At 67.1% G+C, this 57,671-nt stretch carries 48 protein-coding genes (1 of these 48 only partly in view); 18 read left to right on the top strand and 30 right to left on the bottom strand.

The features are described 5' to 3' along the window. Together PXJ20_RS10310 and PXJ20_RS10315 are read right to left on the bottom strand one after the other, a co-directional pair. Positions 1–996, bottom strand: partial view of an MCP four helix bundle domain-containing protein gene (locus PXJ20_RS10310; RefSeq protein WP_421029519.1) — the 5' end (the start) only. Its footprint begins 1,380 nt before the window's first position; the window shows 996 of its 2,376 coding nt (coding positions 1–996); it begins with the start codon at positions 994–996; the stop codon falls past the left edge of the window. Positions 997–1,281: 285 nt separating this feature from the next. Beyond that, positions 1,282–2,724: a PLP-dependent aminotransferase family protein gene (locus PXJ20_RS10315; protein WP_421029520.1), complete on the bottom strand. Its 1,443-nt coding sequence runs from the start codon at positions 2,722–2,724 to the stop codon at positions 1,282–1,284. A 293-nt stretch (positions 2,725–3,017) separates the two neighbouring features. Here PXJ20_RS10315 and PXJ20_RS10320 point away from each other — a divergent pair, with 293 nt between their 5' ends. Both PXJ20_RS10320 and PXJ20_RS10325 read left to right on the top strand, forming a co-directional pair. Continuing rightward, positions 3,018–5,336, top strand: a complete 2,319-nt coding sequence (locus tag PXJ20_RS10320) for an FdhF/YdeP family oxidoreductase (RefSeq protein WP_421029521.1) — start codon at positions 3,018–3,020, stop codon at positions 5,334–5,336. A gap of 56 nt (positions 5,337–5,392) precedes the next feature. Further along, the gene (locus PXJ20_RS10325; RefSeq protein ID WP_421029522.1) at positions 5,393–6,325 is read left to right on the top strand and encodes a bestrophin family protein; all 933 of its coding nucleotides are present in this window, start codon (positions 5,393–5,395) and stop codon (positions 6,323–6,325) included. 302 nt (positions 6,326–6,627) lie between these two features. On the opposite strand, the gene PXJ20_RS10330 is transcribed toward PXJ20_RS10325, so the two are convergent. Then, entirely contained in the window at positions 6,628–7,818 is a 1,191-nt protein-coding gene (locus tag PXJ20_RS10330) for a porin (protein WP_017776397.1), read from the bottom strand. Positions 7,819–7,853: 35 nt separating this feature from the next. Between PXJ20_RS10330 and PXJ20_RS10335 the strand changes: the two genes are divergently transcribed. Next, the gene (locus PXJ20_RS10335) at positions 7,854–8,009 is read left to right on the top strand and encodes a hypothetical protein (protein WP_160167493.1); all 156 of its coding nucleotides are present in this window, start codon (positions 7,854–7,856) and stop codon (positions 8,007–8,009) included. A 434-nt stretch (positions 8,010–8,443) separates the two neighbouring features. Here PXJ20_RS10335 and PXJ20_RS10340 read toward each other — a convergent pair whose 3' ends face one another. The 9 genes from PXJ20_RS10340 to PXJ20_RS10380 form a co-directional block, all read right to left on the bottom strand. Continuing rightward, positions 8,444–9,787, bottom strand: coding sequence for an MSMEG_0569 family flavin-dependent oxidoreductase (locus PXJ20_RS10340; RefSeq protein ID WP_421029523.1), 1,344 nt, complete (start codon positions 9,785–9,787; stop codon positions 8,444–8,446). Positions 9,788–9,847: 60 nt separating this feature from the next. After that, positions 9,848–10,132 carry an MSMEG_0570 family nitrogen starvation response protein gene (locus PXJ20_RS10345; RefSeq protein WP_017776395.1) on the bottom strand — a complete coding sequence of 95 codons (285 nt, stop codon included), beginning with the start codon at positions 10,130–10,132 and terminating at the stop codon, positions 9,848–9,850. A 70-nt stretch (positions 10,133–10,202) separates the two neighbouring features. Then, positions 10,203–11,447: an MSMEG_0565 family glycosyltransferase gene (locus PXJ20_RS10350; protein WP_421029524.1), complete on the bottom strand. Its 1,245-nt coding sequence runs from the start codon at positions 11,445–11,447 to the stop codon at positions 10,203–10,205. After that, the gene (locus PXJ20_RS10355) at positions 11,444–12,448 is read right to left on the bottom strand and encodes a sll0787 family AIR synthase-like protein (protein WP_421030927.1); all 1,005 of its coding nucleotides are present in this window, start codon (positions 12,446–12,448) and stop codon (positions 11,444–11,446) included. The genes PXJ20_RS10350 and PXJ20_RS10355 overlap by 4 nt, the downstream gene beginning before the upstream one ends. Before the next feature lie 65 nt (positions 12,449–12,513). After that, entirely contained in the window at positions 12,514–13,071 is a 558-nt protein-coding gene (locus tag PXJ20_RS10360; protein WP_126876157.1) for an MSMEG_0567/Sll0786 family nitrogen starvation N-acetyltransferase, read from the bottom strand. Between the two features lie 2 nt (positions 13,072–13,073). After that, the gene (locus PXJ20_RS10365) at positions 13,074–14,144 is read right to left on the bottom strand and encodes an MSMEG_0568 family radical SAM protein (protein WP_421030928.1); all 1,071 of its coding nucleotides are present in this window, start codon (positions 14,142–14,144) and stop codon (positions 13,074–13,076) included. Beyond that, positions 14,137–15,213, bottom strand: a complete 1,077-nt coding sequence (locus tag PXJ20_RS10370) for a Nit6803 family nitrilase (protein WP_421029525.1) — start codon at positions 15,211–15,213, stop codon at positions 14,137–14,139. Before PXJ20_RS10370 ends, PXJ20_RS10365 begins: the two co-directional genes overlap by 8 nt. 17 nt (positions 15,214–15,230) lie before the next feature. Further along, entirely contained in the window at positions 15,231–15,713 is a 483-nt protein-coding gene (locus PXJ20_RS10375; protein ID WP_042303115.1) for an MSMEG_0572/Sll0783 family nitrogen starvation response protein, read from the bottom strand. A 220-nt stretch (positions 15,714–15,933) separates the two neighbouring features. Continuing rightward, the gene (locus tag PXJ20_RS10380) at positions 15,934–16,161 is read right to left on the bottom strand and encodes a hypothetical protein (RefSeq protein WP_152495101.1); all 228 of its coding nucleotides are present in this window, start codon (positions 16,159–16,161) and stop codon (positions 15,934–15,936) included. Between PXJ20_RS10380 and PXJ20_RS10385 the strand changes: the two genes are divergently transcribed. Continuing rightward, positions 16,148–17,563, top strand: a complete 1,416-nt coding sequence (locus PXJ20_RS10385) for a PLP-dependent aminotransferase family protein (RefSeq protein ID WP_277596415.1) — start codon at positions 16,148–16,150, stop codon at positions 17,561–17,563. The genes PXJ20_RS10380 and PXJ20_RS10385 overlap by 14 nt on opposite strands. Positions 17,564–17,852: 289 nt before the next feature. Continuing rightward, positions 17,853–18,272, top strand: a complete 420-nt coding sequence (locus PXJ20_RS10390) for a secondary thiamine-phosphate synthase enzyme YjbQ (protein ID WP_421029526.1) — start codon at positions 17,853–17,855, stop codon at positions 18,270–18,272. A 63-nt stretch (positions 18,273–18,335) separates the two neighbouring features. Here PXJ20_RS10390 and PXJ20_RS10395 read toward each other — a convergent pair whose 3' ends face one another. The 5 genes from PXJ20_RS10395 to PXJ20_RS10415 all read right to left on the bottom strand — a co-directional run bounded on the left by PXJ20_RS10395 (position 18,336) and on the right by PXJ20_RS10415 (position 23,991). After that, a complete protein-coding gene (locus tag PXJ20_RS10395) occupies positions 18,336–18,968 on the bottom strand; it encodes a response regulator (protein WP_017776386.1) in 633 nt (210 codons plus the stop codon). Continuing rightward, on the bottom strand, positions 18,965–20,989 hold the full coding sequence (locus PXJ20_RS10400; protein WP_421029527.1) for a response regulator: 2,025 nt from the start codon (positions 20,987–20,989) through the stop codon (positions 18,965–18,967). The genes PXJ20_RS10395 and PXJ20_RS10400 overlap by 4 nt, the downstream gene beginning before the upstream one ends. Positions 20,990–21,256: 267 nt before the next feature. Continuing rightward, complete coding sequence (locus PXJ20_RS10405) at positions 21,257–21,562, bottom strand: hypothetical protein (RefSeq protein ID WP_199539782.1); 306 nt, start codon at positions 21,560–21,562, stop codon at positions 21,257–21,259. Between the two features lie 389 nt (positions 21,563–21,951). Continuing rightward, positions 21,952–23,052 (bottom strand): extracellular solute-binding protein, encoded by a 1,101-nt coding sequence (locus PXJ20_RS10410; protein WP_413212110.1) that lies wholly within the window; start codon positions 23,050–23,052, stop codon positions 21,952–21,954. Positions 23,053–23,238: 186 nt separating this feature from the next. Beyond that, positions 23,239–23,991, bottom strand: a complete 753-nt coding sequence (locus PXJ20_RS10415) for a helix-turn-helix domain-containing protein (protein WP_421029528.1) — start codon at positions 23,989–23,991, stop codon at positions 23,239–23,241. Positions 23,992–24,119: 128 nt separating this feature from the next. Between PXJ20_RS10415 and PXJ20_RS10420 the strand changes: the two genes are divergently transcribed. The 10 genes from PXJ20_RS10420 (at position 24,120) to PXJ20_RS10465 (ending at position 36,155) form a co-directional block, all read left to right on the top strand. After that, a complete protein-coding gene (locus PXJ20_RS10420; protein WP_421029529.1) occupies positions 24,120–25,481 on the top strand; it encodes an MFS transporter in 1,362 nt (453 codons plus the stop codon). Between the two features lie 114 nt (positions 25,482–25,595). Then, on the top strand, positions 25,596–27,146 hold the full coding sequence (locus tag PXJ20_RS10425; protein ID WP_421029530.1) for an amidase: 1,551 nt from the start codon (positions 25,596–25,598) through the stop codon (positions 27,144–27,146). A gap of 54 nt (positions 27,147–27,200) precedes the next feature. Next, positions 27,201–28,433, top strand: coding sequence for an NAD(P)/FAD-dependent oxidoreductase (locus PXJ20_RS10430; RefSeq protein WP_421029531.1), 1,233 nt, complete (start codon positions 27,201–27,203; stop codon positions 28,431–28,433). Positions 28,434–28,821: 388 nt separating this feature from the next. Then, the gene (locus PXJ20_RS10435; RefSeq protein WP_421029532.1) at positions 28,822–29,541 is read left to right on the top strand and encodes a DUF4396 domain-containing protein; all 720 of its coding nucleotides are present in this window, start codon (positions 28,822–28,824) and stop codon (positions 29,539–29,541) included. Positions 29,542–29,851: 310 nt separating this feature from the next. Then, the gene (locus PXJ20_RS10440; RefSeq protein ID WP_421029533.1) at positions 29,852–31,069 is read left to right on the top strand and encodes an enolase C-terminal domain-like protein; all 1,218 of its coding nucleotides are present in this window, start codon (positions 29,852–29,854) and stop codon (positions 31,067–31,069) included. Between the two features lie 273 nt (positions 31,070–31,342). Continuing rightward, positions 31,343–32,200, top strand: a complete 858-nt coding sequence (locus tag PXJ20_RS10445) for a hypothetical protein (RefSeq protein WP_421029534.1) — start codon at positions 31,343–31,345, stop codon at positions 32,198–32,200. A gap of 68 nt (positions 32,201–32,268) precedes the next feature. Further along, positions 32,269–32,940, top strand: a complete 672-nt coding sequence (locus PXJ20_RS10450; RefSeq protein ID WP_421030929.1) for a gluconate 2-dehydrogenase subunit 3 family protein — start codon at positions 32,269–32,271, stop codon at positions 32,938–32,940. Continuing rightward, positions 32,930–34,597: a GMC family oxidoreductase gene (locus PXJ20_RS10455; protein WP_421029536.1), complete on the top strand. Its 1,668-nt coding sequence runs from the start codon at positions 32,930–32,932 to the stop codon at positions 34,595–34,597. The genes PXJ20_RS10450 and PXJ20_RS10455 overlap by 11 nt, the downstream gene beginning before the upstream one ends. Positions 34,598–34,631: 34 nt before the next feature. Then, positions 34,632–35,642, top strand: a complete 1,011-nt coding sequence (locus PXJ20_RS10460) for an SDR family oxidoreductase (protein WP_421029537.1) — start codon at positions 34,632–34,634, stop codon at positions 35,640–35,642. A 114-nt stretch (positions 35,643–35,756) separates the two neighbouring features. Beyond that, on the top strand, positions 35,757–36,155 hold the full coding sequence (locus PXJ20_RS10465) for a hypothetical protein (protein WP_421029538.1): 399 nt from the start codon (positions 35,757–35,759) through the stop codon (positions 36,153–36,155). 30 nt (positions 36,156–36,185) lie between these two features. Here the strand turns inward: PXJ20_RS10465 and PXJ20_RS10470 are convergent, their stop codons facing one another. From PXJ20_RS10470 to PXJ20_RS10505, 8 genes are all read right to left on the bottom strand, one after another. Further along, positions 36,186–36,452 carry a hypothetical protein gene (locus PXJ20_RS10470; protein ID WP_126876144.1) on the bottom strand — a complete coding sequence of 89 codons (267 nt, stop codon included), beginning with the start codon at positions 36,450–36,452 and terminating at the stop codon, positions 36,186–36,188. Positions 36,453–36,611: 159 nt separating this feature from the next. Continuing rightward, on the bottom strand, positions 36,612–37,043 hold the full coding sequence (locus tag PXJ20_RS10475; RefSeq protein ID WP_421029539.1) for a (2Fe-2S)-binding protein: 432 nt from the start codon (positions 37,041–37,043) through the stop codon (positions 36,612–36,614). Continuing rightward, entirely contained in the window at positions 37,018–38,109 is a 1,092-nt protein-coding gene (locus PXJ20_RS10480; protein ID WP_421029540.1) for a DnaJ C-terminal domain-containing protein, read from the bottom strand. The genes PXJ20_RS10475 and PXJ20_RS10480 overlap by 26 nt, the downstream gene beginning before the upstream one ends. Before the next feature lie 80 nt (positions 38,110–38,189). Beyond that, the gene (locus PXJ20_RS10485) at positions 38,190–39,371 is read right to left on the bottom strand and encodes an FUSC family protein (RefSeq protein WP_421029541.1); all 1,182 of its coding nucleotides are present in this window, start codon (positions 39,369–39,371) and stop codon (positions 38,190–38,192) included. A gap of 342 nt (positions 39,372–39,713) precedes the next feature. Then, complete coding sequence (locus PXJ20_RS10490; protein ID WP_277596429.1) at positions 39,714–40,031, bottom strand: YnfA family protein; 318 nt, start codon at positions 40,029–40,031, stop codon at positions 39,714–39,716. Positions 40,032–40,190: 159 nt separating this feature from the next. After that, positions 40,191–41,123, bottom strand: coding sequence for a UTP--glucose-1-phosphate uridylyltransferase GalU (gene galU, locus PXJ20_RS10495; RefSeq protein ID WP_199539770.1), 933 nt, complete (start codon positions 41,121–41,123; stop codon positions 40,191–40,193). 97 nt (positions 41,124–41,220) lie between these two features. Next, complete coding sequence (locus PXJ20_RS10500) at positions 41,221–44,100, bottom strand: valine--tRNA ligase (RefSeq protein WP_421030653.1); 2,880 nt, start codon at positions 44,098–44,100, stop codon at positions 41,221–41,223. A gap of 345 nt (positions 44,101–44,445) precedes the next feature. Next, positions 44,446–45,357, bottom strand: a complete 912-nt coding sequence (locus tag PXJ20_RS10505) for a CHAP domain-containing protein (RefSeq protein ID WP_421030654.1) — start codon at positions 45,355–45,357, stop codon at positions 44,446–44,448. A 445-nt stretch (positions 45,358–45,802) separates the two neighbouring features. Between PXJ20_RS10505 and PXJ20_RS10510 the strand changes: the two genes are divergently transcribed. Together PXJ20_RS10510 and PXJ20_RS10515 are read left to right on the top strand one after the other, a co-directional pair. After that, positions 45,803–48,166 (top strand): UvrD-helicase domain-containing protein, encoded by a 2,364-nt coding sequence (locus tag PXJ20_RS10510; protein WP_421030655.1) that lies wholly within the window; start codon positions 45,803–45,805, stop codon positions 48,164–48,166. Positions 48,167–48,214: 48 nt separating this feature from the next. After that, positions 48,215–49,006, top strand: coding sequence for a 5'-methylthioadenosine/adenosylhomocysteine nucleosidase (locus tag PXJ20_RS10515; protein WP_199544115.1), 792 nt, complete (start codon positions 48,215–48,217; stop codon positions 49,004–49,006). A gap of 238 nt (positions 49,007–49,244) precedes the next feature. Here the strand turns inward: PXJ20_RS10515 and PXJ20_RS10520 are convergent, their stop codons facing one another. From PXJ20_RS10520 to PXJ20_RS10540, 5 genes are all read right to left on the bottom strand, one after another. Continuing rightward, positions 49,245–51,149 (bottom strand): propionate--CoA ligase, encoded by a 1,905-nt coding sequence (locus PXJ20_RS10520; RefSeq protein WP_421030656.1) that lies wholly within the window; start codon positions 51,147–51,149, stop codon positions 49,245–49,247. Positions 51,150–51,505: 356 nt separating this feature from the next. Then, positions 51,506–52,384 carry an efflux RND transporter periplasmic adaptor subunit gene (locus tag PXJ20_RS10525; RefSeq protein ID WP_421030657.1) on the bottom strand — a complete coding sequence of 293 codons (879 nt, stop codon included), beginning with the start codon at positions 52,382–52,384 and terminating at the stop codon, positions 51,506–51,508. 62 nt (positions 52,385–52,446) lie between these two features. Then, a complete protein-coding gene (locus PXJ20_RS10530; protein WP_017777750.1) occupies positions 52,447–52,647 on the bottom strand; it encodes a DUF1656 domain-containing protein in 201 nt (66 codons plus the stop codon). Further along, complete coding sequence (locus PXJ20_RS10535; protein WP_421030658.1) at positions 52,637–54,832, bottom strand: FUSC family protein; 2,196 nt, start codon at positions 54,830–54,832, stop codon at positions 52,637–52,639. The genes PXJ20_RS10530 and PXJ20_RS10535 overlap by 11 nt, the downstream gene beginning before the upstream one ends. 9 nt (positions 54,833–54,841) lie before the next feature. Beyond that, positions 54,842–56,503 carry an efflux transporter outer membrane subunit gene (locus PXJ20_RS10540; RefSeq protein ID WP_421030659.1) on the bottom strand — a complete coding sequence of 554 codons (1,662 nt, stop codon included), beginning with the start codon at positions 56,501–56,503 and terminating at the stop codon, positions 54,842–54,844. Positions 56,504–56,670: 167 nt separating this feature from the next. On the opposite strand from PXJ20_RS10540, the gene PXJ20_RS10545 reads away from it, so the two are divergent. Then, positions 56,671–57,609 (top strand): LysR family transcriptional regulator, encoded by a 939-nt coding sequence (locus tag PXJ20_RS10545; RefSeq protein ID WP_017777753.1) that lies wholly within the window; start codon positions 56,671–56,673, stop codon positions 57,607–57,609. The last annotated feature ends 62 nt before the right edge of the window (positions 57,610–57,671 follow it).

Consider the following 57,671-nt stretch of genomic DNA (forward strand, 5'->3'; position numbering starts at 1 on the left):
CGCGGCATCGACCTGCGAAAGCGCGTCGGAGCCGATGTCCGTGTCGTCGAACACGAGCTTCATGAGCGGCTGGCCCGCAATCTCGGGCGTCTCGAAGATGGTTTCGAGGTACGCCGAGTATTCGGCGTGCACCACGGCGCCGTCCACCACCGTGAGAATGCCTTGCTGCATGTTCTGGAGCATGGCCTGGATGTCGGCGGTCTTCTGCTTCAACTGCGCGGAGCTTTGCTGGATCTTCTCGATCATGCCGTTGAAGGCCACGATGGAGTGCCCGATCTCGTCCATACGGCCCACCGGCACGCGCCGCGTGAAGTCCTGGCTCGACGCGATCTCGCTCATCATCGACTGCATGCGCGACAGTGGCCGCGTGATCTGGCGATAGAGCAAGAGACCAATCACCGTGAGCAGCAGCACCGCGCCGCCCGTCACGCCCGAAATCGCCGTGACGGTGGTGGCGAGCATGCCGTTCAGGCCCGCGATGGCGTCGTCTTTCTGGCGGTTCTTCTCCACGCGCATCGTTTCGACGATGCCTTCCAGTTCGTCGCGATACTGAGCGACGTTCGCAAAGAGATAGGCCTGGGCCAGTTCGTTCTTGCCCGCGGCTTTCATCTTCGCGGTTTCGTCGATGGCCTGGAAATAGTTGGCAAGGCTTTCACGCGCCTGCGTCACCAGCCCGCGCTGCGCGTGGCTCGCGGCGGATTTCTCCTGGATGTCGAGCGCCGTGTGTAGCGCCGTTTCTTTCGCCTTCAACTCGGCTTGCGCCTGCGTCACCATGTTGGCGTCGGGCGCATAGACGAGCGTCATGGTGGCGATCTGCACGTCTTTCACTTCGGAAACCAGATCCGCGGAAGCGAGTGCGCTCGGCACCACGCCCTGCGTGACCTGCTTTACATCGACCGCGCTGCGGCGCGTCTGATACACGGCGTAGCCGCCGATCGCCGACAAGGCGACGAACATCAGAACGACCAGCAACGTAATGCGGTGGCGTATGGTCATGGCACAACTCCCCGTAGCAAGCCTGCTGCTGTCTTGTAGTGGCTCGCGCTTTCTCTTCGCGGAATCGTCGAGCCCCCGGATTATCGGCGAGCGCATGTGACTCGAATGTGACGGTCACGGAGCCGGCAAGCGCCACGCCGCGCAACGGTTTATTGCTTTTCTCAGGCGTAAAGTTTTGGCCGGGACGGCCGTTAACCAAGGCGGTTCTCGGCGTCGATCTGCGTGCCGATTTTGTGCTGCGCGATCGCGCAAACGTTTGCGCAGCACCAACAACGCATAGGTCGCTTATCGCGCCGCTGCCGCCACCAGCCGCCCCACCGCGATCACGGCCTGCTCGATTTCCGGCGACCACGCGTAGCTGTAGTTGAGGCGAATGAAGTGCCCATACCCGCCCTTCGCCGAAAACATGCAGCCCGGCCCCACGGTGATGCCGGCTTCGAGCGCGTCGCGGTACAGCTGCATCGAGTCCACTTTGCGCGGCAACTCGACCCACAGCACGTAGCCGCCCTGCGGCTCTGACGTGCGCGTGCCCTCGGGAAAGAAACGCGCGACCGTTGCTCGCATCAGCTTCGCCTGGTGTGCATAGGCCTGGCGCAAGCGCCGCAGGTGATGGTCGTAGCCGTCGTTCTTCAGATACTCGGCGATGGCGAGTTGGGCAATGGAAGGCGTGGTGAGCGTGTTGAGGAACTTCAGCTTCTCGACCTGATCGCGATAGCGCCCCGGCATGGCCCAGCCGACGCGGTAAGCCGCGGTCAGGCTCTTCGCGAACGATGCGCAGTGCAGCACGATGCCCGCCGTGTCGTACGACTTCAGCGCCGTGGGGTGCACGTCGCCGTAGTGCAGTTCCTGGTACACGTCGTTTTCGATCACGGGCACGTCGTGGCGCGTGAGCAGTTCGACGAGCGCGCGTTTCTTCTCGTCGGGCATCTGGAAGCCGAGCGGATTCTGGAAGTTCGGCATCACCATGCAGGCCGCGATACGGCGCTTCGCGAGCAGGTCGGCGAGTGCGTCGATGTCGATGCCCTCGCGCGGATGCGTAGCCACTTCGATGGCGCGCATGCCCATGCGTTCGATGGCGTGCAGCATCGCGTAGAACGTCGGCGACTCCACGGCGATGGTGTCGCCCGGTTTGGCCACCGCTTGCAGGCAGAGGTTGATGGCCTCCGTGGCGCCTACGGTCACGACGATTTCGCGCGCGTCCACGGGCACGCCGTTCTCCGCGTAGCGCCGTGCGATCTGGCGGATCAGTTCCGGGTGGCCCGGCGGCAGTTCATCGGTCACGCCCCATTGCACCTTGCGGCGCGCGATGTTGTAGGCGTACCGGCTGATCTTCGCCGACGGAAAGCGCGACGGGTCCGGGTAAGGCGAGCCGAGCGGCACGGCCTTGTCCACGCCGATGGAACGCAGCGTGGCGAGCACGAGCCGGCTCACGTCCACCTGGGCCGACACGGCGGCGGGACGTGAGGCGCTCAGGCCCTCCCCGCCCTCGTTTTTCCGTGAAGCCTGCCGCTTGCCGCCCGCCGCGGCCCGCACGAAATAGCCGGACTGCGGACGGCTCTCGATCAGCCCGCGGCTTTCCAGCTGCAGATACGCGCGAATCACCGTCTTGATGCTCACGCGGTACTGCTGGCTGGTCTGCCGCACGGACGGAATGCGTTCGCCCGTACGGAACACGCCGCCGCGAATCTGGGCCTCGACGTCGGCCGTCAACTTTTCGTAGAGCTTCAACGCTTGCCTCGTTTCGTTGGACTTGCCTGCGCCATGAGGGGAAAGCGCCAGGGAGTACAGTGCGCGCCCGCAACGTGCGCGCCTGCCGAACTGTACTCCTTGAACCGCCTGCGATGTGTGCGCCTTGCACCGGCCCCGCCGCCATTAACCTTCGCTCACTGACAAAGCGCCCGCGACATTTCGGCACGCGGCTACAAGCCGCCATCGGGCGCGGCTGGTCGCGGCTAGTCGCGACCGGTGGCCATCAATAAGGCCGCACCCACCCGCGCGGCACCAGGCAACGGAGCACACACATGGCAGAGTCGAAACCCCGCGCACGCATTGCGCCCTACCATCAGCCCGCCGCAGGCTGGGGCGCGCTCAAGCACGTCGCCATCAGCCTCGTGAAAGAAAAGGTGGCGGGCGGCAAGTACCGCACGCTCTTCCGGCAGAACCAGCCCGACGGCTTCGACTGCCCCGGCTGCGCCTGGCCCGACCGCCAGCACACGTCCACCTTCGAGTTCTGCGAAAACGGCGTGAAGGCCGTGGCCGCGGAAGCCACCTCGAAGCGCGTCACACCCGCGTTGTTCGCCGCGCACACCGTCGAAGCGCTGATGCAAGAGAGCGACTACGAACTCGAACAGCACGGCCGCCTCACCGACCCGATGGTCTACGACGCACTCGCCGACCGCTACGTGCCCATCTCGTGGGACGGCGCGTTCGCGCTGATCGCGCGGCACCTGAACGCGCTGGATACCCCGCACGAAGCCGCGTTCTACACCTCGGGCCGCGCGAGCAACGAGGCCGCGTTCCTCTATCAGTTGTTCGTGCGCCTGTACGGCACCAACAATTTCCCCGACTGCTCGAACATGTGCCACGAGGCCACGAGCCGCGGGTTGCCCGGCACCGTAGGCATCGGCAAAGGCACGGTCACGCTCGACGACTTCGAGCACGCGGACACGCTCTTGATCTTCGGCCAGAACCCCGCCACCAACCATCCGCGCATGTTGGGCGAGTTGCGCGAATGCGCGCGCCGCGGCGCCACCATCGTCTCGATCAATCCGCTGCGCGAGCGCGGCCTGGAACGCTTCGCGAGCCCGCAGCATCCTGTCGAGATGCTCACGCTCGGCAGCACGCCTATCGCCTCCACGTTCATCCAGCCGAAGGTGGGCGGCGACTTCGCGCTCATCAAAGGCGTCGCCAAACGCGTGCTCGAACTGGACGACGCAGCGCGCGACGCGGGCACGCCGCGCGTGCTCGACCTCGACTTCATCGCCACGCACACCTCGAGCTTCGACGCCTTCGCCCGCGATCTACGCGCCGAAAGCTGGCCGCTGATCGAGGAAGAATCGGGCGTGCCGCGCGAGCAGATCGAAGGGCTTGCGCGTATTTACGCGAACGGCAAGCGCGTGATCGCGACCTGGGGCATGGGGCTCACGCAGCACAAGCGCTCGGTTCAGACCATCCAGATGCTCTCGAACCTCATGATGATGCGCGGCAATATCGGCCGCGAAGGCGCGGGCCTGTGCCCCGTACGCGGTCATTCGAACGTGCAGGGCAACCGCACGGTGGGCATCGAAGAAAAGCCCACGCAGGCGTTTCTCGATCGCTTAGGCCGCGTGTTCGGCTTCGAGCCGCCGCGCGAGCACGGCTACGACGTCGTGGAAACCATCGAGGCGATGCTTGCGGGCCGCATCAAGGTGTTCGTGAGCCTGGGCGGCAATTTCTCGATCGCGACGCCCGACACGCCGCGCACCTGGGACGCGCTGCGCGCCTGCGACCTCACGGTGCACATCGCGACCAAGCTCAACCGCAGCCATCTCGTGCACGGCAAGGCGGCGCTGATCCTGCCCACGCTCGGCCGCACCGAAGTGGATCTGCAAGGCGGCGTTGCACAGGGCGTCACGGTGGAAGACTCCATGAGCATGGTCCACATCTCGTACGGCATGAACACGCCCGCGTCGCCGAATCTGATGTCGGAAACGGCGATCGTCGCGCACATGGCGCACGCCACGCTCGGCAGCGCGAAGGTGGACTGGCTGGCCTACGCCGCCGACTACGCGCGCATTCGCGACGCCATCGAGCAGTCGATTGCGGGCTTCGAGCGCTACAACGAACGCGTGGCGCAGCCGGGCGGCTTCCATCTGCGCGTGGCCTCGCGCGAGCGCGACTGGCAGACCGCCACGGGCAAGGCCAATTTCGTGGCGCACCCGCTCGACACGGACACGCCCGTGCATCGCGCGAAACGTCTCTACGGCGAACGCGTGATGACGCTCATGACCACGCGCTCGCATGACCAGTACAACACCACCATCTACGCGCTGGACGACCGCTATCGCGGCGTGTTCGGCCAGCGCCGCGTGGTGTTCATCCACGCGGCGGACCTCGCGATGCTCGGCTTCAAGGCGGGCGACTGGGTCGACCTGACCACCGTCTGGGACGACGGCATCGAGCGGCGCGCGGACGGCTTCCTGCTCGTGGAGTACGACATTCCGCGCGGCTGCATCGGCGCCTATTACCCGGAAACGGATCCGCTCGTGCCGCTTTCGAGTGTGGCCGACGTGTGCAACACGCCTACGTCGAAGTCGGTGCCGGTGCTGCTGCATCGGTCGGCTGTGCAGGCTGCTGCCTGAATGCACGAGTCCATGAGTCCGCAGGAACATGACGCGGTGACACGAGAGGTACAGCCATGATCGTTCGTCCGCAGCAACACTGGCTGCGCATGCTGTTCGTCTGGAACGGCTCGGTGCTTCAGGCCATCATGCCGCAGCTTGCGATCATGCTGGCCGTGAGCGTGCTCGCCGTTGCCACGGGCGGCCGCATACTCGGCGAAAAGATTCTGCTGAGCACGGCGCCATTCACACTGTGCGGCGTCGCGCTCACGATCTTTCTCGCGTTTCGCAACAACCGCAGCTACGACCGCTACTGGGAAGCACGCACGTTGTGGGGCAACCTGCTGATCGCGGCGCGCACACTGACGTCGCAGACGCTCGCCTATGTGCCAACGGGTTCGCACGAAGGCTCGCAGCAGTTCGACCGCGACGCGTTCGTGCGCTCGCTCATTGCGTTCGCCTATGCGCTCAAGCATCAACTGCGCAACACCGACCCGTACGACGACCTCGAACCCCTTGTGGGCGCCACGCGCGCCATTGCGCTGAAGGGGCGGCAGTATCGGCCGGTCGCGATCCTCAATGATCTGCGCACGACGCTCGGCGGTCTGCACCAGCGGGGCACGCTGGGCGCCGCGCCGCTCTGGATGCTCGACGCGCAGTTGAACGAACTCGAAAAGATCGTGGGCGGCTGCGAGCGGATTGCCTCCACACCCATTCCGTTCGCCTATGGCGTGCTGCTGCATCGCACGGTCTACGCGTATTGCTTTCTGCTGCCGTTCGGCCTTGTGGCGTCGCTGGGTGCGTTCACGCCACTCATCGCGGTGTTCGTCTCGTACACGCTGATTGCGCTCGAAGCCATTGCAGGCGACATCGCCGAGCCCTTCGGCACGGCACCGAACAATCTCGCGCTCGATGCGCTGACGCGCAACATCGAACGCTCGCTGCTGGAGTTGTGCGATGAGCCGGTGCCGGCCGAGGTAGTACCGGGGCCGAAGTATCGGATTACTTGAGCGGTTGTGGAAGCGCACGTAGAGAGCCGCAATGAAGCAGACGTCAACCGCACCGCTTTCCTGCGCCCTGCAATGAATAAACAATGAACAAAAAAACCCCAACGCCGCAGCGTTGGGGTGACAGAGGTATGAAACACGTTCAACCACGGGTATGAGTGAACGCGATTCAACGTTAGATCATTGCGCGTCCTGCACATAGGCCGTAATCTGAAAATCAGTATTCCATACGAGACTGGAATCCCGGAAATGGATCGTCCACAGGCGCCACGAACGCGCGGTTCGAGCGAGCAGCCGATTAGACGTCAGAACTGCGTCATGATGCCGGCAAATGCCCCGAACTGCCCCTTGCCGTAGTTGGGATTGGTGTTGTCGCCACCGTTGACGGGGTCGTTGTTCGCATTGGCTCCGTACGGGTCGCTATAGCCGTTGCCGAGACCGATGTTCGACGTTGAACTGTTGTGCACGTAGCCCAGCTCCGAGTACAGGAAGGTACGGCGCGACAGGTTGTAGGTGCCGGCCAGCGTGTACATGGTCGCGTTGCCGTTACCGTTGTTCGCGTTGGCGTGGTAGACGGCGGCGGTGAGTGCGGCGTCTGTCGTGACCTGCCAGGCGGCGCCGAGCCATTCGTGGTTGACCGCGGTAGGTAGCGACGTGCCGCCCGGCAGCGTGGTGGGCGTGGCGGTGCCGAAGTAGCCGGCGTTGGATGCGTCCGGTGCGCTCAGGTGCTGGAAGCCGGCATAGACCTTGACCGGCCCGAACGTGACAGTGCCACCGGCCAGTATCGAGCGCGACGCCAGGTACACGTTGCTGAACTGGCCATTCGGATCGCGAATTTCGTCATAGATAGCCTGCAGCTCGAAATTAGACGCGTTGTACTGCGCCTTGAGGCCGTCCGAACGCCCTTGCGCGCTGCCGAGCCCGGTCGACGTACCGAGTTGGCCCGGCGCGCTGCCCGGGCTGCCGGCGTTCCATGTATTGGCGTTCGTGAGGTCGTACTGGCCTTTGAGCGTGAGGCCGCCGAACGATGCCGTCGTGTACTCGAGACCATTGCCCGCCTGCGACCAGTTGCGGCCGCGCACCAGCGTCGAGATCGCGTAGGCCTGCATCACCTGCGGGTCGAGGTCCCAGCTGTCCTGCTCAATTTCGCCGGCGCCGAAGTTCCCCATCTTGAACGTACCGTAGGTCTCGTTCGAAAGGCCTACCGTTGCGGCTCGACCGAACAGCGACCCGTTGCCGTACGAGCCGTTCTGCGTGTTCAGCCCCATTTCGAGCTGGAAGATCGCCTTGGTGCCCCCACCCAGGTCTTCCGCGCCCTTGATGCCGAACTCGCTTTCGCCCCAGTCACCGCTTTCGGCGCTGATCTGCGAGCCCTTCGGCAGCCCCGATTCGTACTGGACGCCGTTGTCGATACGGCCGTACAGCGTGACGCTGCTTTGGGCCGAAGCCGCAGTCGCCATTGCGCCCAGGAGGGCCGCCAGAATGGTCTTTTTCACTATGGTCTCCTAAATAGATGAAAAGAAAAAGGCGAATGATTGAAGTCGCCGGGAAAGATTTGTTTGTATGGCGCGAGGCGGATTATAGATTTGCGCCCCTGGCGCTAGATGACCGCGCGGCCCTGGAAGAAATACCGATGCTGGATTCGTTGATTAACGCTTGTGGCTGGTGTAATGCGGCGGATATTTAATTTTGGAAGTCGACCGTAATTTATTTTTCGCAGACAAAACAGTGACTTTTACTTGATCACGTAATCACACTCTATAAAAATAAATTTAGCTTCATTGAAATGACAGGTTTTTCATTTCTCTGATGCGGTCAAGCTCGCCTGAAAATGGCGATCGACGTGCCCGGCGTTTGGATTCCTGCCCGCGATTGTGGTGCGGGCGCAACTTGTCCGACAACGGACGCACGGCTAGCGCGGCGCCCCGTGTCGTGCCGCGCCGTGTCGTGTCGTGTCCACTCCGCTAGCGCACTGCCGGAAGGTTATCCCCAGTTTTTGTTGGCAAGACTGTGGACAACCTGCGGGTACGTGCCGTAAGTGCCTGATCCGAAACCCATGTGCGGCTTGCGCGCAAACATAGGCGCCGCGGCGATCGAAGCACGACGGCGCGGCGGTGAAGCTCAGGCCGCCGCCCGCTCGGCCTGGCTGGCGGGCGGCTCGTCTGCCCTGCCCGCCTCGCTGCGGATAGCCTCCACCACATAAGCCGCGTCGCGCGCGATGCCCGAAAACCGCCCCGAGCCCCACGTATGCAGCCACGGCAGTCCGACGAAATAGAGCCCCGGCAGCGGCGTGACGCCGCGCACATGCGAGGGGTAGCCGCGGCCGTTGAACACCGGCGCGTCGAGCCAGCTGAAGTCGGGCGTAAAGCCGATGCACCAGACGATGGCCGCGATGCCGCTCGCGGCAAGGTCCAGCGTGGTGCGCTCCGCGCCCGGCCGCCAGAGCGGCTCGTACGGTGAGCCAGGCGGCGCGTCGATACTGCTCTTTTCGATAAACGCGTCGATGCTCGCGTTGATGCGGTTGTAGGTGTCGTCGGCGCTGTCGAGGCTCGCGCCAAGATTCGCTTCGAAGTGCAATTGCCCCGCGCGCAGGTCATGCAGGCGGCCGTATAGCTCCATGCCTTCGCGCGCGAACTTGCGCAGGTCGATGTCGCGACCGCCGTCGCGGCCCGTCACGTAGTGGTTGGTGTTGTCGCGCACGCCCTCGCGCAACGGATGCTGCTCCACCGGCATGTCGTAGTAGCCCATGTCCGCGAGCCAGTCCACCACGTCGCGCCCGCGGTAGAAGCGCGCGCAGCGCGGCGCGTCGCCCACGGCCAGGAACACCTTGCGGCCCGCGAGGTGCAGATCTTCGGCAATCTGCGCGCCCGACTGGCCCGAGCCCACCACGAGCACCGCGCCCGCGGGCAGCAACTGCGGGTTGCGATATTCGGCCGAGTGCAGTTGCACGATGTGCGCGGGCACGCGCTCGGCCATGCGCGGAACGATGGGCGTGTGGTAGCCGCCCGAGGCCACCACGACATGGTCCGCTGTGAAGTCGCCGCGGTCCGTCGTGACGGCATAGCGGCCCAGGGTCGGGCCCTGTCCCTGTGCGTGGGAGCCCGCGAGCTTCACACGCCTCACGCCCGTGTGTTCGAGCACCGGCGCATCCACGGCGGCCACGAAGCCGTCCAGGTACGCGACGATCTCGTCTTTCTTCATGAAGCCGTGCGGGTCGGCCCCGTTGTAGGAATGCCCCGGCAACGCACATTGCCAGTTCGGCGTGACGAGGCAAAACGTGTCCCAGCGCTGGTCGCGCCACGTGTGGGTAACGGTGTGCTTTTCGAACACGAGATGATCGATGCCCGCCTGCTGGAGGAAGTAGCTCACCGAGAGCCCCGCCTGCCCGCCGCCCACGACGATCACGCTGTAATGGCCCGGCTCGCCGGCCGCGCCGGGGCGTTGGGTGGAAAGAGATGTCGACATGACGGAGTCCTGCCTCGCTGAATGACGGTTGAGAATGGCGCTTGCCGTTACGGTTACGCGCTAGCGCAACGCGATGACGGTGACCGCGGCATCGGCCACACCGGCGAAGCCCGCGGCGGTCTGCTCGATTTGCGCGAGCTGGTCCATGGCCGCGGAACACGCGAAGCCGTACTTCTCGCGCACGCGCTCCGAGCCGATGTGCAACGCTCGCCGCGCGCGCTCGACGAAGTCTTCGAGCGCATAGCGCTGGCCCGGCGCGAAGAAATCGCCGACCACGGTGGAAGGCGAATAGCAGTCGGCCTCGCTGCCGTCGGGCCAGCGGACGAGGAAATGCATGACGGGCATGAGGTGCTCCTGTGATGGTTTAACGAGAGGACTGGGGCAAGGGTCTCAAGCAACGGCCTCAAGCAACGGCTTAACGCACTGCGAGCCTTCGCTCGGCGAGCCACGCTCCGTAGATCTGCAAATGGCATCGCGCGCTCGCCGCCCAGCTGAAGCGATCGAGCAGCGCGGGCACGGCCTGCGTGAAGTCGATTCCGCCGCGCGCGTGCAGCGCACGGCGCAGCGCGCCCGCGATGGACTGCGCATCGAGCGGATTGGCCCACACGCAGACGCGCTCGTCGAGGTATTCGGTGAACGGCGCAATGCGCGAGACCACCACGGGACGGCCGCACGCAAGCGCCTCCAACACCACGAGGCCGAAGCCCTCGCGCACGGAGACCATCGCGACCACGTCCGCGCTGCGGAACAGCGCGGGCATGTCGGCATCGTCCACGGTGCCGGTCAACACCACGGCTGCGCCGCGCCCGATGCGCAGCCCGCACGCCGCCGCCCGCGCCGCGAACTGCCGCGCGTACGCATCGTGGTCGAGCAGGCTTGCGCCGCCCGCAATCACGAGTTGTGCGGCGGGCGCCGTTTGCCGCAAGCGTGCGAACGCTTCCAGCAGCATCAGCGTGTTCTTGCGCGCCTCCACGCCGCCCACGGCGAGCACCACCGGGCCACCTTCCTTCGTGATGCCGAGGCGTTGTCGCACGGCGTGGTCTTCGTCGGCGGGCGCGGTGCAAAAGCGTTCGACGTCCACGCCATTGGGCACGGTCAGTGCCGCCACGCCGTGATCGCGCTGCATACGCTGCGCCCATGCATCGCTCACGCAGAGCACCACGTCCGCGTCGTGCCACGCGCGCCGCTGCCAGTGTTCGAGGCGCAAGTCGTCGAATACGTCGAGGTGATGCACCGTGCGCACGAAGCCTGCGATGTGCCCTTCTTCCTTCAACTGCGCGAGCGCATTGCCGCTGATGCTGTCGCCCGCATGCAGGATGTCGAAATGAGCGGCACCGCGTTCGAGCAGCACATCGAGCAGTGCACGCCTTAACGCAGCGATGCGTGTTTCGACCATCGCCACCGTGTTCGCGGGCCGGTCCGTCACACGCGCGAGCACCACGCGGCAAGGCGTGTCGCGAAACATCGTCTCGCCTTGGGCGGCGGGCGCGAACACGGTCACGTCGCACCCTTCGTCATGCAGCGCACGCGCAAGCTCCAGCGTATGCACCACACCGCCGCGCGGATTCACGGAGTGTGTGAAAAGCGCCACACGCAACGCGCGGGCGGAAAGCGGTACGGGCGGCACCGTCGACGGCAAGGACGCAAGCCGATCGTTCATGACGGCCGCCGCTCGCGAGACGCAGGCAGAATGAACGGCGCATCGCGCAGGTCCCAGAGCAACGCGGCATCGCCGCGCTGCGTTACCGCGACTTCGCGCGTTGCATCCACGGTGCCGATCACGGCGCAAGCGAGCGACCGCCCGGCAAAGCGCGCGAGCACGGCATCGACGTGCGGCTCGCGTACCGAAAGCAGAAAGCCATAGCTCGGAAACGCGGTAAGCCAGCGTTCGAAGTCCGCGGCCGACTGCACGAACGCAGGGCGCGGAATCGCATCGAGATCGATACGCGCGCCCACGCCCGAGCATTCGAGCAACATGAGCGCCGTGCCCAGCGTGCCGGCCATGCTGATGTCCTTGGCCGCATCGCAATGTCCGTCCTCGGCCAGTTGCGGCAGCAGTTCGAGGTCTGCGCGCAACCGTTCGCCGGGCGCGCCCACCGAGGCATTCCAGAACGGATACGGTTCTTCGTACCGACCGCGCAGGTCGACGGCCATGACGAGACGATCGCCCGGCTTTGCATTGAAGCTGGAGAGCAACGCCTTCGCACGACCCACGATGGACACCGCCAGTTGCGCCGCACCGCTGCGCACGTTGCTGTGGCCGCCCACCACGGGCACGCCGTAGGCCACGGCCGCCGCGGCGAGCCCTTCGAGCACGGGCTGCGCAGCGGCTACGCCGTCGCTCCACAGCGCATCCACGACCGCGAGTGGCCGGCCGCCCATCGCGTAGATGTCGCTCACGTTGACCATCACGCCGCTGTAACCCGCGAACCACGGCATCGCCGCCACGAAGTCGCCCACCATGCCCTCGATGGCGAACAGCAGATAGCCGTCGCCGTCCGCGATGGCCGCACAGTCGTCGCCCACGGCAACGACCTGCGCGAGATCACGTGAACCATTCGGCAAGCGCTGGGCGAGCGCGCCCACCACGTCCGCGATGTCGGTCTTGTGCGCGAAGCCGCGGCTCGCACGCAACCGCTCGACGAGCGCGGCAAGGTTCAGCTCATTGTTCAGCTCATCGTTCAGCGCATTGAGCGGGAACACCTGCGCGGTTGGCGTCGCGTTCATCACGCGCCCCTCGACGCCACCACGAACCCTGCCTGCGGCGCATGGCACGGCGGGTAATGCGCAAGCTGCGCCTGCATCAGCCGATGTGGCCGCCCGAAAATGGCCTCCTCGGCCAGCGAGTCCCAATGCAGCCGCTCGAAAAGCGGCACGTTCTGGCTCTGCACGTGCGCGAGAAACGTGGTGCAGCCGAGCGCGTGCGCGCTCGTCACCGCGAGTTGAATGAGCGTCGTGCCGATCTTGCCGTGCCGGCGAAATGCCGCGTGCACGGCGAGCCGCGAACCCAGCCACACGCCAGGCTCCGTTTCGTGGATGCGCACGGTGCCCACCACCTGGTCGGGCAAACCCGCCATGCAACTGACCGCGACGAGCAGTTGCGCGTGCTCGTCCACGGCGTCGCGATCGTCGCCAGGGAAGATGCCTTGTTCGATGCAGAACACCGCGCGGCGCAGCTTGTACGCCTCGTTCGCTTCCCACGGCAGCGTGACCCATTTCACGCGATACGCCGTGGGCGCATAGGCGAGCGGCAGGGCATCCGGTTCGGTGGTCTCGCAGAGCACGGTCACCCCTCGTAGGACGAAAGCGACGAGCACGCACCGCACTTCGCGCAGCCGGCCTTGATCTCGGCCGAGCGCATGCCGGCCTCGCGCAACATCGCACCGAGCGGCTCCAGCACGGACCGCATAAACGCGGGCGACGGCGCCGGATGATCTTCGAGCGGCGTGCCGCTGATCGGCACGAACGGCACCACGAACGGATACACGCCGAGCGCGATCAGGTCGCGCGACATCGCGAGAATCGCCTCGGCGCTGTCGCCCAGCCCCGCGAGGATGTAGGTGCTGACCTGGGCGCGGCCGAATACGGCGACAGCGGCCTCGAAGGCCTGCATGTAGCGGGTCATCGGCACGCTTGCCTTGCCCGGCATGATGCGTTCGCGCAGCTCGGGCGTGACCACTTCCAGATGCATGCCGAGCGTGTCGATGCCGCTCGCCTTCATGCGTTCGAACCAGCGGTCGTCGTCGGGCGGCTCGCATTGGGCCTGGATCGGCAGATCGACTGCGGCCTTGATCGCAAACGCGCTTTCGCAGAGCACCTGCGCGCCGCGGTCTGAAGTGGGCGGCGTGCCGGTGGTGAGCACCATGTGCTTCACGCCGTCCAGCAACACGGCCACGCGCGCCACTTCCGCGAGTTGTTCGGGCGTCTTGCGCGCAATGGTGCGGCCCGCCGCGAGCGACTGCCCGATCGCGCAGAACTTGCAGGCCTTGCGGCGGCTCTCGTAGCGGATGCAGGTTTGCAGCACCGTGGTGGCAAGCACGTCGGCGCTGTGCAGCGTGGCGATCTGCGAGTACGGCACGCCATCCAGCGTCTGCAGCGCGTAGAAGCGCGGCGCCTTCGGAAAACGGATGCTCGCCACGGGAATCGTGCCGCGCAGCAGCGTGCTCGTGCCCGAGGCGTCGGGCGCACTCGCCACGAACGGCGAGTGCCAGGCGCTGCTCGTATGCACGGGCACCATGACCGTGACGCCGTCCACCGTCACGGCCTTGTGGTCCGACGGACCCGCGCCGCCGCGCCGGCTTGCGGCGCCCGCATGGGGATCGGCAAGACGCAGGCCGCTCGACTGCAGCTCAGTCATCAATTGCCGGCTCGCGGCCGGCAAGGTCTCTCTGGCGTTCATCGCGTTCTCCACGGAAGCCGGTGTCGAAAAATGAGGTGCCCACTGATGAGGTGCCCACTGCACCCTCGCGCGCGGCTGACATGGGCATGGGCATGAGCGGCGCGGCAGGCCGGTCGTTGATGGCGAGGCTCAGCAGTTCGGGGCGCGCGTAGTGGCCCACCGAATCCATCATGCGTTTTCGCTTGGTGATGAGCGCGAGGTCGAGGTCCGCCACCACCATGCCTTCGCCTTCGGTGAGCGGCGCGGCCAGATGCTGGCCTTCGGGCGAGACGATCGCCGTCATGCAGCCGCCGCGCAGCGCCTTCTGAAGCTTCGGGTCGGCGGTGACGGATTCGATCTGCGCGTCCGTGAGCCAGCCCGTGGCATTGACCACGAAGCAGCCCGCTTCGAGCGCGTGATGCCGGATGGTGACCTCGATCTGCTCGGCGAAGATGGGGCCCACGAGCGAGCCCGGGAACTGGCTGCAATGAATCTCTTCGTGCTGCGCCATCAACGCGTAGCGCGCGAGCGGGTTGTAGTGCTCCCAGCACGCGAGCGCGCCCACGCGGCCCATCGCGGTCTGCGCGACCTTCAGGCCGGCGGCGTCGCCCTGCCCCCAGATCATGCGTTCGTGGAAAGTGGGCGTGATCTTGCGGCGCTTGAGCAGCAGCGTGCCGTCCGTATCGAAGATCAGCTGCGTGTTGTAGAGGCTGCCGTGATCGCGTTCGCTCACGCCGAGCACCACCACCATTGCATGCCGGCGTGCCCGCGCGGCGACCGCTTCGGTCACGGGGCCCGGCACGACAACCGCTTCCTCGTAGAGCCGCATGTGGTCCGCGCCCGATGCCACGGGCGGCCGCACGAACGAAAAGTACGGGTAGTACGGCACGAAGGTTTCGGGAAAGACGATGAGCTGCACGCCCTTGCCCGCGGCTTCGTCGATCGCGGCGCACACCTTTTCGAGCGTGCCCGCCGCGCTGTGCAGATCAGGCGCGATCTGCACGGCAGCGGCGCGCACGGTGCGGCTCGCGCTTCGTTGTTCCGCCATGATGGCCCCCGCGCGACTCAGACGGTCCACGTATGGATGATCAGCGCGTCGGCCTTGCGGTGCAGCAGTTGCAGGTCCAGCACGTCGAGCGGATTGATGGGGCGAATGCCTTCGATCAGCGACGCCTCGCCGTGCCCATAGAGCGCCTGCAACGCGAAGCGGCACGCGTAGACCTTGCCGCCCTCCTCCATGAACTTCACGAGCTGCTTGTTGAAGTTGAGGTGGCCCGGAAACGCTTCGTCGCCCAGCGTGGGAAAACCGCGCTGCAAGCCGAGCGTGACGCCGGGGCCGTAGAGCAGTACCGACGTCTCGAAGCCCTTGCGCTGCAGCCGCGTGGCCTGCAACAGGTTGACGAAGCCGATGGAGCCTTCGAACGCCACCGTGTGGAACGTGACGAGCGCCTTCTCGCCGGGCTCCGCCTTCACGTCCTCGAACACCTTCTCTTCGTAATCGACCAGAAAATCGCCGTTCTTGTGAAGCGGTTGATTGACAGCGGGCATGGCTCTCTCCGATTTATCGCATGGGTTGTGCGGTTTTGCCGGGTTTGCGGATATTGCGGTTATCCCGGTTAATTCCCGTAACCGGCGCGACTAATAACGCAACGGATATGCCAATCACTGGCCCGCAAAATGCAATCAATTCCCAATCAAGCAAAGCCGAAGTCGCAAGGCGAACCGAAAAATTTTTGCGAAGGCCTGTGGCGGCGGGTGGGCGGCCGTTTCAGGCCATCCGGCGAGGCGCGAGGCGTGCACCCAGAGTGCGCGCCGCGACATTCTGTCGCGCGCCGATGGTGCGCGGCACGCCGAAACCGTGCATTGAACCGATCAATGCGATCAATGAGAGAAATGAAAGCAATCTGATTTTATTTTTATGAATATCGCGTGCTATCGTGAATTGAACCGCGAGCGTGCGGCAAAGAGGAAATTCATCGGTTATGGACAGTCTCACGCAGAATCTCACGCAGAGTCTTGCGCATCACTGGCATAAAAGGCTGGCCGAAAGCCGTAAGCCTGCTTATCTGGCCATTCCCGATCTGATCGAGGAAGACCTGGCGAGCGGCCGGCTGCGGCCACGCGATCGCCTGCCGGGCCTGCGCGACCTCGCCGCCGCGCTCGCGCTCAACTACACGACGGTCGCGCGCGCCTACGCGGAAGCGCGCAAGCGCGGGCTATTGGATGCGCGCGCCGGCAGCGGCACGTTCGTGCGCGGCAAGACGCAGACCTTGCCGCTGGCGGGCGGCAGCAGCGTCGAGATGTCGATGAACATGCCGCCCGAGCCGCCTGAACTCGCGGCACGGCTTGCCGCGTCCGCCGCGAGCCTGCTCGCCGAAACGGACCCGTACCGGCTGCTGCGCTATCAGGACTTCGGCGGCACCGCGGCAGACCGTGCCGCGGGCCGCGAGTGGCTGCGCATGCGGTTGCCAGACTGCAAAGACGAGACGGTGCTCGTCTGCCCCGGCATTCACAGCGCGCTGGTGGCGCTCGTCTCGCAGTTCGCGCGGCCCGGCGACACGATCTGCCTCGACGCGCTCGCCTATCCCGGCATCAAGGCCATCGCCTCGCAACTGGGCGTGCGTCTGCAGGCGCTGGCGCGCGACGAGGAAGGCCCGCTGCCGCACGCGTTCGAGGCGCTCTGCAAGTCGGAGAAGCCGGGCGCCTTCTACTGCAACCCGACATTGCAGAACCCGAGCACGCTCACGCTTTCCACGCAGCGGCGCGAGGCGCTCGCCGACGTCGCGCTGCGCTACAGCGTGCCGATCATCGAAGACGACGCCTACGCGATGCTGCCCGAGACCGCGCCCGTCGCGCTCGCCACGCTCGCGCCCGAACTGACGTGCTACGTCACGGGGCTCGCGAAGACGCTGGGCGCGGGGCTGCGCGTGGCGTATCTCTCCATGCCCACAGCGCGGCAGGCGCAACGCATTGCGGGCGCGCTGCGCGCCACCACCGTCATGCCCAGCCCGTTCACGGCGCTGCTCGCCACGCAATGGATCAACAACGGCACGGCGCACGACATGCTGCGCGCCATTCGCACGGAAGCGAACGCGCGCCAGGCCATTGCCGCGCAAACGCTCACCGCGTGGCCCTACGACGCGCATCCCGACGGCTTCCACCTGTGGCTGCCCATTGCGCCGCAGTGCGATTGGGCCGCGTCCGAACTGGCGCTGCATTTGCGCAACCAGGGCATTGGTGCCGTGGCGGGCGCGGCGTTCTCCACGGACGGCAACGCGCCCAATGCGATCCGCGTGTGCCTGGGCGGTCCGCAAGATCGCGCCGACTGCCGCGAAGCGTTGCAGCGCATCGCGGATACGCTCGACGATCCGCATCATCTGCACATGCCGATGATGTAGGTGAGGCCGGGGTACGCGGCCTGGTGTGCGGCCATGCATCAGGCCGCACACCAGGCTGCACACCAGGCCGCGCGCGAGCGCCGGTCACGCGACCGGGCGCGCTGTTTGCGCATCGCGTGCTGGTTGCAGCACACCACACCCCATGCGTACGACTGGCGCGGGCTTCCCGTATCATGGCCCGCACCCTTCGCGGTTCGGGCCAACGCGCACCAACACCCACCAGCGCGCGGCAACCCACGCGCGCCGCGGGCCGCACGTCCGCACCTTCGCACGTTCAAAAGGCACTCCCATGCGCCAGGCTATTCATCATCTGCAACTGCGAGCCCCCGCGCGCGGGCTCGTGGAATTCACGCGGCAAGTGCGCGCGTTCGTCGAAGAGACGTCGATCGAGACCGGGCTCTTGACCGTGTTTTGCCGCCACACGTCGGCGTCGTTGCTGATTCAGGAGAACGCGGACCCTTCCGTGCAGCGCGATATCGAGCGCTACTTCGCCACGCTCGCGCCCGAAGATGCATCACGCTACGAGCACGACACCGAAGGCCCCGACGACATGCCCGCGCACCTGCGCACCGCGCTCACGCAGGTGCAGCTTTCCATTCCGGTTGAGCACGGCGAGCCCGTGCTCGGCACCTGGCAAGGGCTCTATCTGTTCGAGCACCGGCGTCACCCGCAGTCGCGCGAGATCGTGCTGCATCTGATCGGCGAGTGAGTCTCTCGTGGGCGTGGGGTTCAACGCGAGGGCCGAGCGACACCATGCAAGCGCCCAGCGCAACTACTCCGCCACGAGCCCGTGCTTGATCGCGTAGCGGATCAGCTCCGCGTTGTTGGTGAGGTTGAGCTTCTGCATGAGACGCATCTTGTGCGTGCTGATGGTCTTCGCGCTCAGCGCGAAGGCGTCGGCGATGTCGTTGATGCTGCGCCCCGAGGCCAGCATCTGCAGCACCTGGAACTCGCGGTCCGAGAGCACTTCGTGCGGCGGCGCATCGCCTGTATGCGAATCGAACACGATGGCATCCACGAGCTTGGGGTCGATGAAGCGGCCGCCTGCCGCCAGTTTGCGGATTGCGGCGAGCAGGATCTCCGGGTCGCTGTCTTTCGTCACGTAGCCCGTGGCGCCCGCGCGCAGCGCACGCGAGACCACCTGCGCTTCGTTGTGGATGCTCAGCACGAGAATGGGCAGCGCGGGCTGTTCGGTGCGCACGCGCCGGATCAACCCCACGCCGCTGATGCCCGGCATCGTCATGTCGAGCAGCAGCAAGTCGACCTGGCAGGTGCGCAGTTTCTCCACCACTTCGGCGCCGTTGGCGGCTTCCCCGGCCACGACGATGTCGGTGGTGGTGGCGACGATCTGCTTGAGCCCGCCGCGGACGATCGCGTGGTCGTCCGCTATCAGGATATGGATCATTGTGTTGTTCCGCTTTCAGCCGGGATGATCATCGAAACCACCGTGCCCGTGCCCGGCGCGCTGTCGATGCGCAGCGCAGCACCAATCAGCCTCGCTCGTTCCTGCATGCCGAGCAGGCCATAAGAATACCCCTTGCCCGGGGCCTCGGTGTCGAAGCCGCAGCCGTCGTCGCCGATCTGCAAGGCGAAGCCGTCCGTGGTGCTGTCGAGCGTCACGTCCACGCGCGTGGCCCCCGCATGGCGCGCGACGTTGGTGAGCGACGCCTGGGCGATGCGAAACACCGCCGTGGCCGACGCATCGGGCAGCGTGGGCTCGCCGCCGCGCGCCCGGAACTGGCAGATGATGCCGGTACGCCGCGCGAAGTCTTCGGCGAGCCATTCGAGCGCGGAGACAATGCCGAAGTTGAGCGCCGCGGGCCGCAAATGGTTCGAGACGTTGCGCACCATCCAGAGCGTTTTTTCGGCGAGCTCGCGCATGTCGTCGGCTTTGCGCCGCGCCTCGCAGTCCGCGCCAAGACGCATGCGCAACAGCGCCACGTCCATTTTCAGCGCCGTCAAAAGCTGACCCAGTTCGTCGTGGATTTCGAGTGCAATGCGCCGGCGCTCTTCCTCGCGCACGGCTTCCATGTAGCCGCCCAGCTCGCGCAGCCGCTCGCGCGACTCCAGCAATTCCTGTTCGATGAGCTTGCGCCCGGTCACGTCCTGCAGCGTGCCGATCAACCGCAGCGGGCCGCCCGGCGGCGTGGGCGCGGCTTCGGCCTGCAGGCGCACGATGCGGACGGTGGGCTCGCCGCCGTCTGTGCTCACCACGCGGTGGTCGATGCCGTACGCAGGCGTGCCCGCCAGCAGCTCGCGCACCGCCTGCCGCACGGCGGGCCGATCGTCGGGATGCACGGCCTGCAGATAAGTGCGGTAGCTCGGCGCGACGCCCCGCGAGCGGCCGAGAATGCGCCACGTTTCGTCCGACCAGTGCACCATGCCCCGCGCGGCGTCCCAGGCCCAGTCGCCCAGCCGGGCGATGCGCTGGGCGTTCGCGAGGCTCGCCTCGCTTGCGCGCAGCGCCTCTTCGGCCTCCTTGCGCGCCGTGACGTCGCTGAGCCCCACGTAGATGGCGGGCGCGTCGTCGTAGGTGCCCACGCGCGCCGTGGCGATGGCCCAGAACGTCGTGCCGTCGGCGCGGCGCAGCTGGACCTCGGAATTGCCGAAGCTGCCCTCGCGACGCAGATGGTCGATGAGCGCATCGCGCTGCGCGAGGTCCACGCCGAAATCGACGATGTTGGTGCCCCGCGCGACGGCATCGGCGCCGAAGAACAGCGCGCGCATCGGCTGGTTGGTATAGAGGATGTGCCCTTCGGGCATCGAAGCGATGCACAGCGGCACGGGGCTCGCCTCCGCGATGGTGCGAAAGCGCGCTTCGCTCGCAAGATGCTTCGCGTCGGCGCGTCGCCGTTCCTCGATTTGCGCGGTAAGCCGCGCGTTCGCACGGGCAAGCTCTTCGGTGCGGCGGGCGACGCGTTCCTCCAGCGCCTCGCGGATGCGGGCCAGCGCGGCTTCGGTGCGCGCGCGCACGGCCACTTCGTCGGCGAGTTCGCGGTGCCAGGCGGCAAGCTGGCGCCGCATGCCGCGCAGGGCGAGTTGCGTGTTGATGCGCGCCACCACTTCGGGCAGACGCAGCGGCTTGGTCACGTAGTCCGCGCCGCCCGCGGCGAAGCCTTCTGTGAGGTCGGTGGCGTCGGTCATCGCTGCCATGAAGACGACGGCGATGTCGCGTGTGCGTGGGTGCGCCTTGAGCCGGCGGCAGGTCTCGAAGCCGTCGATGCCGGCCATCTCCACGTCGAGCAGGATCACGTCGGGCTGGGCGTACTTCGCGCGCTCGATCGCCTCGGTACCGTCGAGCGCCATCAGCACGCGAAAGCCCCGGTCGGCGAGGCCTTCCATGACGACGGCGAGAGCGGCCGGCGTGTCGTCGACGATCAGGATGGAGGGCGGCCCCGCAGCGTCGGAATCGAAGTGGCTCATCATGGTGGCTGGCTGGCTGGTGGCTGGCTTGGGCTCCCACGTTGCCTATGACTGCGCCCGGCGGCTCTTTGCTGCGGGTTGTTGCTGGTTGCTGATCGCTGCCGGGTTCTTCCGGCTATCCGTCGCCGCTCGCCGTGGCCGCAGCCGTGGCCCGCAGCTTTTTCTAGCCGCCGTGGCGGGCGATCGGCTCGCTGCCGCTGCCAGCCGTGGCCCATCAGACCTCTCCGTGGTACCCGTGGTACCGGCCGCCCAGAAGTCGCGTGTGGCCCGCTAGCGCCCCGCCTTCTGCCCGGCAAGGGGCGATTCCACGAGCGCCTCGTCCACGCAGCGGATCAGCGTGGCAAGCGTCAAAGCGGCCGATGCGTCCAGCGCGTCGGGATGCGAACTCTGCAACTCGCGCAGCGTGTCGCGCATGCGACGAATGGCTCTCGCGCTACCGTCCGCGAGCGGCCAGCAGTGCAGCAGATAGGTGAGCGGCACGACACTGCGCGTTTCGCACCACGTGTCGAAGAGGCACATGCAAGCACGCTCGACGCGCGCCTGCACGGCCTCGCGCTCGGACAACAGACTGGACATGATAAAAAAACCGCTCCCCGCAAATGGCGATACCGACAGCTGGCATGCTCTTGTTGCGCCTGTTCAGGCGGGCGCACGACTCATCGCCTCGGTAACCGCCTTGAAACCCGCTACGACAACAGCAACAACGATGTTCGCGCAGCGGTCCTGGCCGTGATCTCCGCATTGATCTCCGCAGCGACCTCATTAGCCGCTTCATGCGCTCCCATGCGACATGGTAGGAGCGGGCGCGCCTGCTTTCCGTCGGGAAGGCCGGAATCGGCGCGGGATAGGTGCTGAATCGCGTGTCAGGAAATCCTTAGGGCCCACTGCAGGCCGTGGCTGGCCGCGCGGGTGGGCAATCACCGGCGCCGGCTGTCGGCCTACCGGCTACTAGCTGCCGGCGCCGGCTACTGCGCGATCGTGCGCTTCCATCGCGCGTCCCATTCGGTGCGATGCGCGTTGATGGCGTCCCAGTCGACCACGGTCACCCTGCGCACCAGGTCGCTCAGGTCGCCGACGCTCTTGCGCATGGCGGGCGTGGTCGCGGCATCGCGGTTCGTTGGAATCTGCCGGCCGGCCGCGGCGGCCTTCGTTTGCGCCTCGGCCGAAAGCAGGTACTGCGCGAGCTTCTGGGCAAGTGCGGGATCGGGGTTGTCCTTCACGACGCACAGGTCCACGAGCAGGAGCACGGCGCCCTCTATCGGATTCACGTAGGCAACGGGCACGCCCCTGTCCTCCATGTCGCCCACGGCGGTGGGCGAAAGCGGAAAGAGGCCCGCCATGCCGCTCTCGATCATCTGCGCAAGCTTCGCCGAGTTCGGAATGTACGCGACCACGTTCGGGCCCACCGTGCTCGCCCATTTCGTGAAGCCGGGCTCGACGTCCCGGTCGCTGCCGCCCAGCAGACGGTTGATGGCGAGAAAGCCATGCAGCCCGAACGTGCTGGTGGCCGCGGATTGAAACACCACTTTGCCCCGGTATTTGGGATTGGCGAAGTCCATCCACGAACGGGGCGGCGCCCAGCCCTTCTGCGCGAAGAGTTTCGTGTTGTAGCCGATGCCCGTCATGCCGAGCTGGACCCCCGCGCCGATGTCGTCCTTCATGCGCGCGAACGGATACAGCTCGCGCAGCGCGGGCGAGTCGTCGAGCTTCTGGCATACGCCGCTATTCACCGCGCGCGCCATCACGCCGTCGTCGAGAAAGGCCACGTGCATGGACGGATGCGCACGGCTCGCCAGCAATTTCGCAAGCGTTTCCGACGAGGTGCCGGGCACCACCGTCACCTTCACGTTGTTGGCCTTCTCGAAGTCGGGCAGCACCTGGCTCGTGTACGCCCTTTCCATCGGACCACCGTTCATGCCGATGTAGACGGTCGTCGTCTGCGCCTGAACCGGCGCTGGCGCGGCGAGGCCGAAGGCCAGCGCGACGGCGAGCGCGGCCGTCACCGTCGCGCCGCGCGCAGTGCAAAGCGCGACGGCCCTCGCCGCGAAGGTGCTGCACAGCTTCATCGTGGGTCTCCTCGTTGGACTTCGACAATAGCGGTGGTGCGGGCAAATGGTACTGGAGGTGCGTGGGGTAAGGTCGTGTAAGGTCGCGCGAAATCACGCCGGGTCGCATGAAGTCACGCCAGGCCCGCGTGACTTCGCGTCAAACTTCGCGGCCGGCGAACCGGCATGCGTCGCGCGATGCGTCGCTCAGATCGCTTCGGGCGGCCGCGGCGCGTCGGTGTCCGTCTCCACACAGCACACGAGCACTTCGGCGTCGCCCTTCCCCGTGCTCAGGTAGACGTGGCCCATCGAGCTGTCGAAGTAAAGACTGTCGCCCGGCTTGAGCGCGTAGGCGGTGCCGTTCTCGAAACGCAGTTCGAGCGCGCCCTGCAACAGGAACACGAATTCCTCGCCGCTGTGGCGGATGTAGTCGGGAAAGTCCGCGAGCGAACGCGCACGCACGTGGGCGCGCATGGGCACCATGCGCTTGCCGGTGAGGTCGGCGGCGAGCATGCCGTACTCGTAATTGGGCGTGTCGTAGATCATCTGCTCGCCGGACGCCGTGAACGACGGCGTCATCGGCGCCTCGCGCGTGCGGGCCGCGTTGGGCGCGGCGCGTCCGAAGAGCGCGTCGAAGTCGAGCTGCAAGGCGTGGGCCAGCGCGGCGAACTTGTCGTAGGTGAGCGCGATGTCGCCGCGTTCGGCCTTGGAGATGGTGGACACCGCGATGCCGGACTGCTCCGAAAGCTGCATGAGCGTAAGCCGCCGCGCCTTGCGCGCATCGCGCAGCCGGCCGCCTACGGCCTTGTGGTCGGTCTGTGCTGATTTCGGCTGTGAAGATGAAGACGAAGCCGACGATGAAACCGGCAGCGCCACCCCGGGCGCCGTGGCATCGGCAGCAGCCTGCGGCGCGGCGGCCGGCACGGAGCGAGCGTGGGAACGGACGACAGATTTGGCCATGTGAAAACTGGAGCGTGAGATCTCGCCCCGGTGTGTGAATTCGGGCGAGGGTTTTGTCGTATACGAGAATTATTTTTTTCTCGTATAGGATAACCGCATCCCAGAGCCACGCTGAAGGAGCCGCCGCTGTGTCCACTCTCGCATTGCAAAAGGCGGGCCTCTCGAAGGCCCAGGTCATCGCCGCGACGACGCTCGGCACGGCGCTCGAGTACTACGACTTCACGATCTACAGCTTCTTCGCCATCCAGATCGGTCAGCTGTTCTTCCCGGCCGCGTCGCCCGTGAACCAGTTCCTGCTCTCCATCGGCGTGTTCGGGGTGGGCTTCGTGGTGCGGCCGCTCGGCGGCATCGTGATTGGCGGCTATGCCGACCGCGTGGGCCGCAAGAAGGCGATGGTGCTCACCATCATGCTCATGGCCGCCAGTTGCGCGTTGATCGCGACCGCGCCGACCTACGCCGTGGCCGGCATGGCCGCGCCCTTCATCGTGCTCGGCGCGCGCCTGCTGCAAGGCTTCGCCGCGGGCGGCGAGTTCGGCCCGGGCACGACGCTGCTCATCGAGCACGCGTCCGACAACACACGGGCGTTCTTCGCGAGCTGGAATTTCGCCGCCATCGCGTTGGGCATCGCGCTCGGCGCGGTGGTAGCGACCATCGTGAACGCGGCACTGCCGAAAGACGCGCTGCTCGCCTGGGGCTGGCGCATTCCGTTCCTGCTCGGCATCGTCGCGGCGCCGGTCGGCATGCTGATCCGGCAGCGCCTCGAAGAAACGCTCAGCGGCGAGGCCGATCGGGATGCATCCGCCCACGCCTACGCAGCCCAGGCCTCCACGACCCCGGCACCCCGCAAGGCGTCGGCATCGTCCACAGACACAGGGCGTTACGCCGCACTGAAAGCCGCCCTCACCACGCACCTCAAGCTCACGGTGCTCGGCACCTTTGCCGAACTGGGCGGCTCGGTATCCGTCTACATCACCGCGTTCTTCCTGCCGAGCTACGCCGTGCGCACGCTGCATCTGCCGCAGACGGCGGCCGTCGTGTCGGGCATCGTGAGTTCGCTCGTGCTGTTCGTGGCCGCGCCGCTCGCCGGCAAGCTCGCTGACCGCTTCAGCCGCAAGCGCGTGCTGGTCGTCTCGCGCGTCGTTTTGCTGGTGACGGTTTATCCTGCGTTTGCGTGGCTCTCGGCCGAGCCGTCGACGCTCCTGCTCTGCGCCGTCTCCGCGTTCCTTGGGGTCTTCGTGGCGGGGCACATCGTGCCGGTGCTCGTGATGATTCCGGAGCTGTTTCCGAAGCCCGTGCGCGCCACGGGCATCGCCCTCACCTACGTGGTGAGCGCGTCGTTCTTCGGCGGCTTTTCTCCGTTCATTGCGAGCTGGCTCGTGGCGCTGACGGGCAACGTGCTGGCGCCCGCGTGGTATGTCGCCGCGGCCTGCGCCGTATCGCTCGTGCCGGTGATCTGGCTGCGCGACCGCACGGGCGAAGTGTTGACGTAACCCGTTGACGTAACCCGTTGGCGTAATTCGTTGACGTAACCCGTTGGCGTAATTCATTGACCTGGCTCGCTGGCGCGAGCCTGTTCACCTTCATCCGACTCCGGAACCGTACTCATGTCCGAACCCGTGTCCGCCCCTTCAATCGATCGCCACGAGCTGGTCGCGCGCAGCGCTGTCGAGCTGCGCCGTCTGATCGGCGCAAAAGAGATCTCGCCCGTCGAACTGCTCGAGGCCTGCATCGCGCGCATCGAAGCCCTCAACCCCGCCGTCAACGCCATCACCGCGACCGACTACGCCGCCGCCCGCGCCGCAGCCCAAGCCGCCGAGCGCAAGGTGCTGGCGGGCGAGCCGCTCGGTCTCCTGCACGGCCTGCCGCTCGGCGTGAAGGATCTCGAAGACACGGCCGGCCTGCTCACCACCTACGGCTCGCCGATGTCGCGCGCCAACGTGCCCGCGCACGACGTCGTGCTGGTGGAGCGCCTGCGCGCGGCGGGCGCCATCGTCGTGGCGAAGACCAACGTGCCCGAACTGGGCGCGGGCGCGAACACGCGCAACCCGGTGTGGGGCGCCACGGGCAACCCGTTCAACCCCGAACTCAACGCGGGCGGGTCGTCAGGCGGCTCCGCTGCCGCACTCGCCTGCGACATGCTGCCCGTCTGCACGGGCTCGGACACAGGCGGCTCGCTGCGCATTCCCGCCGCCAAATGCGGCGTGGTGGGCTTTCGTCCGTCGCCGGGGCTCGTGCCGAACTCGCGCCGGCTGCTGGGCTGGACGCCCATTTCGGTCGTGGGTCCGATGGGCCGCACGGTCGCCGAAACCGCGCTGCAACTCGCAGCCACCGCGGGTCTTTCGGCAAGCGACCCGCTCAGCTACGAAACCGATCCGCTCAGCTTCGCCACCCTGCCCGCCTTCGATCTCTCCACGCTGCGCGTGGGCTTCACCGAAGACTTCGGCTGCTGCGACGTCGACGACGACATTCGCGCCGTGTTCCGCGCGCGCATGGCGGCGCTCGCGCCTTGGGTTCGCACCTGCGAGCCCGTGCCGTTCGATCTGGGCGACGCGCACCGCGCCTTCGACGTGATCCGCGCCGAGAGCTTCGTGGCGGGCCTGCGCGACGCGTATGCACGCGACCCGAGCGCGCTCGGTCCCAACACGCGCGCGAACTACGAGATGGGCGCCGCGATGACGCTCGCCGACAGCGCCTGGGCGCAAACCGAGCAGACGCGCCTTTTCCGCCGCTTCCAGGCCGCGTTCGAGCGCTACGACGTGATCGTCTCGCCCACCACGCCGGTCTCGCCGTTTCCGTGGCGCGAACTGTACGCAGCGCAGATCAACGGCCGCGCGCAGGAGAACTACTATCGCTGGCTCGCCCTCACGTACGTGGTGACGCTCACCACGCACCCGGCGCTCTCGCTGCCGTGCGGTGTGGATCACGCAGGCATGCCGTTCGGCTTGCAGATCATCGGACCCTTCCACGGCGACCTGAAGACGCTCGCAGTGGCGCAGGCGCTGGAGCAGGCATTCGACGCGGTGCCTGCGCTGCGTCGTCCGCGGCCCGATCTGTCGAAGCTCACGCAGCCGAACCCGTCGCTCAAGTCCATCGTGACGGCGCCGCCCGTGTTCGGCGCGGCAGCTGGCGAGCGCGAGGGTATCTCGGTGGCCTAAGGCCCCGCGTCGCGGCACGCTCACAACAACACAACGAAACAAGGAATCGCTGCAATGAAGTTCGATGCCGTCGTACTCGGCGCAGGCATGGTGGGGGTCTCCGTCGCGCTGCATCTGCAACAGCGCGGACTCGCGGTCGCGCTCGTGGATCGCCGCGCGCCCGGCTACGAAACCTCGTTCGGCAACGCCGGGCTCATTCAGCGCGAGGGCGTGTATCCGTACGCCTTTCCGCGCAACTTCGGCACCCTGCTGCGCTATGCGCTCAACCGTTCCACCGACGTGCGCTACCACGCGTCCGCGCTGCCCCGCCTGCTGCCGTTCCTCTGCCGCTACTGGTACAACTCGCGGCCCGATCGTCACGCGACCATCGCACGCGCGTATTCCACGCTGATCGAGCATTGCATTACCGAGCATCGCGCGCTGATCGAGGCCTCGGGCGCGGGCGATCTGCTGCGCACCGGCGGCTGGGTCAAGGTGTTTCGCACGGCGCAGAAGTTCGAAGCGGAGCAACGTCAGGCGCGCCGCTGGAACACGGAGTACGGCGTGCAGTTCGACGTGCTCGACGCCGCACGCCTGCAACACGACGAACCGTGGCTCAGCCACGACCTCATGGGCGGACTGCGCTATACGGACTCGGATTCGGTGAGCGATCCGAACGCACTCGTCACGGCCTATGCGCGCCATTTCGTGCGACTGGGCGGCCGCATCCTGACGGGCGACGCGACTACGCTCGAACCTGGCTGGCGCGTGACTACCGACGCAGGCGTAATCGAAGCGCGTTCGGCGGTGGTGGCAATGGGCCCCTGGTCCGACCTCGTCACGACCAGGCTCGGCTACCACCTGCCGCTCGCCGTGAAGCGCGGCTATCACATGCACTACGCTGCACAAAACGGCGCGCGTCTCAACCAGCCCGTGCTGGATGCCGAGATCGGCTACCTCATCACGCCGATGGCGCGCGGCATTCGCCTCACCACGGGCGCCGAGCTTGCGTTGCGCGATGCGCCGCCCACGCCGGCCCAGCTCGACGCGGTGGAGCCCATCGCGCGCAAGGTGTTTCCGCTGGGCGAACGTCTGGATGCCACGCCGTGGCTGGGCCGCCGCCCATGCACGCCGGACATGATGCCCGTGATCGGCCCGGCGCCGCGCCATGCCGACCTGTGGTTCGCGTTCGGCCATGCGCATCACGGCCTCACGCTCGGGCCGGTCACGGGACGGCTGATTGCCGAGATGGTGACGGGCACGCAGCCGGTGGTGGATCCGCGGCCGTTCAGGGCCGACCGGTTTTGATGGGGTGCGGGCCTGAGGTTGCGCGTGCGCGCCGCAGGTTGCCTGCGGCTGCATTAGCTAGCTGCATGGGCCACCTGCATGAGCTAGCTGCATTTGCCAGTTGCGTGGGCTAGCTGCATTAGCCAGTTGCCTGAGCCAGCCGCCTGAACCCTCCTCTCGCGCGCTTTTCCCCGCACGCTGTTCCCGTCTGCAACACGAAGCGCGCCCACGGTTCCCGACCGCGGGCGCGCTTCGTGCTGAACGGGTCGACGTGCCAGACGCAACGTGCGGCCCGTGTTGCGCGATCAATCGCAATAGCTCTGATCGACAAACACCGCGCCGGCCCCGTTCGTGCCGCGCATCGTCTCGGCCTCTTTCCAACGCACCGGTTGTATCTGCGAGGACTCTCATGCCACCCTGGCTCGCTCAGGCGGCAGCGGTGTGGCTACCGCTTTCCGTGCTCGCCGCGCTCTACGTCGCCGCGGACGTCTTGTCGCCCCGGCACCGGCCGCCCATGCGCGTGATGGCGTTCGTCTGGCCGTTGACGGTGCTTTATTGGGGACCTGTGGGGCTGATCTTTTATTTGTGGTTCGGTCGCGCGAACAGCGCGGGTTCACATGGCGTGCAACATGCCCACGGCGAACACAGCCAGCCGAGCAGCAAGCACGCTTTTTCGTCATCGCCATCACGCCCCATGTGGCAAGCCGTGTTCGAAGGCGCGGCACACTGCGGCGCGGGCTGCGCGCTCGGCGATTTCATCGGCGACTGGCTCGCCTACGGTACCCGGTTCCGGCCGTGGGGCTCGGTGTTCGCGGGCAAGGTGATGATCGGCTTCGTGCTCGCTTACGTGCTCGGCATCGTGTTCCAGTTCTTCGCGATTGCGCCCATGCGCGGCCTCGGCGTGCGCGCGGGACTCGTGCAGGCCATCAAGGCCGACACGCTCTCGCTCGTCGCTTACGAAGTGGGCATGTTCGTCGTGATGTGGATCACGTCCCACACCTTTGCCGGGCTCACGCCGAAAACGCTCGCCTATTGGCTACCGATGCAGTGGGCCATGCTCGCAGGCTTCGCCACCACGTATCCGGTCAACGTGTGGCTGATCGCGCGCGGCATCAAGGAACGCATGTAGCGCGTGTAGCGTACGAGCCCTCGCGCTCGCCCCCGGTTTCGTTTTCTGCAACCGCGCTCTCTCGCTCAATGCCGCTGAAAGTCCGGTAAAAATTCCAGGCAATGCAACGGCACCGCCCTTGCCACCGCTGCGAATGACCACGAATGGCCACGAATGGTCACCGTCGCGCGCATGCCCACTCTCTCGCTTACGTGCTGCAAGGAACGAATGTTGCGCGCGCCTCGTGGGCGGAGGTCGGAACGACGTCCGCATGCAAGTGCCATCAGCACGCTGTCAAGCGCAGCAGACGAACCCACAGGCGACGAACGAAATGAACGACGCGCCCTCATCGCGCGAATCACGCGAACCGCGAACGGAGTCCACCGGCAAAACGGACCTCACCGACGGATACGAGCGCCGCTTCGGCCCGCGCATCACCGCCCTGCGCGCCGCGGCCTACACCGTTCCTGCCGAAAGCCCCGAGGCCGACGGCACCTTCAGCTGGAACGCCACCACGCTCGTGGTCGCGCAGATCGACGCGGGCGGCGAAACGGGACTCGGCTACACGTATTCCGACGCCTGCGTGGCGAGCCTGATACGCGACACGCTCGCGCCCGTGCTCATGCACGCGGACCCGGGCGACACCGGCGTGCTGTGGCTGCGCATGCAGCAGCGCGTGCGCAACCTGGGGCGCGCGGGACTTGCCGCCACGGCCATTTCGGCGCTCGACTGCGCGCTCTGGGACCTCAAGGCGAAGCTGCTGCACGCGCCGCTCGCCCAGGTGCTCGGCATGGCGCGCGAATCGGTGCCCATCTACGGCAGTGGAGGCTTCACGAACTACACCGATGCGCATCTCGCGGAACAATTGGGCCGCTGGGTCGCACACGACGGTTGCCGCGCCGTGAAGATGAAAGTGGGCAGCGAGCCGGCGCGCGACCCCGACCGCGTGAAGCACGCGCGCGCGGCGATCGGTACAGGCGGAGCAGGCGGTTCGAGCGATTCAGGCAGCACAGGCGCCGAACTCTTCGTCGATGCGAACGGCGCACTTTCGGTACAGCAGGCACTGCGCGCCGCCGATGCATTCGCGCCCTACGGCGTGACGTGGTTCGAAGAGCCGGTGAGTTCGGACGACACCGCGGGCCTGCACGCCATCCGTCTGCGCGCGCCCGCGGGCATGGACATCGCCGCGGGCGAATACAGCTACACCGCCGACGATTCGCGCCGCCTGCTCGAAGCGCGCGCCGTCGACGTGCTGCAGGCCGACGCAAGCCGCTGCGGCGGCGTGACGGGCTTCATGCAGGCCGCGCGTCTTGCCGATGCATGGCACGTGCCGCTCTCCGCGCACTGTGCGCCGGCGCTGCATCTGCACGTGGCCGCCGCGGTGCCGGGCCTGCGTCATCAGGAGTGGTTCCACGACCACGTGCGCATCGAAGCGATGCTGTTCGACGGCGCACCCGTGCCGCGCAACGGTGCCATTGCGCCGGACCTCGCGCGGCCCGGCTGCGGCCTCGCCTTTCGCTACGCGGATGCGCGGCAGTTCGCCGTGTGAGCCGCCGCGCCACGATGCCAGGACGTCATGGCGCAATGCCGCCACAGCAAGGAGAGAACAACGGATGAACATGCGATGAACGATCAAGGTCACTCTTTTCTGTCGCTCTGCGGTGTGGCCGGCGCCGTGGGCCTCGCCGCGTTCGCTCTTGTACGCGGTGCCCACCACGACGATGACCGTGCCGCCGACGAAGGAGCCACCCCCGCGCCTAACCTCGGGTCCAGCGCTGGCTTCGCCGCTCGCACCCGCCTGCCACGCACCTCGGCGAACACCATGCCCGCCACCCGCCCCGCCACCCGCGAGCGCGACGGCACGCTCGTGCACGAGCACATCCTCGCGGCCCGCGCGTTCAACCGCAGTTCAGCCCTGCTCGCGTGGTCAGCGTTGACGGACAGCGGCATCGAACACTATCGCGGGTCGTTCGAGAATCGCGCCATGTATGCGCCGCTCGTGGCCGGCGCGCTCGCACTCGCCGCGGGCGCGCACGGCGGCACGGACCGCACGCCGGGGCTGCATGCGCTGCGACACGCGGCGTATCGCCTCGCGGCAACGGTCGGCGTGGTGGGCACGGGGTTCCATCTCTACAACGTGACGAAGCGGCCCGGGCAGTTGAGCTGGCACAACCTGTTCTACGGCGCGCCGCTTGGCGCGCCCATGGCGTTGCTGCTCTCCGGCGTGCTCGGCGCTGTGGCCGAACGGCTGCGCGACGAGCCCGCCGAAGACCCGCAACTCTTCGGCATGCCTGCGGGCAAGGCGCTCGCGCTGGTTTCCGCCGTGGGGCTGGTGGGCACCCTGGGTGAGGTCGCGTTGCTGCACTTTCGCGGCTCGTTCCAACATCGCGCGATGTATGCGCCCGTGGTCGTAGCGCCCATCAGCGCGGGGCTGCTCGCGTGCGCCGCGCTCGGTGAGCCGCGCGAGCGCTGGTGGACCCGGCTGTGGCTGCGCGTCACCGCAGCGCTAGGCGGCATCGGCGTGGCCTTTCATGCGCGCGGCATCGCGCGCTATCAGGGCGGCTGGCGCGCGTGGACGCAGAACGTGCTCAACGGTCCGCCACTGCCCGCGCCGCCCTCGTTCACGGCCCTCGCGCTCGCGGGGCTCGCGGCATTGCGTATGAGGAGCACGGAAAGATGAAGCATGGTTTGTCGACATCGTCGCCGGTACATGACCGATCGTCGGGCCGCTATCCAGGCTATGACGTCATGCGCAAGCGCGACACCGTGTCGTGGGACGACGCGACGCGCGCCGTGATCGACCATCGGCTCGCGCAGCGCGACGTCGCGCGCTTTTGCAACGAAGCGCAATGGCAGACGCTGCAGGCGTTGTGTGCCGCGATCATTCCGCAGGCCGCGCGTCCAACGTCAAACGGCAGTAAAGGCAATGACGCGGACGATGCCGCAACACACGAACCCGCCGTGCCCCTCGCCGCCTACATCGACGCCAAACTCGCCGACGACGTGCGCGACGGCTTTCGCGACGCTCGGCTGCCGCCGCTGCGCGAAGCCTGGCAAACCGGTCTCGCGGCGCTCGATGCGGCGAGCCGCACGCGTCACCGCGTGCCCTTCGCGCAACTCGACAACGCATCACGCGACGACCTGATTCGCGACATGCAGCGCGGCGCGCTCGATGGCCCCGAGTGGCACGGCATGCCGAGCGGTCTCTTCTTCACCGAGCGCGTGCTGCACGACCTCGGCTCCGCGTACTACGGACATCCGCAGTCGTGGAGCGAGATCGGCTTCGGCGGCCCGGCAAATCCGCGCGGCTATGTACGCATGCAAGCCAATCGCCGCGACCCGTGGGAGCCCGCCGAGGCACACGACACCACGCCCGCAGACATGGCGCGCGTGGAACGGGAGAACCGCCGTGTCCGATGACGCGCTCACCGATTCCCTGACCGACGCCCTGCACCACCCGCGCGGCAAGCACGGCCGCGCGCCCGACGTCTTCACGCGCGGCGGCTGGGTGCCGATGCGCGAGTACCGCCAGGACGAGCCCGTGGACTTCGCGATCGTCGGCACCGGCGCGGGCGGCGGCACGCTTGCCTGTCGGCTTGCGGAGCACGGTTTCAAGGTGGTTGCGCTCGATGCAGGGGCCTGGTGGCGTCCGCTCGAAGAATTCGCCTCCGACGAAACGCACCAGTCCAAGCTCTACTGGACCGACGAACGCCTCTGCGACGGCGACCATCCGTTGAAACTCGGCAGCAACAACAGCGGCAAGGCCGTGGGCGGCAGTACCGTGCATTTCGCCATGGTGTCGCTGCGCTTTCGCCCCGAGTGGTTCAAGTCGCGCAGCCTGCTCGGCTACGGCGCGGACTGGCCCATCGACTGGCGCGAGATGTGGCGCTACTACAGCGAAGTGGAAGACGCGCTAAAAATTTCAGGCCCCGTGCGCTACCCGTGGGGGCCGCCGCGGCCGCGCTATCCGTATCGCGCGCACGAGTTGAACGCCTCGGCGCTCGTGCTCGCACGCGGTTGCGAGGCGCTCGGCATTCCGTGGACGCCCACGCCGCTCGCCACCGTCTCCGCACCGCGCGGCGCGGCGCATCCGTGCGTCTATCGCGGCTTCTGCGTGACGGGCTGCGCGACCAACGCGAAGCAAAGCGCGCTCGTCACGTGGATACCGCGTGCGCTGCGCGCCGGTGCCGAGATTCGCGACCTCGCGATGGCCGGCCGCATCTCCGTGAACGATCAGGGCCGCGTGGACGGCGTCGAGTACTTCCGCGAAGGGCGCTGGCAATTCCAGCACGCGCGCAACGTCGTGGTGGCGGGCTATGCGATCGAAACGCCGCGCCTCTTGCTGATGTCGGCCACGCCGCGCTTTCCCGACGGTCTCGCGAACAGCTCGGGTCTCGTCGGCAAGAACCTGATGGTGCAGTCGAACCAGGCCGTCTGGGGCCTCATGGACGAAGAAATCCGCTGGTACAAGGGGCCGCCCTCGCTCGCGATGACCGAGCACTGGAACTACACCGACAAAGGCAAGGACTTCTTCGGCGGCTATTGCTACATGAGCCAGGGGCCGCTGCCGAAGGCATGGGCCGCGGTGCAAACGGGACGCGGGCTGTGGGGCGACGCGCTCGCCGCCGAGATGGAGCAGTACAACCATCAGGCGGGCCTCAAGATCGTGGGCGAAACGCTGCCGCAGGAACGCAACCGCGTCACGCTTGCCGACGAAAAAGACCCGTACGGCCTGCCCATTGCGCGCGTCACGCATTCGTACTGCGAAAACGACCTGAAACTCGTGGAGCACTCGCTGGAATTCATGCAGCGCGCGCTCGAAGCGGCGGGCGGGCGCAACGTCTGGAAGCAGCACGACGACACCTGCCATCTCAACGGCACGGCGCGCATGGGCGACGACCCGCGCACGAGCGTCGTGAACGCCGACTGCCGCAGCTGGGACATTCCGAATCTCTGGGTCTGCGACGGCTCGGTGTTCCCCACCGTAGGCGGCGTGAACCCGTCGCTCACCATCCAGGCCATTGCGTGCCGCACCGCGGATCGCATCGCGACGCTGCGCTCGCGCGGCGAACTCTGATGACTCCCCACACAAGCACAAAGGAGACAACGTCATGCCGTTCCTTTCACGCACACCGAAAGTCGTAGTCGTTACGGGCGCGAGCGCAGGCGTGGGCCGCGCGACGGCGCTGTGCTTTGCGCAGCGAGGCGCCAACGTGGCGCTCATCGCGCGCGATGCCGAGGCGCTCGAAACCGTCGCCGACGGCATTCGGCAGCTGGGCGCCCGCGCCCTGCCCGTTGCGCTCGACATGAGCGACGCCGACGCCGTGCACGCCGCCGCGGATCGCGTGGAACGCGAACTGGGCCCCATCGACGTGTGGGTCAACAACGCGATGGTGACGGTGTTCGCTCCCATCACGGAGATTGAACCCGCGGAGTTCGCGCGCGTCACGGACGTGACCTACCACGGCTACGTGTGGGGCACGATGGCCGCGCTCGCGCATATGCGGCCGCGCAATCGCGGCACGATCGTGCAGGTGGGCTCGGCGCTCGCGTATCGCGCCATTCCGCTGCAATCGGCGTATTGCGGCGCCAAGTTCGCCATACGCGGCTTCACCGACGCATTGCGCAGCGAGCTGCTGCACGAGAAAAGCCGCGTGCACGTAACGATGGTGCAGATGCCCGCGCTCAACACGCCGCAATTCGACTGGGCGCTCTGCCGCCTGCCGGGCGAGCCGCGGCCCGTCGCGCCTGTCTACGAACCGGAGGTGGCCGCGCGCGCCATCTTCTGGGCCGCCACCCACAAGCGGCGCGAACTCGACGTGGGCTTCTCGTCCGTGAAGGCGATTTTTGCGAACCGGATCGCGCCGGCATGGCTCGACCGCTATCTCGCACACCATGCGTGGCGCGGCCAGCAGCGCAAGACGCCTACCGACCCCGCGCGCCCCGTCGACCTCTGGGACCCGGTGCCCGACAAGCATCGCCTGCGCGGCGCGTTCGGCGACGAAGCGCGCGCCACCAGCGCCGCGTTGTGGCTGGACACGCATCGGCGCACGGCGTTCGCCGCGGCGACCCTCGCGCTTGCCGCGCTCTTCGCGTGGCGCAGGCGGGGAGGCGACGTATAGGGACGGTGCAGGCGCCTCGCGCGCCCAGCGCGGCCGACGTGGCACCGTCCTTGCGACCTCGGCACATGTGATCGGTCTCACGCCGGTCTCATGCTGAAATGAGGAGGAATCAGGATGGCTAACGAAACACGAAGGCAAGTCAGAAGCGAAGCACGGCGTTCGCTGCCGCAGTTCGACCGCCCCTTCCGCGTGTTCGCTCATAACGGCCGGGTGCTCGCGCAAAACGTTGCGGGCAAGCTGATCGACATCGGCGCAATGGACCGCGCGGAAGGCACGGCATGCTCTGTGCGTCTCGACGTGGATGGCATCGAAACCGGCCCGCAGCCTGATGAGGAAGCAGCGCTGCGCGCGCTCGTACCGCTCTTGAGCTTCGATTACCTCGATGCGCTTTTCACGAGCGAAGCCGATGCGCGCTTCGAGGGTCTGCTCGACGATCTGCCGCACGTCATCTTTACGCTGCCCGAGACGATGCCGCACGAGATGGCGCAAGGCCGGCCACGCCAGCTGTTCTGAGCGAACGAAAGCGCGCGCTCATGCTGCGCTTCACCTCGCCCGCTGCACTGCGTCCGCTGCCACGCTCACCATCACCTTGAGCGGCGCGGGCTGGCGGTTCAGCGCGGCCACCACGTTGCTCACGCGTTCAGGCGTGGTATCGGCGAGGTCGATGATGAGGCTTTCGGCGCCGCGCTGCGCGTCCACGATCGCCTTGCAGCCGCTCACCTGAACGTCATACCGTTGCAGCGTTTTCCATACGGCGATCACGCTGAGCTTGCCGCGGTCGGCACTGACGATTAAACGTTGCGCGTTCATGGCGTGACCTCCATCGAACATCCGAAGGGTCCTAAGGGTTCTGCAAAGGCGGGCAATACCGATGCCGGAAACGTCTGAAGAGTTTAGGCGAGGCACGTGCGCCGTCAACCTCGCATTCCTCGTGCCTCGCGCCACGGTACTCACACCGCGCGAAACGGCCTATGCGGTGAAACCCGATACGCATCCGTCGTAGACCGCCGCCGGCGCGAGACCCGCGCTCATGCGCACGCCGTCGGCGAGCATGGTGCAGGCGCCGCACTGCCCGCGGCCGCAGCCTTCCCTGGTGCCCGTGAGATGCAGGTGTTCGCGCAGCAGGTCGAGCAGCGTGGCCCACGGTTCGACTTCGAGTTCGTACCGTTTGCCGTTCACCGTGAGCGGGGCGGGGACGGTGGCGGGCTCGTTGTGTTGGGCAGCGATGTCGAGCGCGGCGCCGCCGATCGGCGCCGAGACCTTCAGTGCCGGGCCCGGCCCCAGCGTCACGTCGCGGCGCCAGAGCGTGGCGGCCTTCAGCGCCTCGCCGCCTTCGAGCACCCGCCCGGGTGTCGCCGTGGCAAACGCCCTGTCGTCACGCGCGAAGCCGCTGCTGAGCATCCGCAAACATCTTGCGCAATTGATGCCGCTCCTCGTCGCTCAGACACTCGACGGCAGCCGGCATGCCCAGCACGACTTGCAGCGTGAGGTCACCGCGCTTGCCGTGACGATCCGCAAGGCCCTGCCCGCGCAGCCGGATCGTGCTGCCCGGCTGGGCGTTCGGCGTAATCGCGAGTTGCAGCGGGTGGCCCAGCACCTGCGTCTCAAAAGGACCGCCCAGCGTCGCGGTGACGAAATCCACTTCGATCTCGCAGGCCAGATTCAGCCCGTCGCGCCGGAACGCGGAACCGCAGACGATCGCAACAGAAAAGATCGCATCGCCCGGCGCGCCACCGTTCACGCCCGGCTGGCCGCCGCCTTCCACCACGAGCCGCTGCCCATCCCACGCGCCTGCGGGCACCGGCACGGTCTGTGATTTGCGCTCGCTCGTCACGCCTGTGCCGGCGCACGCGGCACACAGGCGCCCGCCCAGCGGCCGGCCCGTTCCCGCGCACGCGGCGCAGCGCGCGCCGTGAGACGTCAGCCCGCTGCCGTCGCAAGCCGTACAGCCGAAGGCCGACGCGTGAGACCGACGGGACTGGCCACACTCACGGCACGAGACATTCACGGGATAGCTGGCCTCGACGGCGCCGCCGTGAATGGCCGCGTCAAGTGGCACGAAGAGTTCGACGAGGCAGTTCGCGCCGCGCATCGGCGGTCCGTGGCGAAACTCGCGCGCGGCCGCGTGCGCTGCGGTTTCCTTGCTGCTGTCTCTGCCACTGTCTTTGCCGCTGTCTCTGCCACTTTCCCTGCCGCGGTCTTCATTACCGCTGCCTTTGGCCGGGTCTTTGCCCGGCCTTGCTGCCGGTGCTCTCGCGGACGCGGGCGACGCCGGCGCCTCGCGCGTGCCCATCAGGATCTCGAACGCTTCCTGCACGCGCTTGAACACCGGCTCGACGGTCGACTCCCGCCCCTTGTTGCGGTCCGGATGGTACTTCGCCCGCAGCCGCCGGTATGCGCGTTTGATGTCCGCCGGCGACGCCGTGCCCGACAGCTCGAGCCGTCTGTAGTATTCGTCGAGGCTCACGCGTTTTCCCCGTCTGATTTTTCTGGAAGCGCAAGTCTATCAAGACAGGGATGCAACGGGCGGCGCAGTTCCCGCAGTTCCTATTGCCCCGCCGCCACGCCAGGCTGCACGCGCCGCGCCGCCGCCGAAGGCATCATGAGCACCGCGACCGCCAGCGAGATCAGGCACCCCGCCACGACTTCCTCCACACGCAGCCGTGCGAGCGGCACGATCTCGAAGCCGAGCGCCCCATAGACCAGCCCCACGAGCACCGTGATGAAGAAGACGCCTCGCGCGTAGGCGTGAAAGATGTAATAGGCCCAGCCGAACACAGACAGCACCATGGCTGCCGCGAGCACGCCCGGCGTGTGCCGGAACGCGGTCACGACGAGTGCGCTCACAAGCGCCCCGGCAAGCGTTCCCGCGAGGCGCTGCATCACACGGCTGATGGTGTGCTCGCGCGACGTGGTGCCGAGGAACACTACGAACGTGCTGATGACCGCCCACATCCAGCGCTCTTCCGACAACCCGCTGCCAATCAGCATCGCCAGCGCCGCCGCAAGGGTCGCGGGTATGGCGGGTAGCCATGCGAGCGCGCGTCCGCGATGCGCGAGCGCGATGAGCGCGACGAGCACGGCCTCTTCGCGTCGCCATAGCGCGCGCAGAACACAACGGCCACGCCGCGCCGAGCGATTGAAGCGCGCCACTGTGCGCAGCATGCCGCGCGCTACGGCGCGCGTGGTCAGCGGCCACATGGACGACGCCCCACGCGGCTTCACGGGAATAAGGACGCGCGACACGAACGTCACGACGGCAGGCGCACAGGCCGACACAGCGAGCATCTCGACCACTGCGGCAGGCTGTGGATGCAGGTACAGCCCGAGGTAAAAAGCGACCAGCGCGAGCATGGCGCAGCCGATCGCGCGCGGCCCGCTGCGCTGGTACAGCATGCCCGCGAACACCACGAACAGAAGGCCGGCGGCACGCATGGCCGGTTGCGCGGCCACCGCCGCGGATGCCACGAAGCACGCGCAGGTCGAGGCATAGAGCCAGCCGAGCGAGACCATCCAGTTCGACCATCGCGCGTCACGCAGAAAGAGCGGCGCGATCATCCCGAACAGCACGCCAAGGGCGGCCACGGTAAGAGATTGATGGTGACGTAGCGCCCAGCCTGAGGCGAGCACGGCAGTGGCCAGGGTCGCAAGCGCCGAGCGTGCGGCATTGCGAAGACGCAGCAGCCCGGGGTCCGCGATCAGCGCGCGGTGATGCAGGACTTGAAACACGCGCGAGGAGCGCGCGCGGATTGAACAAGCAGCGGCAATCATCATGTTCGACGACGTTCATGCGGATCGGTCGCCCGGCTTGTGGCCGCGCGCCGATGGCCGGATTGGCGCCCGGCAGTGAGTCGGCACCGACGCGCGCTTGCGCCGGGATCTCCGGCTACACGCGCATTCGGCGAACGTTGGAACCGTGCCGCGCCGCGCGCGCATCCCGGTGAGGACGCTGGCGCAGCCAGATGGAAGGCAGGGTTTTCCCGGATGATAACTGGACAAAATTGCGCGCAACGCTCCGGGCGCGCGTCGGGGTGTCGGGGCGTCGGCGCGTCTTGGTGATGAAAGCGGGTCTCAGCGCGGCTGGAATGCGATCACGGCCATCCCGGCCAGCGCCAGGGCGACGCCGGACCAATCCCAGGCTGTGGGCCGAATGCCTTGCGCGGCCCACAGCCAGACGAGCGCCACGGACACGTACACGCCGCCGTAGGCCGCATAGACCCGGCCCGCAGCGGCGGGATGCAGCGTCAACAGCCAGGCGAAGAGCGCCAGCGAGAGCGCAGCCGGCGCGAGCAGCCAGACGCTGCGTCCTTCGCGCAGCCACAGATAAGGCAGGTAGCAGCCGATGATTTCGGCCGCGGCAGTCGCAACGTAGAGAAGGAACGTTTTCATTCGGCAATCGGGGTGGCGAAGCGGCGGTTGCCGGAGACCCGCATAAGATTCGGGCGGCCGCGATCCGCCTGATCTACCGCGTCGTCGGTGCCGCTTTCGTGCGAGCGGAAAGTGCGCCGATGATACCGCCGCGAGCGAACGACGCCGGTTATCGCCGCATCAGCCGGTGATTTCCGCGCGCTCCTCCGACACCTCCGCCGCCGCCTTCACCAAAGCCTCGCCAAGCCCCAGCCGATCACTGAGGTATGCCCCGAAATCGGCACGCACCTCGGGGTGGCGCAACGCGAACTCCACGGTTGCCTTCAGATAGCCGAGCTTGCTGCCGCAGTCGAAACGCGTGCCGTGATACTTGTACGCGAGCACCTGTTCGTCGGCGAGCAGCGACTGGATGGCATCCGTCAGTTGCAGTTCGCCGCCCGCACCCGGCTTCAGCGCACGCAGGTGCTCGAAGATGCGCGGCTTGAGCACGTAACGCCCCACCACCCCCAGGTTCGACGGCGCCACGTCCGGCGCCGGCTTTTCCACGATGCCCGACATCTTGATGATCGAGTCTTCCCACTCCTTGCCGTCCACGATGCCATACGACTTCGTGTCTTCGGGCGGGATCTCTTCCACGCCGATCACCGAGCTGTGATAGTGGTCGAACACCTCGATCATCTGCTGCATGACGGGCGGCGTGCCGTACAGCAGGTCGTCCGCGAGGATCACGGCAAACGGGTTGTCGCCCACGAGCTTTTCAGCGCACAGCACCGCGTGGCCCAGGCCCAGCGCTTCGGGCTGCCGCACGTAGAAGCAGTCGACGTGGCTCGGCTTGATGCTGCGCACGAGTTCGAGCAGCTTGTCTTTGCCGCGCGCTTCGAGTTCGGCCTCGATCTCGTAAGACTTGTCGAAGTGATCTTCAATGGCGCGCTTGCTGCGTCCCGTCACGAAGATCATTTCGGTGATGCCGGCGGCCATCGCCTCTTCCACCGCGTACTGGATCAGTGGCTTGTCCACGATCGGCAGCATTTCCTTCGGGCTCGCCTTGGTGGCGGGCAGAAAGCGCGTGCCGAGACCGGCCACGGGGAATACCGCCTTGGTTACTTTGAGCATGTCGTTACCCTGGTCCTTTGTCCGCACGCGGTGCCTCCAGCACTGCGCCATGCCCCGCATGCGGCAACTGCTGCGGCCAAAACGGCCGCCGCGGTGTTCAGGCAGGCAGCCGCGAAAGCTGCGCGGTCAGCTTGCCAATGGTGGTTTCATATTCTGCCAGCCTTCTCTGTTCCTGCTCAACGACAGCAGGCGGGGCCTTTGCCACGAAGCTCTCGTTACCGAGCTTCGCGTTGCACTTCGCGATTTCCGCGGTGAGCCGTGCAATCTCCTTAGACAGCCGCTCGCGCTCCGCGGCCACGTCGATCTCGACCTTGAGCACGAGCTTGTCCGTTCCCACGATAGCAATCGGCGCGCCATGGGCTTCGCCGTCGAGCGTCGCTTCGTCGGCGATGATGCGCACCTCGGAAAGCCGCGCGAGCGCCTGGGCGTACGGCGCGAACGTGGCGAGACGTTCGGCGTTGCCCGTGGCGAGCAGCGGCACCTTCGTGGCGGGCGAGAGGTTCATCTCGCCGCGCAGGTTGCGGCACGCGTCGATCATCGCTTTCAGGTCCGCGACCCATTGCTCGGCGGCTTCGTCGATCTTGCCCGGTTCGGCGACAGGGTAGGGCTGCACCATGATGGATGCCTCGCCTTCGGCCTTGCCTGCCGGATAACGGTTCGTGAGCGGCGCAACCTTTTGCCACAGGGCTTCGGTAATGAACGGAATGATCGGGTGGGCGAGTCGAAGCACGGTTTCGAGCACGCGCAGCAGCGTGCGGCGCGTGGCCCGCTGTTGCTCCGGCGTGCCGTTCTGGATCTGCACCTTGGCGAGCTCCAGGTACCAGTCACAGTATTCGTCCCAGATGAACTTGTATGTTGCGTTTGCCACATTGTCGAAACGGTAGTCCGCGAAGCCCTTTTCGACTTCCGCTTCCACGCGCTGGAGCAGCGACACGATCCAGCGGTCCGCCTGCGAGAAGTCGAGATAGCGGCCCGGACCGCAGCCGCCCGCGCCGTCGGGACCGCACGCCGCGGCCTTTTCGCCGAAGCCGCAGTCGTGGCCTTCGCAGTTCATCAGCACGAAGCGCGTGGCGTTCCAGAGCTTGTTGCAAAAGTTGCGATAGCCCTCGCAGCGCGCAAGGTCGAAGTTGACGTTGCGGCCCAACGTGGCCATCGACGCCATCGTGAAGCGCAGCGCGTCGGTGCCGAACGCGGGGATGCCGTCCGGAAACTCCTTGCGCGTTTTCTTTTCGATGCTGGCGGCCTGCTTCGGATTCATGAGGCCCGTGGTGCGTTTGGCGACGAGCGATTCGAGATCGATGCCGTCCACGATGTCGATGGGGTCGAGCGTATTGCCCTTGCTCTTCGACATCTTCTGGCCCTCGTGGTCGCGCACGAGACCGTGCACGTAGACCGTATCGAACGGCACCTTGCCGGTGAAGTGCGTGGTCATCATGACCATGCGCGCCACCCAGAAGAAGATGATGTCGAAGCCCGTGACGAGCACCGAAGAGGGCAGGAAGGCCGCGAGTTCCTTCGTTTCGTTCGGCCAGCCGAGCGACGAGAACGGCACGAGCGCCGACGAGAACCACGTGTCGAGCACGTCTTCGTCACGCTTCAATGCGCCCGCATAGCCCTTCGCCGCGGCCTGCGCGCGCGCCTCGTCTTCAGTGCGCGCGACGAACACTTCGCCGTTGTCGCCGTACCAGGCGGGAATCTGATGGCCCCACCACAGCTGGCGCGAGATGCACCAGTCCTGGATGTTTTCGAGCCACTGGTAGTAGGTGGTGGTCCAGTTCTCGGGCACGAAGCGGATCTCGCCGTTGCGCACCACGTCGAGCGCGGTCTCGGCAATCGATTTGCCCGGGTGGAACGTGCCTTCGGGCGCGGGCTTGCTCATCGCGACGAACCATTGGTCCGTGAGCATCGGTTCGAGCACCACGCCCGTGCGGTCGCCGCGCGGCACCATCAGCTTGTGCGGCTTCACGGATTCGAGCAGGCCCGCGGCGTCGAGGTCGGCTACGACCTGCTTGCGCGCGTCGAACCGGTCGAGCCCGCGGTATTGCGCGGGCGCGTTGTCGTTGATCTTCGCGTCGAGCGTGAGAATTTCTATGGCGGGCAGCTTGTGGCGCAGGCCCACCTGGTAGTCGTTGAAGTCGTGCGCGGGCGTGACCTTCACGACGCCGGTGCCGAACTCGCGGTCCACGTAGTCGTCGGCGATCACGGGAATCTCGCGGTCCGTGAGCGGCAGCTTCACCATCTTGCCGATCAGCGCGGCGTAGCGTTCGTCTTCGGGATGCACCATGACCGCGACGTCGCCCAGCATCGTTTCAGGCCGCGTGGTGGCCACCGTGAGATGGCCCGAGCCGTCCGCGAGCGGATAGCGGATGTGCCAGAGGTGGCCGCTTTCCTCTTCGCTCGTCACTTCGAGGTCGGACACCGCGGTGCCGAGCACCGGGTCCCAGTTCACGAGCCGCTTGCCGCGGTAGATCAGGCCTTGCTCGTAGAGCCGCACGAACACTTCGCGCACGGCGGCCGACATCTTGTCGTCCATCGTGAAGTATTCACGCGACCAGTCGATGGAGGCGCCGAGGCGCCGCACCTGGCTCGTGATCGTGGAACCCGACTGCTGCTTCCACTCCCACACGCGTTCGACGAACTTCTCGCGGCCCAGGTCGTGGCGCGAGACGCCTTGTGCGTCGAGCTGGCGTTCCACGACGATCTGCGTGGCGATGCCCGCGTGGTCGGTGCCCGGCACCCACAGCGTGTTGTCGCCGAGCATGCGGTGGTAGCGCGTGAGCGCGTCCATGATCGTCTGGTTGAACGCGTGCCCCATGTGCAGCGTGCCGGTGACGTTCGGCGGCGGCAACTGGATCGAGAAGTTCTGGCGTCCCGGTTCGAAGGCGGGCGCGGCGTAGCCGCGTTTTTCCCACTCCGGGCCCCACGAGGCCTCGATCGTCTGAGGCTCGAAGCTCTTGGCAAGCGTGCTGTCGCTCATTATGGAAGTCTGCCGAAAAAATGCGTGAAGAGAGGCGTGAAACCTTGAATTATAAAGGGAGGCGCGGCGGACCGGCCCGCGCAGGCGGGGACGGCGCGCCGTGGGCGGCGCGCAGGGAGCGTGATGCGGACACTGAAGGGCGGCGTGATAGCGGCGCGCAACGCGTAGGGCGTCGCGCGTAAGGTGGACAACGGCAGGACCGCAGGGCCCTGTCGAACGTTGCGGGAAGGGCGTGGGTGCGGTGGTGGTCTGTGGCGGCGACGGCGGCGCTCGGGCACGCTCTCGCGGCCGGTCAGCCGTGTGCCCAGGCGGGTGCCTGGTCGTACGCCAGCGGCAAGCCTGCCTTTACGACTTCGAGAGGAACTCCACGTTGCTGCGGTTGCCCGAGGCGCTGTCGTACGACACCACCTGCGGACCCGAGCCGCCTTCCGTGTTGTTCGAGCCGATCAGCGTGATGCGGCCGTTGTCGTTGCTCGCGACGATTTCGGTGTGCTCGTCGCCGCCGATGATCACTACGTCGCCGGGCTTCGCCTGGCTGCGGCTTTCCGTGTGCCAGCCGTCCTGCTTGAGTTCGGAGTCGAGCGTCGCGACGCTGTTGGTGTGCTGCGATTCGGGGAGCTCGCCCGCCTTCGTGAGGCACGCCGAGACGAAATTCGCGCAGCAGACGTCCGTGGGAATGCCGCGGTCCATGGGCACGTTCTGGTTGGCCATGATGCTCGCGGCCGAATGGTCGAGCAGCCCCTGGGCGATGCCGGCCGGGTTGCCGGAGCCCGCGGGCGCCACGTTGGAGTCGCCGTGCTGGACGGGGCCGCCGGACGTGCTGCCCGTACTCGTACTTCCGACCGCGCGGGAGCCGCTGCCATAACCTCCGCCGCCTCCGCCACCATAGCCACCCGTGGGCACGGAGCCTGAGGTGGGCACCGATCCGTCGTTTGACGAGATCGACTGGTTCAGTTCCTGCAGCAGCGCGATCAGCACCTGGAGTAGTGCCGAGTCGAACTGGCCGTTGCCGCTGCCCTGGGTGCCTTGCGGGTTCGTGGACCCGAAGAGCTGTTGCGCCGCCTTGCTCGCGGTGCCGGCGTTGCCGTTCTGGCCGAACGTGGTTTTTTCCCAGCTGAAATAGGGTTGCAGCCCGGTCGTGCCGCCCAGCAGGCTTTCGAGCTGCGGGTCGGTCGCCGAAGAGCTGTACGAACCGTAAGAGCCGGTGCCGGACGACGGCACGGTATCGAAGGACAAGGCCGAAATCGCGCTCGACATGTTGAATGCCTCCCGTGGCTTGATCCCCTTGCTGCCCTGCAGCCGCACGGACGTTTGGTGTGACGCACCGTCACACCAAACGTCCGTGCGGCGCCTGGAACCCCCAGGCACCGCGCAGCACGTCCTGCACGCAAGGCGGGCGATCATTGCCGATGATGCGGCGGCGGCGGAGCCCGGCAAGCCGCGCGTGCGAAGTGGCGCACGCGAATGCGAAGTGCGCATGCGAAGCGCATGGCAGACAGCGGCCTGCGCCTTTTACCTGCGCCGGTCACGTACGACGGCTACCTGCGCTAGCCAAGCCACGACGACCCACCTACGCCAAGCCCCACCCACCAACGCTCCCGCGTCCCCAAGCGCCCGCGACTTATAATGTCGGACGATCCGCGCCACGCGCCGGCCAGCCGCCGCAACGTCCCCGTTTTTCTCCTGATTCCCCCATTTCCTCATGCCCGATCTGCTCGCGAACCTGAATCCGGAACAACATGCCGCCGTCACGCTGCCCAACGAGCCGGCGCTGATTCTCGCCGGGGCCGGCAGCGGCAAGACGCGCGTGCTGATCACCCGGATCGCGTGGCTGATCCAGCAGGGGCTCGCCTCGCCCGCCACCGTGCTTGCCGTGACGTTCACCAACAAGGCGGCGCGCGAGATGATGGGGCGGCTCTCGGCGCTCTTGCCCATCGATACACGCGGCATGTGGATCGGCACCTTCCACGGTCTGTGCAACCGCATGCTGCGCGCGCATTACCGCGACGCCGGCCTGCCGGCCACGTTCCAGATTCTCGACACGGCCGACCAGCTCTCCGCGATCAAGCGCCTGATGAAGGGCCTGAACATCGACGACGAGAAGTACCCGGCGAAGAATCTGCAGTACTTCATCAACAACGCGAAGGAGCAGGGCCTGCGTCCGAAGGACGTGGACGTCACCGACAACTTCAACCGCAAGTTCGTCGAACTCTACGAAGCCTACGACCAGCAGTGCCAGCGCGAAGGCGTGGTCGATTTCCCCGAGCTGCTGCTGCGCTGCTACGAGCTGCTTGCGCACAATCCGCCGCTGCGCGCGCATTACCAGGCGCGCTTCCGGCACATCCTTGTCGACGAGTTCCAGGACACCAACAAGCTGCAGTACGCGTGGCTTAAGCTGCTCGCGGGGCAGAGCAACGCGATCTTCGCGGTGGGCGACGACGACCAGTCCATCTACGCGTTTCGCGGCGCGAACGTGGGCAACATGCGCGACTTCGAGGAAGAGTTTCGCGTGCGGCACCTCATCAAGCTGGAGCAGAACTACCGCTCGCACGGCTACATTCTCGATGCCGCCAACCAGCTGATTGCCCACAACGCGCGCCGGCTCGGCAAGAACCTGCGCACCGACGCGGGCCACGGCGAGCCCGTGCGCGTCTACGAAGCGGCTACGGATTCGCAGGAGGCGGGCTGGATCGTCGAGGAAATTCGCGCGCTCATCAACACGGGGCTCGCGCGCAACGAGATCGCCGTGCTCTACCGCAGCAACGCGCAGTCGCGCACCATCGAGCACACGCTCGTGAACGCGGGCATTCCGTACCGCGTCTACGGCGGCCTGCGCTTCTTCGAGCGCCAGGAAGTGAAGCACGCGCTCGCCTATCTGCGCCTCATCGACAACCCGACCGACGACACCGCGTTCGCGCGCGTCGTCAACTTTCCGGCGCGCGGCATCGGTGCACGTTCCATCGAACAGCTCACGGACGCGGCGCGTCTCTACAACTGTTCGATGGCGGCCGCGATTCCGTATGTGGTGGGCAAGGCCGGCTCGAGCCTCGCGAGCTTCGCGAATCTGATCGCGAAGATGCGTGCCGAAACGCAGCAAATGAGCCTGCCGGAAACGGTCGAATACGCCGTGCGCGCGAGCGGCCTCGCGGACTTCTACCAGAACGAGCGTGAAGGCCAGGACCGTCTCGAGAACCTTCAGGAACTCGTGAACGCGGCGGCCGCTTTCGTGAGCGAGGAAGGCTATGGGCTCGACACGCCGGCGCGCTCCATTCCGCTGCGCCCCGGCGCGACCTCCGCACCCGAACTGGCGACGGCGGCAGGCGACGAAGTCGAAGTGCTCGACGCCCCCGCCATCACCGACCCGGCGCAGAACCCGGACATGATGACGCCGCTCGCGGGCTTTCTCTCGCATGCCTCGCTCGAAGCCGGCGACAACCAGGCGCAGGCAGGCCAGGACGCCGTGCAGCTCATGACCGTGCACGCGGCCAAGGGGCTCGAATTCACGGCCGTCTTCATCACGGGTCTCGAAGAGGGGCTCTTTCCGCACGAGAACAGCGCGATGGAAGCGGACGGCCTCGAAGAGGAACGCCGGCTCATGTACGTCGCGATCACGCGCGCGAAGGAGAGGCTCTATCTCTCGTTCGCGCAGAGCCGGATGCTGCACGGGCAGACGCGCTACAACATCCGCTCGCGTTTCTTCGACGAACTGCCGCAGGACACGCTGAAGTGGCTCACGCCGAAGGTGGAGGCGGGCGCACGCTGGGGCGGTCGCTCGGACAACGCAGGCTGGGGGCGCGACTGGTTCGCGCGTCCCGATTCGCAGCGCTCCGGCCGCGACGAATACCGCGGCGAGCCTTCCGCTCCGCTGCCCGCGTTCGCCAACGCGCAGCGCGCGGCCGAGACGGGCTTTCGCGTCGGCCAGCAGGTGTTCCACACCAAATTCGGCGAGGGCACGATTACGGCGCTCGAAGGCAGCGGCACCGACGCCAAGGCGCAAGTGCGCTTCAAGCGCCACGGCGAGAAGTGGCTCGCGCTGGCGGTGGCGAAGCTGCAACCCGTGGAGTGAGCCGCGCATCCGTTCGCGTCGAAGCCGCCCAAACCTGACATCAAGAAAATGAACCAGACCACCCACGTTTTTCCGCGTCCCCTCGGCGTGCTTGCCGCGCTGCCCGAAGAACTCGGCGACCTGATCGCCACCATGCGCGCCGAGTCCGGCGTGAAGACCGTCACGCACGGGCGTCGCGACTATCACGTCGGCACCGTGCACGGCGCGCCGTGCGTCGTCACGCTCGCGCGCGTGGGCAAGGTGGCCGCGGCGGCCACCACGAGCGCGCTGATCCACGCATTCGACGTCGACGCCGTGGTCTTCACGGGCGTGGCGGGCGGCGTGGGGCCGCACGTGCGCATCGGCGACATCGTGGTGGGCGAGACGCTGCTGCAGCACGATCTGGACGCCTCGCCGCTCTTTCCGCGTTTCGAGGTGCCGCTGCTCGGCATGGCGCGCTTTGCCGCCGACCTGCGTCTCGCCGCGCAGCTCGCCGCGGCGTGCGAGCGCTTCGTGGCGGAAGAGGGCGCGGCGCTCGCGGCCCACTTCGGCACGGCGTTGCCGCAAGTGCATCGCGGGCTCGTGATCAGCGGGGATCAGTTCGTCGCGAGCGCCAGTGCGGTGCAAGCGCTGCGCGCCGCGCTGCCCGACGCGCTCGCCGTAGAGATGGAAGGCGCCGCGATCGCCCAGGTGTGCCACGAATACGAGGTGCCGTGCGCGATCGTGCGCACGGTGTCCGATACCGCCGACGACCACGCGCCCACATCGTTCGCCTCGTTTCTCACGGAGATCGCGGGCACGTATTCCACCGGCATTCTGCGGCGCTTTCTGGAAGCGCGGGCTGGGGAACTGGCTGTTTAGCGCGAGCCACTTAACGCCGGCCGTTTCGCGCCGGCCGTTTAACGCAGACCGCCTAACGCAGACCGCCTAACGCAGACCGCCTAACGCAGACCGCCTAACGCAGACCGCTTAACGCGGACGCCATGCCGAGCGCCGCCTTGTTTGTCATCCGACGTCTAGCCCGTCTCCGAAGCTGACCCGCTGAACCGTTGCGGCCGCGCTTTTCATCACCCACGCGCCGCCGCAACACACCAAAAGCCTACCGCCCCTTGTCCTCGTCCAGCGCCGCGCGCACTTCGTGCAGCGCCATGGCGTCTTCGATGGTGGGCAGGTCGCCCGGGTCGCGGCCTTCGGCGAGCGCCGCAATCGCGCGGCGCAGCAGCTTGCCCGAGCGCGTCTTCGGCAGCATCGCCACCAGATGCACGCGCGCGGGCCGCGCGATGGCGCCCAGTTGCCGGTCCACCGTCGCCGCGAGTTCCGCTTCCAGCGTGAGCCGCGCGGCGTCGTCGGCATAGCGCCCCGGGTCGCGCACCACCACGAACGCGCGCGCGGCCTGGCCCTTCAGCGCATCGCTCACGCCCACCACCGCGACCTCGGCCACGGCCGCATGGCTCGACAGCGCTTCCTCGATCTCGCGCGTGCCCAGGCGATGGCCGGCCACGTTGATCACGTCGTCGGTGCGGCCGAGGATCGTGACGTAACCGTCCTCGTCCTGTACGCCCCAGTCGAAAGTCGAGTAGACCTGCTCGCCGGGCACGCTTTCCCAGTAGGTTTTCACGAAGCGCGCGTCGTCGCCCCACACGGTCTGCATGCAGCCGGGCGGCAGCGGCCAGCCGAGCGTGATGACGCCCTTCTCGCCGGGGCCGCACGGCTCGCCCGTGTGCTCGTCGCGCAGCGTGACGTTGTAGCCGTACACAGGCACGCCGGGCGAGCCGAGCTTCGGCGGCAGCGCTTCCACGCCGCGCTGGATGGCAAGCATCGGCCAGCCGGTTTCGGTCTGCCAGTAGTTGTCCACCACAGGCTTGCCGAGCGCGCCCGAAATCCACGTCGCGGTGGGCTCGTCGAGCGGCTCGCCCGCAAGGAACAACGTGCGCAGGCTCGAGACGTCCGCGGCGGTGAGCAGCGCCGGGTCCTGCTTCTTGAGCACGCGGATCGCCGTGGGCGCCGTGAACATGAGGTTGATGCGGTATTGCTCGACGAGCCGCCACCAGATGCCGCCGTCCGGGCGGATCGGCGTGCCTTCGTACATCACCGTGGTCATGCCGGCAATGAGCGGCGCGTAGATGATGTAGCTGTGGCCCACCACCCAGCCGATGTCCGACGCGGTGAACATCACGTCGCCGGCGCGGCCTTCGAAGATGTATTCCATCGACGCCGCCAGCGCCACCGCATAGCCGCCCACGTCGCGCTGCACGCCCTTGGGTCGCCCGGTGGTGCCCGAGGTGTAGAGCACGTAGGACGGCTCGTTCGATTCGAGCCACTCGCAGGGCACGTGGGCGTCGAAATACTGCTCGCGCAGCGGCTCGTAGTCGACCAGATAGCTCGCCGCGAGCCGTTCCGGCGCGAGTTGCCGGTCGATCAGCAGCACCTTCGCGGGGTGGTGCGTCGCGCGCGCGAGCGCTTCGTCCACGAGCGGCGTGTAGTCGATCACCTTGCCGGCGCGCGCACCGGCGTCGGCGGTGACGATGAGCACGGGCTTCGCGTCGTCGATGCGCGCCGCCAGGTTGGGGGCCGCGAAGCCGCCGAACACCACCGAGTGAATCGCGCCGATGCGCGCGCAGGCGAGCATCGCGAAAAGCGCTTCGGGAATCATGGGCAGATAGATCAGGACGCGTTCGCCGCGCGCCACGCCGAGCGAGCGCATTACGGCGGCCATGCGGTTCACCTCGGCGTGCAGTTCCGCGTAGGTGTAGCGGCGCTCGATGCCGGTTTCGGTCGAGACGTAGATCAGCGCGTTCTGCTGGGCGCGGTCGGCCAGGTGCCGGTCCACGGCGTTGTGGCAGAGGTTCGTGCGGCCGCCGCAGAACCAGCGCGCGAAGGGCGGGCGCGAGCGGTCGAGCACGGTGTCGAAGGGCGTTTCCCAGTGGATTCGCCGGGCCTCGTTGCGCCAGAAGGCTTCGGGATCGGCAATCGACTGACGATGAAATTCGGCGTAGCGCGGCATGGCGGCGTCCCTCCGGCGAGAGCCCGTGGCCAGCGGCGCACGCGCCGCGCGGGGCGCTGCGCGTGTCTTGCGCGGCCCCGCCGGCTGCCGTCCGTCGCTTGCCCCGTGTGGTGGATTCCGTGTGATGGATTCGTCCGGGGCAGGATAGTGCAGCGCCCCCGCCGGCGGCAACGCGGGTAGACCATGATGCGCGCGCGTGTCGCGGGGGAGGCTGGAGATGTGTCGTGCGATTGGCCTACCCGGTTGCCTCGCCCGGTTACGTTGCCCGGCAGCTTCGTTCAGTGACGAAGCGCGTTTGTCCCGCTCAGTTGGCGGACTCAGTTGGCGGGCTCAGTTGCGAGGCTCCGTTGCCGGGCTCAGAGACCCTTGCGCACGTTCGCCGGCTCCACCACCACGGTGCAGGTGATGCCCGCGGCCAGCACCACGCCTTCCGGCACCTCGTCGATATGGATGCGCACCGGCACGCGCTGCGCGAGGCGCACCCAGTTGAATGTCGGGTTCACGTCGGCGAGCAGTTCGCGGCTTTGCGGATTGTCGCGGTCGTAGATGCCGCGCGAGATGCTCTCCACGTGGCCCTTGAGCACCGGACCGCTCATCAGGCGAATCTCCGCCTTGTTGCCCACTTTCACGCGCGGCAGCTTGGTTTCCTCGAAGTAGCCGTAGACCCAGAACGAGTGGCTGTCCACCACCGCGAGCCGCGCGGTGCCGGCGATCGCGTAGTCGCCGCGGAACACGTTGAGGTTCGTCACGTAGCCGTCCACGGGCGAGATCACGCGCGTGCGCGCGAGGTTGAGTTTGGCCGCGTCGAGCTGCGCGAGCGCTTCCTGGTACTGCGCCTGGGCCGCGCTTGCCGCATGCGAGGCGTTCTCGCGGTTTTCCGCCGACACCACCTGGCTGTCCATGTCGGCGCGCCGCTTCGCGTCGTCGAGGCGCATCTGCAGGTCGGCCTTGCGTGCCGCGACCGTGGCCTGCGCCTGTTCCACGGCGATCTGGTAGTGCGAGGGGTCGATCTGCATCAGCAGGTCGCCCTTTTTCACGATCTGGTTGTCGCGCACGGGCAGCTCGACCACGGCGCCCGAGACGTCGGGCGCGATGTTCACGACCTCGGCGCGCACGCGGCCGTCGCGGGTCCAGGGCTCGTCCATGTAGTAGATCCACAAGGTGCGGCCGATCAGTATCGCGACGATGAAAATGACGGCCGTCACGACGAAGCCGATGATGTTTCTGAGGGTCATGTTTCGACTCTTGTCAGCGTATTCAGCGAATGGGTGTGTGCGGTGGAACGTGCGTCCGGTGTTCAGCCGTAAACGAAGAGCCCCAGCGTCGTGCACACGCACACGAGCAGGCTTGCCCGGAAGAGCGACGGATGCCACACCGCGCGATACAGGCCCGTGCGCGCGAGCAGCCGGTCGAGCCCCCAGGTCAGGACGGCGCCCAGAATGAAGATCGGCACGATGGCCGGCATGTAGGCATCGAGGAAAGCGATTTCACGGGGCATGGCGGTCTCCTTCATGGCGGCGGCCCGGCGCAACGGCCGCTTCGAGCGGCGATTGCGGATCGAGCAGCGCGCTGCGCACGAAATGCAGGTAGCTCAGGATGCGCTGCAGCTTGTGGCGTTCCTCGCGCGGCGGCGAGAACGTGACGAGCGCCTGCTGCGTGGCGGCGATGGCGTCCGCGGTCGCCGCGAGTGCGGTGTCGAGCCGGCGCCCGTTGGGCGCCTGAAACAGCGCCACCAGCGGGTCGCCCAGCCGGCGGATCGCTACGCGCCACGGCATGCTCGCCTCGTAGCGCGGGTCGTGCGGCAGCGTACCGATTTCGTTGCGCAGGTCGATCATCGCGTTGCCCACTTCGAGCACCGCGAAGAGCCAGCGCAGCGTGTCGCGCTTCACCTCGGGCTCGTCCTGGGCGAGCGAGTTGATCTGGAACATCAGGTCACGTGCGCGGCTTTCGAAGCGCGAGCGCAGCCGCGTGAGCCGCCCGCGGCAGGCGAGCGCCACCTCGTCGCGCAGATCGGCGAAGAGGCGGTTGCGCAGCCACGGCGTGGAAGGCGGCAACAGCACGGCGAACGCGATGGCAGAGACGAGCATCGAAAGCACGAGCGCGAGCGCATCGTTCATGAAGCTCACCGGCTCGTAGTGGATCAGGTTGTCGGGGCCGGCGAGAAAGCAGAAGAAGATGCAGTAGCCCGCGCCGATGCCCGCGTATTTCGGCCGCGTGGTGAGGAACACGCCGAACGCGAGGCAGGGCGTGAGCACGGCGCACAAGAGCGGAAAGCCGTCGATGTGCGGATACACGCCGAACGTCACGATCATGCCGACGAGCGACGAGAGCATCGTGCCGAGCGCCATCTGGAACGCCATGCGCGCGGGATACGGCGACGACGACGCGAGCGCGCAGACGGCCGCCGCGTTGAGCACGAGCGTCGTGCCGCTCGGCCACGCGGTCGCGATCCAGAAGGCGCCGAGCGCGGCCATCACGAACGCCGCGCGCAGTCCTGCGACGCCGGCCGCGATCAGGTTGGTCTTCGGCTCGTAGCGTTCTATCCAGCGCTCGCGGGCGTGCGTGTTCACGGCGAGCGAGGCGTAGGTCGCGGTGTAGGCGTGCAGGTCGTCGAGGAAGCGGTAGAGCAGTTCCGAAGCGGTGTCGAAATCGAGCAGCGGCACGTCGGCGCGGGATTCGAGCAGGGCGCGCGTCGCGCGGATGCGGCGCGGCAGCGCGGCCCGATAGGCTTCGAGCTGCGCAGCGGCGTGCTCGGCGTCGGCCGCCGTGAGCACCGGTTCGCCCGACTTCGCGAGCAGCGGCGCGATCTCGTGGAAATACGGCTCCAGTGCTTCGATGGTGGCGTGCGCGCCGGCGTCGTGCAGCCGGTTCATCAGTTGATGCAGCCCGTGAAAGCGCGTGGAGGCCGTCATGAACTCGCTGTTCAGGCGCGCGAGCCGCCCGCTGCGCATGCGCGCGTCCGGGCTTTCGAACACGGCCACGCTGCGCGTGGCCTCGAAGCCGACGATGTCCGCGACGAAGCGTGCGTTGGTGGCCTCGATCTGCGCGCGGTCCGCCTGTCCCGCGAGCGACGCCGAGACATACTCGACGAACGCCGAAAAGCGTGCGCGCACCGTGCTGCGCATCTGCTCGCCGGCGAACTGCGGAAACACGAGCCCGCTGACGGCGCCCGAGCAGAGAATGCCCACCACGATCTCCGCCACGCGCGTGAGTGCTGACATGAACGCGTCGTCAGGATGTTGCGAGGCCGGAATGCCGATCAGCGCCGCCGTGTAACCGGCCAGCACGAAACCGTACGAGCGGAAGTTGCGGTTGCGCGCGGCGCCTGCCGTGCAGATGCCGACCCACAACGCCGTCGCGGCGATGAACAGCTCCGGCTGCTGGGCGAAGAGCCCGATCAGCGCAAGCATGACGACGAGGCCGACGAGCGTGCCGCCTATCCGGTAGAAGCTCTTGGCGAAGACCATGCCGCTTTGCGGCTGCATCACGATGAAGACGGTGGTCATCGCGGTGCGCGGCTGCGGCAGGTCGAGCCGCATCGCAATGCCGAGCGCGAGCAGACCGGCCGCAATCGCCTTGAACAGGTAGATCCACGTGAGGCCGTCCGTGCGGGCCCATTCGGCGAAGGCCGGGACGAGCGCGGCACCCGGTACGCGCGGCGCGGAGGAGGAAGGAGCGGACACGGGCAGTCCTCAGGGAGCGGGCCGCGGCGTGGCCGACGCGGTCGGCGCGGTCGGTGCTGTGGCGCGCGAGATTTCCGGGGTGGTTCCGTTGCCGACGGTACTGCCGCTGCCTGCGGTCGGCACCGTGACAGCCGGTGCGCGATTCACGTCGAGCGCGGCGGGCATGTGCGGCAGCAGGCTCGCGTCGCGGCCGTGCGCGGGCAGCGCATCGGCTTGGCGCGGACCGTCGGCCGGATCGGCGAGGCCGCCGCCCAATGCCGCGACGAGCGACGCGTGCGCGGTGAGCTGCGCCGCCTGGATGCGCGCCACGCCTTCCTGCGCGCGCAACAGCTGCGTCTGCGCCGTGAGCACGTTGAGGTAGTCGGTGAGGCCGCGCCGGTAGCCTTCCACGGAAAGATCGTAGTTGCGCTGCGCCACCGCGACCGAGCGCTCGGCGGAGGTTTTTTGCGTGGCGAGCGAGCGGATGCGCACCACCTCGTCGGCGATCTGCCGAAGGGCGGTAACGAGCGTCTGGTTGTACTGGTCCACGGCGGCGTCGTAACCCGCCGATGCTGCGCCCAGTTGCGAGCGCAGGCGCCCGCCGTCGAAGATCGGCAGCGACAGGGCGGGGCCAGCCGTCCATCCGCCGTTGGCCGCGTGCAGGAATTGCAGCATCGGGCCGGCTGCGGCGAAGCCGCCGAGCGACGCCAGCAGATTGATGTTCGGATAGAAGTCGGCCTTCGCGACGTCGATGCCGCGTGCCTGCGCGGCCACGGTCCAGCGCGCGGCGACCACGTCGGGCCGATGGCCGATCAGGTCGGCGGGCAACGCGGAGGGCAGGCCCGCGGGCGCTGTGAGCGCAAGCTTCGGCCGCATGATGGTTTCACCGGCGCCGGGCCCCTTGCCCGCGAGTGCGGCGAGCTGGTTCTGGCCGAGCGCGATGGCTTCGCCCAGGGCGTCGATCTGCCGTTCGTACTCGGGCAGCGGCGTTTGCGCCTGGGTCACCTCGAGCTGCGTGCCGATGCCGCCCTTCAGGCGCCGCTCTGCGTAGGCCAGCACCTTCTGCTGCTGCGCGAGCGTGGCGCGCGCGATGTCGAGCAGCGCGTAGTTCATCGAGAGTTCGACGTACGCGCGCACCACGTTGGTTTCGAGTTCGAGCCGGGCCGCGCGGGCGTCGGCGGCGCGGGCGTGCGCGGCGTCGAGCGCGCGTTCGGCCGCGCTGCGGTCGCGGCCCCACAGGTCGAGGTGGTACGACAGGCCGAGCGTGCCCGTGTTGTTCCAGGTGTCGGCGTTGGCGAGCGGGCCTGGCCCGTAGTAGACGTTGTCGGGCCAGTGCTGACGCTGCATCGAGAGGTCGCCCTTGATCTGCGGGGCGAGCGCGGCTGCGGCCACACCGGCCATGGCTTGGGCGTCGCGCACGCGGGCCTCGGCGACGGCCAGCGTCGGGTTGCCGGCGAGCGCGGCGTCTACCCATGCGTCGAGCTGGGGATCCTGGTAGGCGCGCCACCAGTCCGCGGCGGGCCAGGCGGCGTCGGCGTTGGCGGCGCGGATGGCCGCGCCCGCGTCCAGCGACGTGGCGTCGAGACCCTGCGCCTGCGGTGCAATGCCTCCGGTACTGGCGCAGCCGGCGATTATCAACGAGATCGTAAGAACCGTGAGGGTGGCTGTCCCTTTGCACACCGGAAACCGCACAATTCCCTCCTGGATCGACATAGAAAGCGTGATGAAAAGCAATGACGCATTATATTTTTTGGCCGATTCTCGAATAACCCGCAAGAGTGCAAGGCATTATTACGGACCTTGAGATAATCATACTTGCAGCTTGTGCAACAATCCCTGTCGTCAGGAGGAGGGGAGCGATGGACACACTACAGAACATGCGGGTATTCGTCAGGGTTGTCGAAGCGGGTAGCTTTACGGGTGCCGCGCAGCACCTCAATACGACGACAGCTTATGCCTCGCGCGCGGTTTCCGACCTCGAAGCGCATCTGCGCACACGGCTGCTCAACCGCACCACCCGGCGCATCGCTCTTACCGAGGCCGGCGAGCGCTATCTGCAGCGCTGCGAGCAGATCCTTGCGTACGTCGACGAAGCCGAGGCCGAAGCGGGCGACGCGCATGCCCGCCCGTCCGGCCGGCTCAAGGTGCACGCCATGACGAGCTTCGGCCAGCATTACGTCGTTCCGGCGGTGAGCCAATACCAGCAGCGCTACCCGGACGTTCACGTGGAACTCACGCTGGCCCAGCGCATGCCCGACCTGCTCGACGAAGGCTACGACGTGGCGCTGGTGCTCGCCACGGAACTGGCCGACTCCGGCTTCGTTTCGCAGCGTATCGGAAGTGCTTTCAGCATTGTGTGTGCCTCGCCGGCTTACCTCGAACGCCACGGGGTGCCGCAGGTGCCCGCCGACCTCGCGCGTCACGTTCTCTTGCAGATGGTGACACCGGTGTTTCCGTCCACCCATTGGGATTTCAACGGGCCGCACGGACGCGAGTCCGTGGAGGTCGGGCCATCGCCCTTTCAGGTCAACGTGGCGGAGGCCATGGCGTCCGCCGTGCGGGAAGGCATGGGCATTGCCGTGCTGCCCATCTACTCGGCGGTCAATGGGTTGAAAAGCGGTGAGCTGGCGTGGATCCTGCCCGAATACACGGCGCAGGAGATGAACGTCTACGCAGTCTACCCGTCGCGGCAGTATCTCGACGCGAAGATTCGCACGTGGGTCGAGCATCTGCGCGAGACGCTGCCGGCCACGATGGCCGAGGACCAGGCCGCGCTGAAGCGCTTTGCGCGCAAGTAGCCGCGCTGTTCGCGTTTGGTGTTCGGCCGGATGTCCCTCCGGTTCGTGTGTCCGGTCTTGTG

Source organism: Paraburkholderia sp. A1RI_3L (genome assembly GCF_048957895.1).
GTDB classification, from domain to species: Bacteria; Pseudomonadota; Gammaproteobacteria; order Burkholderiales; family Burkholderiaceae; genus Paraburkholderia; species Paraburkholderia kururiensis.

Bases quoted from the DNA above. Each gene is read 5' to 3' on its own strand.
- PXJ20_RS10340 (WP_421029523.1), bottom strand. From the start codon at position 9,787: ATGTCGACATCTCTTTCCACCCAACGCCCCGGCGCGGCCGGCGAGCCG.
- PXJ20_RS10525 (WP_421030657.1), bottom strand. From the start codon at position 52,384: ATGACCCTCAGAAACATCATCGGCTTCGTCGTGACGGCCGTCATTTTC.
- PXJ20_RS10440 (WP_421029533.1), top strand. From the start codon at position 29,852: ATGAACGACGCGCCCTCATCGCGCGAATCACGCGAACCGCGAACGGAG.
- PXJ20_RS10350 (WP_421029524.1), bottom strand. From the start codon at position 11,447: ATGAACGATCGGCTTGCGTCCTTGCCGTCGACGGTGCCGCCCGTACCG.
- PXJ20_RS10390 (WP_421029526.1), top strand. From the start codon at position 17,853: ATGCGCCAGGCTATTCATCATCTGCAACTGCGAGCCCCCGCGCGCGGG.
- PXJ20_RS10405 (WP_199539782.1), bottom strand. From the start codon at position 21,562: ATGTCCAGTCTGTTGTCCGAGCGCGAGGCCGTGCAGGCGCGCGTCGAG.
- PXJ20_RS10425 (WP_421029530.1), top strand. From the start codon at position 25,596: ATGTCCGAACCCGTGTCCGCCCCTTCAATCGATCGCCACGAGCTGGTC.
- PXJ20_RS10500 (WP_421030653.1), bottom strand. From the start codon at position 44,100: ATGAGCGACAGCACGCTTGCCAAGAGCTTCGAGCCTCAGACGATCGAG.
- PXJ20_RS10400 (WP_421029527.1), bottom strand. From the start codon at position 20,989: ATGATGAGCCACTTCGATTCCGACGCTGCGGGGCCGCCCTCCATCCTG.
- PXJ20_RS10415 (WP_421029528.1), bottom strand. From the start codon at position 23,991: ATGGCCAAATCTGTCGTCCGTTCCCACGCTCGCTCCGTGCCGGCCGCC.
- PXJ20_RS10375 (WP_042303115.1), bottom strand. From the start codon at position 15,713: ATGCCCGCTGTCAATCAACCGCTTCACAAGAACGGCGATTTTCTGGTC.
- PXJ20_RS10460 (WP_421029537.1), top strand. From the start codon at position 34,632: ATGCCGTTCCTTTCACGCACACCGAAAGTCGTAGTCGTTACGGGCGCG.
- PXJ20_RS10435 (WP_421029532.1), top strand. From the start codon at position 28,822: ATGCCACCCTGGCTCGCTCAGGCGGCAGCGGTGTGGCTACCGCTTTCC.
- PXJ20_RS10470 (WP_126876144.1), bottom strand. From the start codon at position 36,452: ATGAACGCGCAACGTTTAATCGTCAGTGCCGACCGCGGCAAGCTCAGC.
- PXJ20_RS10345 (WP_017776395.1), bottom strand. From the start codon at position 10,132: ATGCCCGTCATGCATTTCCTCGTCCGCTGGCCCGACGGCAGCGAGGCC.
- PXJ20_RS10520 (WP_421030656.1), bottom strand. From the start codon at position 51,149: ATGCCGCGCTACGCCGAATTTCATCGTCAGTCGATTGCCGATCCCGAA.
- PXJ20_RS10370 (WP_421029525.1), bottom strand. From the start codon at position 15,213: ATGGCGGAACAACGAAGCGCGAGCCGCACCGTGCGCGCCGCTGCCGTG.
- PXJ20_RS10445 (WP_421029534.1), top strand. From the start codon at position 31,343: ATGCCCGCCACCCGCCCCGCCACCCGCGAGCGCGACGGCACGCTCGTG.
- PXJ20_RS10465 (WP_421029538.1), top strand. From the start codon at position 35,757: ATGGCTAACGAAACACGAAGGCAAGTCAGAAGCGAAGCACGGCGTTCG.
- PXJ20_RS10545 (WP_017777753.1), top strand. From the start codon at position 56,671: ATGGACACACTACAGAACATGCGGGTATTCGTCAGGGTTGTCGAAGCG.
- PXJ20_RS10475 (WP_421029539.1), bottom strand. From the start codon at position 37,043: ATGCTCAGCAGCGGCTTCGCGCGTGACGACAGGGCGTTTGCCACGGCG.
- PXJ20_RS10325 (WP_421029522.1), top strand. From the start codon at position 5,393: ATGATCGTTCGTCCGCAGCAACACTGGCTGCGCATGCTGTTCGTCTGG.
- PXJ20_RS10505 (WP_421030654.1), bottom strand. From the start codon at position 45,357: ATGTCGAGCGCGATTTCGGCCTTGTCCTTCGATACCGTGCCGTCGTCC.
- PXJ20_RS10515 (WP_199544115.1), top strand. From the start codon at position 48,215: ATGAACCAGACCACCCACGTTTTTCCGCGTCCCCTCGGCGTGCTTGCC.
- galU (WP_199539770.1), bottom strand. From the start codon at position 41,123: ATGCTCAAAGTAACCAAGGCGGTATTCCCCGTGGCCGGTCTCGGCACG.
- PXJ20_RS10490 (WP_277596429.1), bottom strand. From the start codon at position 40,031: ATGAAAACGTTCCTTCTCTACGTTGCGACTGCCGCGGCCGAAATCATC.
- PXJ20_RS10430 (WP_421029531.1), top strand. From the start codon at position 27,201: ATGAAGTTCGATGCCGTCGTACTCGGCGCAGGCATGGTGGGGGTCTCC.
- PXJ20_RS10450 (WP_421030929.1), top strand. From the start codon at position 32,269: ATGCGCAAGCGCGACACCGTGTCGTGGGACGACGCGACGCGCGCCGTG.
- PXJ20_RS10510 (WP_421030655.1), top strand. From the start codon at position 45,803: ATGCCCGATCTGCTCGCGAACCTGAATCCGGAACAACATGCCGCCGTC.
- PXJ20_RS10365 (WP_421030928.1), bottom strand. From the start codon at position 14,144: ATGACTGAGCTGCAGTCGAGCGGCCTGCGTCTTGCCGATCCCCATGCG.
- PXJ20_RS10395 (WP_017776386.1), bottom strand. From the start codon at position 18,968: ATGATCCATATCCTGATAGCGGACGACCACGCGATCGTCCGCGGCGGG.
- PXJ20_RS10385 (WP_277596415.1), top strand. From the start codon at position 16,148: ATGGACAGTCTCACGCAGAATCTCACGCAGAGTCTTGCGCATCACTGG.
- PXJ20_RS10410 (WP_413212110.1), bottom strand. From the start codon at position 23,052: ATGAAGCTGTGCAGCACCTTCGCGGCGAGGGCCGTCGCGCTTTGCACT.
- PXJ20_RS10335 (WP_160167493.1), top strand. From the start codon at position 7,854: ATGATTGAAGTCGCCGGGAAAGATTTGTTTGTATGGCGCGAGGCGGAT.
- PXJ20_RS10530 (WP_017777750.1), bottom strand. From the start codon at position 52,647: ATGCCCCGTGAAATCGCTTTCCTCGATGCCTACATGCCGGCCATCGTG.
- PXJ20_RS10320 (WP_421029521.1), top strand. From the start codon at position 3,018: ATGGCAGAGTCGAAACCCCGCGCACGCATTGCGCCCTACCATCAGCCC.